At 72.6% G+C, this 56284-nt stretch carries 55 protein-coding genes (2 of these 55 only partly in view); 26 read left to right on the top strand and 29 right to left on the bottom strand.

The annotated features are described in order from the left end of the window. The 3 genes from K7C20_RS09075 to K7C20_RS09065 all read left to right on the top strand — a co-directional run. On the top strand, positions 1 to 567 hold the 3' portion of the coding sequence (locus tag K7C20_RS09075; protein ID WP_400847527.1) for a heme o synthase. Its footprint begins 417 nt before the window's first position; only the last 567 of its 984 coding nucleotides appear in the window; the start codon falls outside the window, past its left edge; its stop codon occupies positions 565 to 567. Between the two features lie 15 nt (positions 568 to 582). Continuing rightward, complete coding sequence (locus K7C20_RS09070; protein WP_030086284.1) at positions 583 to 963, top strand: hypothetical protein; 381 nt, start codon at positions 583 to 585, stop codon at positions 961 to 963. Positions 964 to 1099: 136 nt separating this feature from the next. Further along, positions 1100 to 2146: a hypothetical protein gene (locus K7C20_RS09065; RefSeq protein ID WP_053210602.1), complete on the top strand. Its 1047-nt coding sequence runs from the start codon at positions 1100 to 1102 to the stop codon at positions 2144 to 2146. Here K7C20_RS09065 and K7C20_RS09060 read toward each other — a convergent pair. The 3 genes from K7C20_RS09060 to K7C20_RS09050 form a co-directional block, all read right to left on the bottom strand. After that, a complete protein-coding gene (locus tag K7C20_RS09060; RefSeq protein WP_030086281.1) occupies positions 2119 to 3123 on the bottom strand; it encodes a COX15/CtaA family protein in 1005 nt (334 codons plus the stop codon). The genes K7C20_RS09065 and K7C20_RS09060 overlap by 28 nt on opposite strands. 99 nt (positions 3124 to 3222) lie before the next feature. Continuing rightward, positions 3223 to 4029, bottom strand: coding sequence for an ABC transporter permease (locus tag K7C20_RS09055; RefSeq protein WP_222892574.1), 807 nt, complete (start codon positions 4027 to 4029; stop codon positions 3223 to 3225). Positions 4030 to 4209: 180 nt separating this feature from the next. Then, on the bottom strand, positions 4210 to 5172 hold the full coding sequence (locus K7C20_RS09050) for an ABC transporter ATP-binding protein (RefSeq protein ID WP_030086277.1): 963 nt from the start codon (positions 5170 to 5172) through the stop codon (positions 4210 to 4212). A 280-nt stretch (positions 5173 to 5452) separates the two neighbouring features. Between K7C20_RS09050 and K7C20_RS09045 the strand changes: the two genes are divergently transcribed. The 12 genes from K7C20_RS09045 to K7C20_RS08990 all read left to right on the top strand — a co-directional run bounded on the left by K7C20_RS09045 (position 5453) and on the right by K7C20_RS08990 (position 15523). Further along, a complete protein-coding gene (locus K7C20_RS09045) occupies positions 5453 to 6313 on the top strand; it encodes a helix-turn-helix transcriptional regulator (RefSeq protein ID WP_030086276.1) in 861 nt (286 codons plus the stop codon). Next, the gene (sufB, locus tag K7C20_RS09040) at positions 6310 to 7731 is read left to right on the top strand and encodes a Fe-S cluster assembly protein SufB (protein ID WP_030086274.1); all 1422 of its coding nucleotides are present in this window, start codon (positions 6310 to 6312) and stop codon (positions 7729 to 7731) included. The genes K7C20_RS09045 and sufB overlap by 4 nt, the downstream gene beginning before the upstream one ends. Positions 7732 to 7790: 59 nt before the next feature. Further along, positions 7791 to 8975 (top strand): Fe-S cluster assembly protein SufD, encoded by a 1185-nt coding sequence (gene sufD, locus K7C20_RS09035; RefSeq protein ID WP_030086272.1) that lies wholly within the window; start codon positions 7791 to 7793, stop codon positions 8973 to 8975. After that, the gene (locus K7C20_RS09030) at positions 8972 to 9289 is read left to right on the top strand and encodes a non-heme iron oxygenase ferredoxin subunit (RefSeq protein WP_030086270.1); all 318 of its coding nucleotides are present in this window, start codon (positions 8972 to 8974) and stop codon (positions 9287 to 9289) included. Before sufD ends, K7C20_RS09030 begins: the two co-directional genes overlap by 4 nt. A gap of 7 nt (positions 9290 to 9296) precedes the next feature. Continuing rightward, positions 9297 to 10061 carry a Fe-S cluster assembly ATPase SufC gene (gene sufC, locus K7C20_RS09025; RefSeq protein ID WP_030086268.1) on the top strand — a complete coding sequence of 255 codons (765 nt, stop codon included), beginning with the start codon at positions 9297 to 9299 and terminating at the stop codon, positions 10059 to 10061. Positions 10062 to 10149: 88 nt separating this feature from the next. Next, entirely contained in the window at positions 10150 to 11406 is a 1257-nt protein-coding gene (locus K7C20_RS09020) for a cysteine desulfurase (protein ID WP_030086266.1), read from the top strand. A gap of 54 nt (positions 11407 to 11460) precedes the next feature. Further along, positions 11461 to 11919, top strand: a complete 459-nt coding sequence (gene sufU / locus K7C20_RS09015) for a Fe-S cluster assembly sulfur transfer protein SufU (RefSeq protein ID WP_030086263.1) — start codon at positions 11461 to 11463, stop codon at positions 11917 to 11919. After that, positions 11916 to 12251, top strand: coding sequence for a metal-sulfur cluster assembly factor (locus K7C20_RS09010; protein WP_030086261.1), 336 nt, complete (start codon positions 11916 to 11918; stop codon positions 12249 to 12251). Before sufU ends, K7C20_RS09010 begins: the two co-directional genes overlap by 4 nt. Positions 12252 to 12410: 159 nt before the next feature. Further along, the gene (locus tag K7C20_RS09005; protein WP_030086259.1) at positions 12411 to 12731 is read left to right on the top strand and encodes a DMT family transporter; all 321 of its coding nucleotides are present in this window, start codon (positions 12411 to 12413) and stop codon (positions 12729 to 12731) included. Next, complete coding sequence (locus tag K7C20_RS09000; protein WP_053210601.1) at positions 12731 to 13270, top strand: TetR/AcrR family transcriptional regulator; 540 nt, start codon at positions 12731 to 12733, stop codon at positions 13268 to 13270. Before K7C20_RS09005 ends, K7C20_RS09000 begins: the two co-directional genes overlap by 1 nt. A gap of 119 nt (positions 13271 to 13389) precedes the next feature. Continuing rightward, a complete protein-coding gene (dapD, locus tag K7C20_RS08995; RefSeq protein WP_053210600.1) occupies positions 13390 to 14397 on the top strand; it encodes a 2,3,4,5-tetrahydropyridine-2,6-dicarboxylate N-succinyltransferase in 1008 nt (335 codons plus the stop codon). Between the two features lie 193 nt (positions 14398 to 14590). Then, the gene (locus tag K7C20_RS08990; RefSeq protein ID WP_078953670.1) at positions 14591 to 15523 is read left to right on the top strand and encodes an EI24 domain-containing protein; all 933 of its coding nucleotides are present in this window, start codon (positions 14591 to 14593) and stop codon (positions 15521 to 15523) included. Here the strand turns inward: K7C20_RS08990 and dapA are convergent. The 3 genes from dapA to K7C20_RS08975 form a co-directional block, all read right to left on the bottom strand. Beyond that, positions 15435 to 16400, bottom strand: coding sequence for a 4-hydroxy-tetrahydrodipicolinate synthase (gene dapA / locus K7C20_RS08985; protein WP_053210599.1), 966 nt, complete (start codon positions 16398 to 16400; stop codon positions 15435 to 15437). The two genes, K7C20_RS08990 and dapA, sit on opposite strands and share 89 nt — an antisense overlap. Positions 16401 to 16547: 147 nt before the next feature. Next, positions 16548 to 16697, bottom strand: a complete 150-nt coding sequence (locus tag K7C20_RS08980; protein ID WP_018091848.1) for a hypothetical protein — start codon at positions 16695 to 16697, stop codon at positions 16548 to 16550. A gap of 126 nt (positions 16698 to 16823) precedes the next feature. Then, a complete protein-coding gene (locus K7C20_RS08975) occupies positions 16824 to 18662 on the bottom strand; it encodes an endonuclease/exonuclease/phosphatase family protein (protein WP_030086245.1) in 1839 nt (612 codons plus the stop codon). Between the two features lie 228 nt (positions 18663 to 18890). On the opposite strand from K7C20_RS08975, the gene K7C20_RS08970 reads away from it, so the two are divergent. Next, on the top strand, positions 18891 to 20405 hold the full coding sequence (locus tag K7C20_RS08970; RefSeq protein ID WP_053210598.1) for a hypothetical protein: 1515 nt from the start codon (positions 18891 to 18893) through the stop codon (positions 20403 to 20405). Between the two features lie 202 nt (positions 20406 to 20607). Then, entirely contained in the window at positions 20608 to 22059 is a 1452-nt protein-coding gene (locus tag K7C20_RS08965) for an alkaline phosphatase PhoX (protein ID WP_053210597.1), read from the top strand. A 66-nt stretch (positions 22060 to 22125) separates the two neighbouring features. On the opposite strand, the gene K7C20_RS08960 is transcribed toward K7C20_RS08965, so the two are convergent. From K7C20_RS08960 to K7C20_RS08945, 4 genes are all read right to left on the bottom strand, one after another. Further along, positions 22126 to 23001: a class I SAM-dependent methyltransferase gene (locus K7C20_RS08960; protein WP_053210596.1), complete on the bottom strand. Its 876-nt coding sequence runs from the start codon at positions 22999 to 23001 to the stop codon at positions 22126 to 22128. Positions 23002 to 23329: 328 nt separating this feature from the next. Continuing rightward, a complete protein-coding gene (locus K7C20_RS08955; protein WP_222892711.1) occupies positions 23330 to 24595 on the bottom strand; it encodes a TerD family protein in 1266 nt (421 codons plus the stop codon). 76 nt (positions 24596 to 24671) lie between these two features. Then, a complete protein-coding gene (locus K7C20_RS08950) occupies positions 24672 to 24944 on the bottom strand; it encodes a GlsB/YeaQ/YmgE family stress response membrane protein (RefSeq protein ID WP_030085079.1) in 273 nt (90 codons plus the stop codon). A 129-nt stretch (positions 24945 to 25073) separates the two neighbouring features. Then, positions 25074 to 25892 carry an NAD-dependent epimerase/dehydratase family protein gene (locus K7C20_RS08945; RefSeq protein ID WP_030085077.1) on the bottom strand — a complete coding sequence of 273 codons (819 nt, stop codon included), beginning with the start codon at positions 25890 to 25892 and terminating at the stop codon, positions 25074 to 25076. 288 nt (positions 25893 to 26180) lie between these two features. Between K7C20_RS08945 and K7C20_RS08940 the strand changes: the two genes are divergently transcribed. Both K7C20_RS08940 and K7C20_RS08935 read left to right on the top strand, forming a co-directional pair. After that, on the top strand, positions 26181 to 27077 hold the full coding sequence (locus K7C20_RS08940; RefSeq protein WP_245171597.1) for a 5-dehydro-4-deoxyglucarate dehydratase: 897 nt from the start codon (positions 26181 to 26183) through the stop codon (positions 27075 to 27077). Beyond that, entirely contained in the window at positions 27077 to 28552 is a 1476-nt protein-coding gene (locus K7C20_RS08935; RefSeq protein ID WP_053209905.1) for a hypothetical protein, read from the top strand. The genes K7C20_RS08940 and K7C20_RS08935 overlap by 1 nt, the downstream gene beginning before the upstream one ends. A 115-nt stretch (positions 28553 to 28667) precedes the next feature. Here K7C20_RS08935 and K7C20_RS08925 read toward each other — a convergent pair whose 3' ends face one another. The 4 genes from K7C20_RS08925 to K7C20_RS08910 all read right to left on the bottom strand — a co-directional run bounded on the left by K7C20_RS08925 (position 28668) and on the right by K7C20_RS08910 (position 31936). Further along, entirely contained in the window at positions 28668 to 29378 is a 711-nt protein-coding gene (locus tag K7C20_RS08925; RefSeq protein WP_053209904.1) for a response regulator transcription factor, read from the bottom strand. 214 nt (positions 29379 to 29592) lie between these two features. After that, positions 29593 to 30774, bottom strand: coding sequence for a sensor histidine kinase (locus tag K7C20_RS08920; RefSeq protein WP_053209910.1), 1182 nt, complete (start codon positions 30772 to 30774; stop codon positions 29593 to 29595). Positions 30775 to 30818: 44 nt separating this feature from the next. Beyond that, entirely contained in the window at positions 30819 to 31037 is a 219-nt protein-coding gene (locus K7C20_RS08915; RefSeq protein ID WP_030085065.1) for a hypothetical protein, read from the bottom strand. 128 nt (positions 31038 to 31165) lie between these two features. After that, a complete protein-coding gene (locus K7C20_RS08910; protein WP_030085063.1) occupies positions 31166 to 31936 on the bottom strand; it encodes an IclR family transcriptional regulator in 771 nt (256 codons plus the stop codon). 139 nt (positions 31937 to 32075) lie between these two features. On the opposite strand from K7C20_RS08910, the gene K7C20_RS08905 reads away from it, so the two are divergent. Both K7C20_RS08905 and K7C20_RS08900 read left to right on the top strand, forming a co-directional pair. Then, positions 32076 to 33617, top strand: a complete 1542-nt coding sequence (locus K7C20_RS08905; RefSeq protein WP_030085061.1) for an aldehyde dehydrogenase (NADP(+)) — start codon at positions 32076 to 32078, stop codon at positions 33615 to 33617. Between the two features lie 5 nt (positions 33618 to 33622). After that, complete coding sequence (locus tag K7C20_RS08900) at positions 33623 to 34174, top strand: GNAT family N-acetyltransferase (protein WP_030085059.1); 552 nt, start codon at positions 33623 to 33625, stop codon at positions 34172 to 34174. Here the strand turns inward: K7C20_RS08900 and K7C20_RS08895 are convergent. Further along, a complete protein-coding gene (locus tag K7C20_RS08895; RefSeq protein ID WP_030085057.1) occupies positions 34116 to 34805 on the bottom strand; it encodes a class I SAM-dependent methyltransferase in 690 nt (229 codons plus the stop codon). The two genes, K7C20_RS08900 and K7C20_RS08895, sit on opposite strands and share 59 nt — an antisense overlap. Before the next feature lie 322 nt (positions 34806 to 35127). Between K7C20_RS08895 and K7C20_RS08890 the strand changes: the two genes are divergently transcribed. From K7C20_RS08890 to K7C20_RS08880, 3 genes are all read left to right on the top strand, one after another. After that, positions 35128 to 35832, top strand: coding sequence for a DsbA family oxidoreductase (locus tag K7C20_RS08890; protein ID WP_030085055.1), 705 nt, complete (start codon positions 35128 to 35130; stop codon positions 35830 to 35832). Between the two features lie 114 nt (positions 35833 to 35946). Then, the gene (locus tag K7C20_RS08885; protein ID WP_048829879.1) at positions 35947 to 37008 is read left to right on the top strand and encodes an aminotransferase class V-fold PLP-dependent enzyme; all 1062 of its coding nucleotides are present in this window, start codon (positions 35947 to 35949) and stop codon (positions 37006 to 37008) included. 112 nt (positions 37009 to 37120) lie between these two features. Beyond that, positions 37121 to 38191: an alkene reductase gene (locus tag K7C20_RS08880; RefSeq protein WP_030085051.1), complete on the top strand. Its 1071-nt coding sequence runs from the start codon at positions 37121 to 37123 to the stop codon at positions 38189 to 38191. Positions 38192 to 38337: 146 nt separating this feature from the next. Here K7C20_RS08880 and thpD read toward each other — a convergent pair whose 3' ends face one another. From thpD to ectA, 4 genes are all read right to left on the bottom strand, one after another. Then, positions 38338 to 39237, bottom strand: coding sequence for an ectoine hydroxylase (gene thpD, locus K7C20_RS08875; RefSeq protein ID WP_030085049.1), 900 nt, complete (start codon positions 39235 to 39237; stop codon positions 38338 to 38340). A gap of 99 nt (positions 39238 to 39336) precedes the next feature. Further along, positions 39337 to 39753, bottom strand: coding sequence for an ectoine synthase (locus K7C20_RS08870; protein WP_030085047.1), 417 nt, complete (start codon positions 39751 to 39753; stop codon positions 39337 to 39339). Positions 39754 to 39799: 46 nt separating this feature from the next. Beyond that, complete coding sequence (ectB, locus tag K7C20_RS08865; RefSeq protein ID WP_030085045.1) at positions 39800 to 41068, bottom strand: diaminobutyrate--2-oxoglutarate transaminase; 1269 nt, start codon at positions 41066 to 41068, stop codon at positions 39800 to 39802. Positions 41069 to 41204: 136 nt separating this feature from the next. Continuing rightward, positions 41205 to 41771 (bottom strand): diaminobutyrate acetyltransferase, encoded by a 567-nt coding sequence (gene ectA / locus K7C20_RS08860; protein WP_030085042.1) that lies wholly within the window; start codon positions 41769 to 41771, stop codon positions 41205 to 41207. Positions 41772 to 42357: 586 nt separating this feature from the next. Between ectA and K7C20_RS08855 the strand changes: the two genes are divergently transcribed. Together K7C20_RS08855 and K7C20_RS08850 are read left to right on the top strand one after the other, a co-directional pair. After that, positions 42358 to 43449: an amidohydrolase family protein gene (locus K7C20_RS08855; protein WP_030085040.1), complete on the top strand. Its 1092-nt coding sequence runs from the start codon at positions 42358 to 42360 to the stop codon at positions 43447 to 43449. A gap of 313 nt (positions 43450 to 43762) precedes the next feature. Then, a complete protein-coding gene (locus K7C20_RS08850; protein ID WP_053209909.1) occupies positions 43763 to 44710 on the top strand; it encodes an SCO1860 family LAETG-anchored protein in 948 nt (315 codons plus the stop codon). A gap of 233 nt (positions 44711 to 44943) precedes the next feature. Here the strand turns inward: K7C20_RS08850 and K7C20_RS08845 are convergent, their stop codons facing one another. The 10 genes from K7C20_RS08845 to K7C20_RS08800 form a co-directional block, all read right to left on the bottom strand. After that, positions 44944 to 46305, bottom strand: coding sequence for a vanadium-dependent haloperoxidase (locus K7C20_RS08845; protein ID WP_053209903.1), 1362 nt, complete (start codon positions 46303 to 46305; stop codon positions 44944 to 44946). A 124-nt stretch (positions 46306 to 46429) separates the two neighbouring features. Then, on the bottom strand, positions 46430 to 47530 hold the full coding sequence (gene cobC / locus K7C20_RS08840) for an Rv2231c family pyridoxal phosphate-dependent protein CobC (RefSeq protein WP_053209902.1): 1101 nt from the start codon (positions 47528 to 47530) through the stop codon (positions 46430 to 46432). 2 nt (positions 47531 to 47532) lie between these two features. Further along, positions 47533 to 48435 carry a sirohydrochlorin chelatase gene (locus K7C20_RS08835; RefSeq protein ID WP_030085028.1) on the bottom strand — a complete coding sequence of 301 codons (903 nt, stop codon included), beginning with the start codon at positions 48433 to 48435 and terminating at the stop codon, positions 47533 to 47535. After that, positions 48432 to 49031 carry a cobalamin biosynthesis protein gene (locus K7C20_RS08830; protein ID WP_063781297.1) on the bottom strand — a complete coding sequence of 200 codons (600 nt, stop codon included), beginning with the start codon at positions 49029 to 49031 and terminating at the stop codon, positions 48432 to 48434. Before K7C20_RS08830 ends, K7C20_RS08835 begins: the two co-directional genes overlap by 4 nt. Further along, positions 49028 to 49735 carry a VOC family protein gene (locus tag K7C20_RS08825; RefSeq protein ID WP_107083476.1) on the bottom strand — a complete coding sequence of 236 codons (708 nt, stop codon included), beginning with the start codon at positions 49733 to 49735 and terminating at the stop codon, positions 49028 to 49030. The genes K7C20_RS08830 and K7C20_RS08825 overlap by 4 nt, the downstream gene beginning before the upstream one ends. Continuing rightward, positions 49732 to 51129: a cobyrinate a,c-diamide synthase gene (locus K7C20_RS08820; RefSeq protein WP_030085023.1), complete on the bottom strand. Its 1398-nt coding sequence runs from the start codon at positions 51127 to 51129 to the stop codon at positions 49732 to 49734. Before K7C20_RS08820 ends, K7C20_RS08825 begins: the two co-directional genes overlap by 4 nt. A gap of 16 nt (positions 51130 to 51145) precedes the next feature. Beyond that, complete coding sequence (gene cobO, locus K7C20_RS08815) at positions 51146 to 51742, bottom strand: cob(I)yrinic acid a,c-diamide adenosyltransferase (RefSeq protein WP_030085021.1); 597 nt, start codon at positions 51740 to 51742, stop codon at positions 51146 to 51148. Continuing rightward, complete coding sequence (locus tag K7C20_RS08810) at positions 51742 to 53877, bottom strand: putative cobaltochelatase (RefSeq protein WP_053209901.1); 2136 nt, start codon at positions 53875 to 53877, stop codon at positions 51742 to 51744. The genes cobO and K7C20_RS08810 overlap by 1 nt, the downstream gene beginning before the upstream one ends. Before the next feature lie 70 nt (positions 53878 to 53947). Continuing rightward, positions 53948 to 55567, bottom strand: a complete 1620-nt coding sequence (locus K7C20_RS08805; protein WP_030089069.1) for a cobyric acid synthase — start codon at positions 55565 to 55567, stop codon at positions 53948 to 53950. A gap of 10 nt (positions 55568 to 55577) precedes the next feature. Then, a protein-coding gene (locus tag K7C20_RS08800) for a cobalamin biosynthesis protein (protein WP_053209900.1) crosses the window boundary here: on the bottom strand, positions 55578 to 56284 show its 3' portion. It continues 361 nt past the right edge of the window; the window shows 707 of its 1068 coding nt (coding positions 362–1068); its start codon lies beyond the right edge, outside the window; the stop codon is at positions 55578 to 55580.

The raw sequence follows: 56284 nt of genomic DNA, 5'->3' as shown, positions 1-56284 counted from the left end.
CTCGTCAACCCGCTGTCGGCGATGCTGTCGCTCGGTGCGCTGCTTTTCTACGTCGTCGTTTACACGATGATCCTCAAGCGCCGCACCAGCCAGAACATCGTCTGGGGCGGGATCGCGGGCTGTATGCCGGTCTTCATCGGCTGGTCCGCGGTGACGAACTCGGTCTCCTGGGCCGCGCTGGTCCTCTTCCTCGTCATCTTCTTCTGGACGCCGCCGCACTACTGGCCGCTGTCGATGAAGGTCAAGGACGACTATGCGCGCGTCGGTGTGCCGATGCTGCCGGCGGTCGTGGGCAACAAGGTCGTCGCGCGGCAGATCGTCGCCTACAGCTGGGTGATGGTGGCCGTGTCGCTGCTGCTCCAGCCGCTGGGCTACACCGGCTGGTTCTACACCGTCGTCGCGGTCGCCTGCGGCGCCCTCTGGCTCAAGGAGGCGCACGGTCTGCAGGCCCGCGCCAAGGCCGGGATCACGGGCGCCAAGCTCAAGGAGATGCGGCTGTTCCACTGGTCCATCACCTATGTCTCGCTGCTGTTCGTCGCCGTCGCCGTGGATCCCTTCCTTCACTGATTACCGATGGGTAGCATGCTGTTCATGGCAGACACCCAGCAGGCAGACGAGCAGACGGAGACGGCGGCCGGGGCGCGCACCGACAAGCGGGCCGGCAAGCGCGCGGACAAGCTCGCCAAGCAGATCCGTGCCTTCGCCGCCACCCACGGCGGCAGCGCCGAAGGCCAGCTCGCACACATCGGCCGCGGCCGCACCCGGATCGCGCTCGTCGGGGCCGACGGCGAGTGGGGCAACCTCGTCGCGGACACCTTCGGCTCCGCCAAGGACGCCGCCGACAAGGCCGGCATCACGCTCCACGACGACTTCGACGGCGACCTCGCCGCCAAGGTCCGTACGGGCCGCTACGAGTGGTCCCGGATGGCAGGCATTCAGGTGGGCGGCCCGTCCAACAGCTGACGGTGCGGTGCCGGGCGCCGTGCGCCGGGGCGCACGCCGGAAGCGGAGCCCGATACCTCACCACCTCCTCGCCCGTTAAGCCCACCAGGCGCGGCGCTCCGGCCGCGCTCGGCGGGCTCTCGGCGAGGAGGGGCGGATGGACGGACTTCCACCGCTCATCGATCAGTACAGCCATGGTGCGGTGCACGGCGAGCTCGGCCTCGGCTCCTTCGAGACCCACCTCGCCGCCGCGGCCGGCGCACACGGCCCGGCCCCCGCCGGCACCAGCTACTTCGACAGCTTCACCGGCCTTGCGATACGCCGCTGGTGCCCCCCGCTGCTGGGCCTGGACCCGCACTGCCCGCCCGCCCGCTACCTGGCCCGCCGGCGCGAGGTCGGCGCCTACCGGGCCGGACGTCTGCTGCTGCGCGGCTCCGGCATCGGCACGTTCCTGCTGGAGGCCGGCACCCCCAGCGAGCTGACCTCGGCCACCGAACTCGCCGCCGCCGCCGAGGCCGGCGCCCACGAGGTCGTACGGCTCGAACCGCTCGCCGAGCAGGTCGCCGACACCTCCGGCAGCGTCGACTCCTTCCTCGGCTACACCGCCGAGGCCCTGTACGCCGCGGCCCAGCACGCCACCGCCTTCGCCTCCGGCGCCACCTACTGCGACGGGCACGCCCCCGAGGCCGGCGAGGTACGGCGCGCCGCGGACCGCTGGCTGCGCGGCCGCCGGCCCGGCGAGCGGCTGGGCGAGCCCGCGCTCGTACGGCATCTGCTGTGGAGTGCGGTGGCGACCGGTCTTCCGGTGCAGCTGCACTGCCCCGACCCGGGGCCGCTGGCGGGCTTTCTGCGTGCCACGACCGGTATCGGCTCGGATCTCGTCCTGCTGCCACGGGCGCCGCACCACCGGCGGGCGGCGCAGCTCGCCGCGGTGCACGCCCATGTGTACGCGGACGCCGGGCCCTGCCCCCAGGAGACGCTCGGTCAGGCGCCGTTCGGCAAGCTGCTGTTCTCCTCGGGCGCCCGCGGGCTGCCCGAGCTGTATGTGACCGGCGCCCGGTGCTTTCTGCGTGCCATGGGCCGCCTCGTACGGGAGTGGACCGACGAGGGGCTGTGCGGCACCGAGGACGGGCGGCGGATCACCGAGATGGTCGGGTCGGGGACCGCGCGCCGGGTCTACCGGCTGAGCGCGGAGGCCGGCTGAGGTTCGGCGGCCTCCTGCTCGCCGGAGAGGGCGGACCCGCTGGAGTCGTCCTCCTGGAGCGGACCGCGGTCGCGCAGCGACAGGCAGACCCGCAGCACGCAGATCCACACCAGGGCCGAACCCAGCATGTGGAGCCCGATGACGATCTCGGGCAGGCCCATGAAGTACTGGATGTAGCCGATGACGCCCTGGAGCGCGATACAGGCGAACAGCTCCAGGAGCATCCGGCGCGGGGCGGCCGGCGCCTTGACGGCGCGCAGCGTGAACCACAGGGCGACCGACAGGCCGACGACGATGTAGACGAAGTCGACGTGGAGCTGGGTGACCTCCTGCCAGTCCAGCGGGATGCGGTGGACCTTCTTGGCGTCGCCCGCGTGCGGGCCGGTGCCCGTGACGACCGTGCCGATGACGGTGAGCGAGCCGGTCGCGGCCACCAGCAGCCCGGCCAGCTGCCGCGCCGGACGGGGGACCAGGTCGCGCGGCTCCTCGTCGCCCTCGCTCGCCCGCTTCCAGCTCAGTACGGCGACCGTGAGCAGCGCCGTGGCCGCAAGGAAGTGCGAGCTGACGATGTACGGGTTCAGGCCGGTGAGGACTGTGATGCCGCCGATGACGGCGTTGCTCATGACCAGCCAGAACTGCGCCCAGCCGAGCCGGGTGAGCGAGCGGCGCCGGGGGTGACGGGCGCGGGCGGCGATGATGAACAGGCCGACCACCGCGCACAGCACATACGTCAGCATGCGGTTGCCGAACTCGATGAGCCCGTTGATGCCCATCGCGGCGGTCGGAGTCAGGCTGTCCGGCGTGCACTTGGGCCAGGTCGAGCAGCCCAGCCCGGACTGGCTGAGCCGGACCGCGCCACCCGTGACGACGATGATCACGGCCATGACGACGGTGGCCAGCGCGGCCCGGCGCACAAAGGCCGCGGACGGCTGCCAGCGGCGGGCGATCAGCTCAAGGGGATTCAGCGTGTTCGGCACGGGAGACATCGTAGGCCGCGCCTTGTGCAAACTTTCACGAGGGGTGCGCAACGCACCGGACCCGCCCGGAGCCACTCCGCACCACGGCCGTCCGGCGGCTCACTCCCAGCGGAAGAAGCGGGCCGCCGTGCCCAGACCCAGCACCGACCAGCCGGCCAGGATGCCCAGGTCCCGCCAGGGGACGCCGGCGCCGTGCTGGAGGACGTCGCGCAGCCCGTCGGACAGCGCCGCGATCGGCAGCAGCCCGAGGACGCTCTGGGCGGCCTCCGGGAACTTGTCCAGCGGGACGATCACGCCACCGCCGACCAGCAGCAGCAGGAACACCAGGTTGGCCGCCGCGAGGGTGGCCTCGGCCTTGAGCGTGCCGGCCATCAGCAGGCCCAGGCCCGAGAAGGCGGCGGTGCCCAGCAGGAGCAGCAGCACCACCGAGAGCGGGTTGCCGTGCGGGGACCAGCCCAGCGCCAGGGCCACGGCCGTCAGCAGCGCGATCTGGAGGACCTCGGTGACCAGCACCGCGCAGGTCTTGGCGGTCATCAGCCCCCAGCGCGGCAGCGGTGAGACGGCGAGCCGCTTCAGCACGCCGTAGCGCCGCTCGAAGCCGGTCGCGATGGCCTGGCCGGTGAAGGCGGTCGACATCACGGCGAGCGCCAGGATGCCGGGCGCCAGGAAGTCGACGGAGCTGCCCGCACCGCCGGCCGTAGCGGTGGGCACCGCGACGATGTCGACGGCGGAGAACAGCACCAGCAGCAGCGTCGGGATGATGACGGTGAGCAGCAGCTGCTCACCGTTGCGCAGCAGCATCCTGGTCTCCAGGGCCGCCTGCGCGCGGATCATCCGGGGCAGCGGGGCCGCGCCGGGCCGCGGGGTGAACGTGCCGGTGACGCCGCCGGCCTCGGTGGTGGTCATGCGCGCAGCTCCTTGCCGGTGAGCTCCAGGCTGTGCCTTCCCGGGGGGCGACCCCCGGACCCCCGGCCGACGGTGGCGTGGTCGTGGTTCATGCGCGCAGCTCCTTGCCGGTGAGCTCCAGGCTGTGCCTTCCCGGGGGGCGACCCCCGGACCCCCGGCCGACGGTGGCGTGGTCGTGGTTCATGCGCGCAGCTCCTTGCCGGTGAGCTCCAGGAAGACGTCCTCCAGGGTGTGGCGTTCGACGGCTATCGCGTCGGGCATCACGCCGTTCTGGGCGCACCAGGAGGCGACGGTGGCCAGCAGCTGCGGGTTGACCTTGCCGTGCACGCGGTAGACGCCGGCGGAAGGCTCCGTGGCGGCGCTGTCGGCGGGCAGCGCCTTGAGGAGCGAGGCGATGTCGAGGCCGGGACGGCCGGTGAAGCGCAGGCTGTTCTCCGCGCCGCCGCGGCACAGCTCGTCCGGGCTGCCCTGGGCGATCACCCGGCCGCCGTCGATGATCGCGACATGGTCGGCGAGCTGCTCGGCCTCGTCCATGAAGTGGGTGGTCAGTACGGTGCTGACGCCGTCGGCGCGCAGTTCCCGTACGAGGTCCCAGGTGGCGTGCCGGGCCTGCGGGTCGAGGCCGGCCGTCGGCTCGTCAAGGAAGACCAGTTCGGGGCGGCCGACCACGGCCATCGCCAGCGCGAGGCGCTGCTGCTGGCCGCCGGACAGCCGCCGGTAGGGCGTCCGGCCGCAGCTGCCCAGACCGAGCCGGTCGATGAGCAGGCCGACGTCGAGGGGGTGGGCGTGAAGGGTGGCGGTGTGCCGCAGCATCTCTTCCGCCTTGGCGCCCGGGTAGACGCCGCCGGACTGGAGCATCACGCCGATACGCGGCCGCAGCGCCGCGGCGTCGGCGACCGGGTCCAGGCCCAGGACGCGGATCCGGCCGGCGTCCGGGCGGCGGTAGCCCTCGCAGATCTCGACGGTGGTGGTCTTGCCGGCGCCGTTGGGGCCGAGCACGGCGGTCACCGCGCCGCGTGCGACGGTCAGGTCGAGGCCGTCCACGGCGGTCTTGGTCCCGTATCGCTTGACCAGGCCGTCGACCTCGACGGCAGGCTCTCGTCCGGGGGTCCGGGGGGCGCCCCCCGGGGAGGTGCTGCGCATGGCGGGCAGTCTACGGAGAGTGGCGGGGAGTCCTTCAACGGGGGCGTCGGTGCTTTTCCGCGCCCGGGTACGCAATCCGGCGGTGTGCGGCCCTACCAATTCCGCCGCTCCTCGCGCCCCGGTGCGCCCCCACCGGGCGGGGCCGTCCCGTCGCAGGTGGGCGGCGCTTCCAGGGGCTCGGAAGGTACTTGAAATTAGGGCAGCCTAAGTGATAGAGGCCACCCGTCCGTGATCCGGACGAGGCTTGTCTCGCTTTGACGAATTACGCAACAATGGCGTTGTGAAATACGCGAGCGAGGAACAGGAAGGGCCCGAGGTCGAGCAGACCGCCGGGCCGGCCGCCTCCGCGCCCGAGCAGACCGAGCGGCGCGGGACGGGCGTCGCGCCTGCCCCGGCGCCGCACGACGAACAGCAGGGCACCCGCAACAGGGTCGCCCGCTCCATTCTCGACCATGGTCCGTCCACCGCCGCCGAGCTGGCCCTGAGGCTGGAGCTGACCCAGGCGGCCGTCCGCCGGCATCTGGACGCGCTGGCCGCCGAGGGCGTCGTCGAGCCCCGCGAGAAGCGGGTCTACGGCGCGCGGGGCCGCGGCCGCCCGGCCAAGGCCTTCGCCCTCACCGACTGCGGGCGCGATGCCTTCGACCAGGCCTACGACCAGCTCGCCTCCGACGCGCTGCGCTGGATCGCGCAGAGCGCCGGCGGTGGGGAGAAGGGCGAGGCCGCCGTCGCCGCGTTCGCCCGCGCACGGCTCGCCGCCCAGGCCGAGGGCTACCGCAAGGCGGTCGAGTCCGCCGATCCGGAGGCCCGTACCGAGGCCCTGGCGAAGGCGTTGACCGCCGACGGGTACGCTGCTACGGCGCGCAGCGCCCCCAATCCCCAGCTCGGTGAACAGCTCTGCCAGCACCACTGCCCGGTTGCCCATGTCGCCGAGCAGTACCCGCAGCTGTGCGAGGCGGAGACCGAGGTCTTCTCCCGATTGCTCGGGACCCACGTACAGCGGCTTGCCACCATCGCCCACGGCGACGGGGTGTGCACGACCTTCATCCCGAAGGCCAGTGCCGGCAAGGCCGCTCACAGCACCGCACGCACCAGCAAGACCACCACAGCATCTGCAAGCACGGCCGGGAGGAACCCCGCATGACGCTCCCTACGGAGACTGCTCACCCTGAGCTCGAGGGCCTGGGCAAGTACGAATACGGCTGGGCCGACTCCGACGTGGCCGGCGCCTCCGCCAAGCGCGGTCTTTCCGAGGCCGTCGTCCGCGACATCTCGGCGAAGAAGAGCGAGCCGGAGTGGATGCTCAAGCTCCGCCTCAAGGGCCTGAAGCTGTTCGACAAGAAGCCCATGCCGAACTGGGGCTCGGACCTGTCGGGCATCGACTTCGACAACATCAAGTACTTCGTCCGCTCCACCGAGCAGCAGGCCGCCTCCTGGGAGGACCTGCCCGAGGACATCAAGAACACCTACGACAAGCTCGGCATCCCCGAGGCGGAGAAGCAGCGCCTGGTCGCCGGTGTCGCCGCGCAGTACGAGTCCGAGGTCGTCTACCACCAGATCCGTGAGGACCTGGAGGAGCAGGGCGTCCTGTTCCTGGACACCGACACCGCGCTCAAGGAGCACCCGGAGCTCTTCCAGGAGTACTTCGGCACGGTCATCCCGGTCGGCGACAACAAGTTCGCGTCGCTGAACACCGCGGTGTGGTCCGGCGGCTCGTTCATCTACGTCCCCAAGGGTGTCCACGTGGACATCCCGCTGCAGGCCTACTTCCGGATCAACACGGAGAACATGGGCCAGTTCGAGCGGACGCTGATCATCGTCGACGAGGACGCCTACGTCCACTACGTCGAGGGCTGCACGGCGCCGATCTACAAGTCGGACTCGCTGCACTCCGCGGTCGTCGAGATCATCGTGAAGAAGGGCGGCCGCTGCCGCTACACGACCATCCAGAACTGGTCGAACAACGTCTACAACCTGGTCACCAAGCGCGCCGTCGCCTACGAGGGCGCGACCATGGAGTGGGTCGACGGCAACCTCGGCTCCAAGGTGACCATGAAGTACCCGGCGGTCTACCTGATGGGCGAGCACGCCAAGGGCGAGACCCTGTCCATCGCCTTCGCGGGCGAGGGCCAGCACCAGGACGCCGGCTCCAAGATGGTCCACATGGCGCCGAACACCTCCTCCAACATCGTCTCCAAGTCGGTGGCACGAGGCGGCGGCCGCACCTCCTACCGAGGCCTGGTCGAGATCGGCGAGGGCGCCGCGGGCTCCAAGTCCAACGTGCTGTGTGACGCCCTGCTGGTGGACACCATCTCCCGCTCGGACACCTACCCCTACGTCGACGTCCGCGAGGACGACGTCTCCATGGGCCACGAGGCGACCGTCTCCAAGGTCAGCGAGGACCAGCTCTTCTACCTGATGGCACGCGGCCTGACGGAGTTCGAGGCCATGGCGATGATCGTGCGCGGCTTCGTCGAGCCGATCGCCCGTGAGCTGCCCATGGAGTACGCGCTGGAGCTGAACCGGCTGATCGAGCTGCAGATGGAAGGCTCGGTCGGCTGACCCCCGGCCCCACGCAGCGACCGACTCCCTGATTGCAGAAAGCGAGCACGACGACAGCCATGGCTGAGGCTCAGAACATCCCGGCGGGTTCCACGACCACCGGCTCCATCGCGGTGGCCGCGGAGTCCACCGTCGCCACCCGGATGAGCGCCCCGCCGTCCTATGACGTGGCGGACTTCCCGGTGCCGCACGGCCGCGAGGAGGAGTGGCGTTTCACCCCCCTCGCGCGTCTGAAGGGCCTGCACGACGGCAGCGCCGTGGCCGGCGGTCCCGACCTGAAGATCGACATCACCGCTCCCGAGGGTGTCACCCACGAGCTCGTCGACCGCACCGACCCGCGGGTCGGCAAGGCCGGCAAGCCCGTGGACCGGGTCGCCGCCCAGGCGTACAGCTCCTTCGAGAAGGCCTCGGTGGTCACGGTCCCCAAGGAGACCGTGCTCACCGAGCCCATCCGGATCGCCGTCCACGGTGACGGCGGCACGGCCTTCGGCCACCAGGTCATCGAGCTGGGCGCCTTCGCCGAGGCGGTCGTCGTCATCGACCACACCGGTGACGCGGTGCTCGCCGCCAACGTCGACTACCTCCTCGGTGACGGCGCCAAGCTGACCGTCGTCTCCGTCCAGGACTGGAATGACCAGGCCGTGCACGTCGGGCAGCACAACGCCCTCGTCGGCCGGGACGCGAGCTTCAAGTCCGTGGTCGTCACCTTCGGCGGCGACCTCGTCCGGCTGCACCCGCGCATCACGTACGCGGGACCCGGCGGCGAGGCCGAGCTCTACGGTCTGTACTTCACCGAAGAGGGCCAGCACCAGGAGCACCGCCTCATGGTCGACCACGAGGCGCCCAACTGCCGCTCCCACGTCACGTACAAGGGCGCGCTCCAGGGCCAGGACGCGCACGCGGTCTGGATCGGCGATGTCCTCATCCAGGCGTCCGCGACCGGCACGGACACCTACGAGCTCAACCGCAACCTCGTCCTCACCGACGGCGCGCGGGTGGACTCGGTGCCCAACCTCGAGATCGAGACCGGCGAGATCGTCGGCGCCGGCCACGCCTCGGCCACCGGCCGCTTCGACGACGAGCAGCTGTTCTACCTGATGGCCCGCGGCATCCCGGCCGACGAGGCCCGCCGACTGGTCGTCCGCGGCTTCTTCGCCGAGCTGGTCCAGCAGATCGGTCTCCCGGACGTCGAAGAGCGTCTGATGAGCAAGATCGAGGCCGAGCTGGAAGCGTCCGCGGCATGACGTACGTACGCGCAGCGGCGCTCAGCGAGCTGGAAGAGGACACCCCCAAGCGGGTGGAGCTCGACGGCACGCCCGTCTCGCTGGTCCGCACCGAGGGCGAGGTGTTCGCGATCAACGACATCTGCTCGCACGCGAACGTCTCCCTCTCGGAGGGCGAGGTCGAGGACTGCTCGATCGAGTGCTGGCTGCACGGTTCGAGCTTCGACCTGCGCACCGGCAAGCCGAGCGGCCTTCCCGCGACGCGCCCCGTCCCCGTATACCCCGTAAAGATCGAAGGGGACGACGTGCTCGTCTCCGTCACCCAGGAGTCCTGAGTTCCCCATGGCAACGCTTGAGATCCACGACCTGCACGTCTCCGTCGAGGCCGAGAACGGCCCGCGCGAGATCCTGAAGGGCGTCGACCTGACTGTGAAGCAGGGCGAGACGCACGCCATCATGGGCCCCAACGGCTCCGGCAAGTCGACCCTCGCCTACTCGCTCGCGGGTCACCCCAAGTACACGATCACCGGCGGCACCGTCACCCTCGACGGCGAGGACGTCCTGGAGATGTCCGTCGACGAGCGCGCCCGGGCCGGCGTCTTCCTCGCCATGCAGTACCCGGTCGAGGTGCCCGGCGTCTCGGTCTCCAACTTCCTGCGCACCTCCGCGACCGCGATCCGCGGCGAGGCCCCCAAGCTGCGGCTGTGGGTCAAGGAGGTCAAGGAGGCCATGGAGCGGCTGTCCATGGACCCCGCCTTCGCCGAGCGCAACGTCAACGAGGGCTTCTCCGGCGGTGAGAAGAAGCGCCACGAGATCCTCCAGCTGGAGCTGCTCAAGCCGGCCATCGCGATCCTCGACGAGACCGACTCCGGCCTGGACGTCGACGCGCTGCGCACCGTCTCCGAGGGCGTCAACCGCGTCCGCGAGACCGGCGAGGTCGGCACCCTGCTGATCACCCACTACACGCGGATCCTGCGCTACATCAAGCCCGACCGCGTGCATGTCTTCGCGAACGGCCGGATCGCCGAGTCCGGCGGCGCCGAGCTCGCCGACAAGCTCGAGGCCGAGGGCTACGAGGAGTACACGAAGGGTGGCGCAAGCCTGTGAGCGACGCACGCGAGGCCACCGGCCTGCGGACGACCTGCTCCCCGCAGGTGCGCCTCGTGGGCGGAGAAGCGAACGAAAGGGCACGAGCGTGACACAGATGCCGGGCCTCCTCGACACAGAGGCGATCCGTAAGGACTTCCCCCTCCTGGATCGCGTGGTCCACGACGGGAAGAAGATCGTTTACCTGGACAACGCGGCGACTTCGCAGAAGCCCCGCCAGGTGCTCGACGCGCTGAACGAGTACTACGAGCGGCACAACGCCAACGTTCACCGCGGCGTGCATGTGCTCGCCGAGGAGGCCACGGCGCTGTACGAAGGCGCCCGCGACAAGGTGGCCGCCTTCATCAACGCGCCGAGCCGCGACGAGGTGATCTTCACCAAGAACGCCTCGGAGTCGCTCAACCTCGTGGCCAACATGCTGGGCTGGGCCGATGAGCCCTACCGCGTGGACCGCGAGACCGAGATCGTCATCACGGAGATGGAGCACCACTCCAACATCGTCCCGTGGCAGCTGCTCTCGCAGCGCACCGGCGCGAAGCTGAAGTGGTTCGGCATCACCGACGACGGCCGGCTCGACCTGTCCAACATCGACGAGGTCATCACGGAGCAGACGAAGATCGTCTCCTTCACGCTGGTCTCCAACATCATGGGCACGATCAACCCGGTCGAGACGATCATCCGCCGCGCCCAGGAGGTCGGCGCACTGGTCTGCATCGACGCCTCGCAGGCCGCCCCGCACATGGTGCTGGACGTGCAGGCGCTCCAGGCCGACTTCGTGGCCTTCACCGGCCACAAGATGTGCGGCCCGACCGGCATCGGTGTGCTGTGGGGCCGCCAGGAGCTGCTGGAGGACCTCCCGCCGTTCCTCGGTGGCGGCGAGATGATCGAGACCGTCTCGATGCACTCCTCGACCTATGCGCCCGCGCCGCACAAGTTCGAGGCCGGTACGCCCCCGATCGCCCAGGCCGTCGGCCTCGGTGCGGCCGTGGACTACCTCGCCTCGATCGGCATGGACAACATCGCCGCGCATGAGCACGCGATCACCGAGTACGCCGTCAAGCGGCTGCTGGAGGTCCCCGACCTGCGCATCATCGGCCCGAGCACGGCCGAGGACCGCGGGGCGACGCTCTCCTTCACGCTCGGCGACATCCATCCGCACGACGTCGGTCAGGTGCTGGACGAGCAGGGCATCGCGGTCCGCGTGGGTCACCACTGCGCACGGCCGGTCTGCCTGCGCTACGGAATTCCTGCGACCACGCGAGCGTCGTTCTATCTGTACTCCACCCCCGCCGAGGTCGACACCTTGGTCGAGGGCCTGGAGCACGTCCGCAACTTCTTCGGTTAAACAGACACAGCCGGTTACCAAGCACAGCGGATGAGGACGAGGACTGACTGAGCCGTGAAGCTGGATTCCATGTACCAGGACGTCATCCTGGACCACTACAAGCACCCGCACGGGCGCGGTCTTCGGGACGGCGACGCCGAGGTGCACCATGTCAACCCCACGTGCGGTGACGAGATCACGCTGCGCGTGCGGCTCGACGGCGCGACGATTGAGGATGTGTCCTACGAGGGCCAGGGCTGCTCCATCAGCCAGGCCAGTGCGTCGGTGCTCAACGACCTCCTCGTCGGCAAGGAGCTCGGTGAGGCGCAGAAGATCCAGGAGACGTTCCTGGAGCTGATGCAGTCCAAGGGCCAGATCGAGCCGGATGACGCCATGGAGGAGGTGCTGGAGGACGCGGTGGCGTTCGCCGGTGTCTCGAAGTACCCCGCGCGAGTGAAGTGCGCGCTGCTCAGCTGGATGGCCTGGAAGGACGCCACGGCCAAGGCCCTCTCCGAGGAGGCGAAGACCGCATGACCGACACCCCGACCACCACCAAGCCGGCTTCCGAGGAGGAGGTCCGCGAGGCGCTCTACGACGTCGTCGACCCCGAGCTGGGCATCGATGTCGTCAACCTGGGGCTGATCTACGGCGTCCACGTCGATGACGCCAACATCGCCACCATCGACATGACGCTGACCTCCGCGGCCTGCCCGCTGACCGACGTCATCGAGGACCAGGCGAAGTCCGCCACGGACGGCATCGTCAACGAACTGAAGATCAACTGGGTCTGGATGCCCCCGTGGGGCCCGGACAAGATCACCGACGACGGCCGCGAGCAGCTGCGCGCGCTGGGCTTCAACGTCTGAGACGTCGCCGCCCGAAAGACCCGCCGATACGGCCGTGCCCACCGGACATCCCGGAGGGCACGGCCGTATCGCTGTGCCAGGGCCCGGTCGGGGCCCGCGGTGGCACGGACCGGGGAAAGTTATGTACGGCCGTACGCAACGTTGTGTACGCTCGTACACATGGCCTATGTGATGCTCGCCTTCGCGATCCTCTCCGAGATCCTCGCGACCACCGCGATGAAGTACAGCGACGGCTTCAGCAGGCTGTGGCCGTCCCTGGCCACCGCGCTGGGTTATCTGCTCGCCTTTGCCCTGCTCGCCCAGACACTCAAATCGATAAGCGTCGGCACCGCGTACGCCATCTGGTCCGGCGCAGGAACGGCGGTGATCGCCATGATCGGGATGGTCTTCCTGGGGGAGAGCGCCAGTGCGCTGAAGCTTCTCGGGGTGCTGCTGGTCATCGCCGGGGTCGTGGTGCTGAACCTGGACGGGGCGCACTGATGGCCCGGCGCTACGATCCGGACCGGCGGCAGCGGATCATCGATGCGGCGATCGCCGTGGTCGGTGAGCGCGGGATCGCCGGGCTCAGCCACCGCGCCGTGGCCGCCGCGGCGGATGTGCCGCTCGGCTCGACCACCTACCACTTCGCGACCCTGGACGAGCTGCTGGTCGCCGCGTTGCGGCAGTCCAACGTCGTGTGCCTGGACGACTTCGCACGCTGGGTCGACGGCATCGACTCGGCGGCACCGCTCGCCGAGGAGGTCGCGAGGCTGGTCGAGGACACGCTGACCGGTGACCGCAGGCGGATGGAGCTGGAGTACGAGCTGTATCTGGCGGCGCTGCGGCACGAGGCGGTCCGGCCGATCGCCGCCGAATGCCTGGACGAGATGGTGCGGCTGCTCGGACAGCGGATCGGCGATCTGCACACGGCGCGGACGGTGGTGGCCCTCACCGACGGGCTGGTGCTGCAACATCTGCTGACCGGGCAGCCCTTCGACCCCGAGGCGGTGCGGGCCGGGCTGGCCGGGGTGCTGGGCTGAGCCCCCCGGGCAGTGGGCCGCCTTCCAGGCCCGGCGGGCGGGGTGGAGCGACGGTGCGGACCGGCCCGCTCGTTGAGACCGGTTCGCCTCGGCGGGCGCCCTCCGGTTAGGTTTCGGACATGACCGATGCTGCTGTTTCCGCTTCCCGTACCACCGGCGCCGTCGCCGCCGGGCTTGCCACCGTCACCTCCGACGGCACCGTTCTCGACACCTGGTTCCCGGCGCCCGAGCTGGTCGCTGTGACTGCCGAGGGCCCCGGCCCGGCCGGCACCGAGCGCCTCGACGACGAGCGCGCCACCGAACTGCTGGGCGCCGCCGTGCTCAAGGCGATCGGTCCCGACCCGGTCCGTGATGTCGAGGTCGTCGCCGTGCGTACGGTCATCGCCTCCCTCGACGACAAGCCGCTGGACGCGCACGACGCCTACCTGCGTCTCCACCTGCTCAGCCACCGGCTGGTCAAGCCGCACGGGCAGAACCTGGAGGGCCTCTTCGGCCTGCTGGCCAACGTCGCCTGGACCTCGCTGGGCCCGGTGGCCGTCGACCAGGTGGAGACGGTGCGGCTGAACGCCCGCGCCGAGGGGCTGCACCTGATGGTCACCAGCATCGACAAGTTCCCGCGGATGACCGACTATGCCGCGCCCACCGGGGTGCGGATCGCGGACGCCGACCGGGTGCGCCTGGGCGCGCACCTCGCGGCCGGTACCACCGTCATGCACGAGGGCTTCGTCAACTTCAACGCCGGGACGCTGGGCACCTCCATGGTCGAGGGCCGGATCAGCGCGGGCGTGGTCATCGGCGACGGCTCCGACATCGGCGGCGGCGCCTCCACCATGGGCACCCTCTCCGGCGGCGGCAAGCAGATCATCTCGATCGGCGAGCGCTGCCTGCTGGGCGCCGAGTCGGGCATCGGGATCGCGCTCGGCGACGAATGTGTCGTCGAGGCGGGGCTGTACGTCACCGCCGGCACCCGCGTCACACTGCCCGACGGCCAGATCATCAAGGCCCTGGAGCTCTCCGGCGCGGACAACATCCTCTTCCGCCGCAACTCCACCACCGGCACCGTCGAGGCCCGTCCGAACAAGGCGACCTGGGGCGGCCTCAACGAGGTGCTGCACAGCCACAACTGAGCGCACAGCCGTCACCGGGCGCACAGCGGCAAGGGAGCGCACCGGCACGGCCGGCCGTGCACAACTGACCGTGCGCGGCTGAGTGTTCACGGCGGCGTCAGCGGCCCGGCGGGAGAACCGCCGGGCCGCTGCCTTTTCCGCTTCCGCGCAGCCCCTGTCCCCGGCCCTGCAGGACGCCGATAGGCTTTGCGCTATGCGTGATCTTGTAGCGGGGATGCGGTATCTGGGCAAGGGGCAGCGCTGGGTCGCCCAGCACGGCCGGTGGTGGGGATTCGGGCTGATTCCGGCGCTGATCGCGCTGGTGCTGTACGCCGGGGTGCTCACCGTGCTCGCCCTCTGGTCCGGCGATATCGCCGCCTGGGCGACGCCGTTCGCCGACGGCTGGGGCTCGCCGTGGCAGGGGCTGCTGCGCGGGGTGTTCGTGGGGCTGCTGTTCGCCGGCGGACTGATGCTGTCGGTGCTGACGTTCACCGCCGTCACCCTGCTGATCGGCGACCCCTTCTACGAGTCGCTGTCGGAGAAGGTCGAGGAGTCCGAGGGGTACTGCCCGCCGTCCCCGGACCGCCCGCTGTGGCAGGAGATCTGGATCGCCCTGCGGGACAGCTTCCATGTGCTGCTGCGGGCCGCCGGTTTCGGGATCCTGCTGTTCGTCCTCGGGTTCGTGCCGTTCCTCGGCCAGACCGTGATTCCCGCCCTCGGCTTCTGTGTCTCCGGCTTCTTCCTCACCGTCGAGCTGACCTCGGTGGCCATGCAGCGCCGGGACATTCCGGTGCGCGAGCGGCTGCGACTGCTGCGGGGCCGCAAGGCGCTCGCGATCGGCTTCGGCACCCCGGTCGTGCTGCTGTTCCTGATCCCGTTCGTCGCGGTGGCGCTGATGCCGGGCGCGGTGGCCGGCGCGACGCTGCTGGTACGGGACCTGGTGGACGAGGAGGAGCCGCCGGCGCCGGACCAGGGCGCGGGCCCGGCCGGGCAGGACCGGGCCGGGGCGCCGTACGGGCAGCCGGGCGGCCTCGGGCCGGCGCCCGGCCCGTTCCCCGCTAGCCAGGGACAGCCGCAGGCACCGCGGTACCCACATCCGCCGTCCGGTCCAGGGTCGCCCGCAGCGCGTCCGCCAGCCGGCTGGTGAGCTGGGCGTCCGCCGCCAGCAGCGGGCCGCGGACCGGTCCCGCGGGCAGGCCGAGGTGGTTCAGCAGCGCCTTCGCGGTGACCGTGCCGGGGTGCTCGCCGCCGGTCACCGCCTCGATGAGCGGGAGCAGCGCGAGCTGACGCCGGGCCGCCTCGGCCGTGTCGCCGGCGTCGAAGGCGTCCAGCACGGCACATACCGCCCGCGGCGCGGCATTGGCGGCGGTGCTGACACAGCCGCTGCCGCCGAGCGCGCGGAGCGGGAGGATCTGCTCGTCGCAGCCCGCGTAGTAGGCCAGGCCCGTCGATGCCAGGATCTTCGCCGACTTCAGCGGGTCGTAGGCGCAGTCCTTGACCCCCGCGATCCGTGGATGGGCGGCCAGTCGCAGCAGCGTCCCGGCGGTCAGTGCGGTGCCGGTGCGGCCCGGGATGTCGTAGAGCATCACCGGCAGTCCGGTGGCGTCCGCGACCGTCCGCAGATGGTGGGCGGCGGCCTCCTGGGTGGGCCGCGAATAGTAGGGCGTGACCACCAACAGGCCGTGGGCGCCCGCCCGTTCGGCGCTGCGGGCCAGCGCGACGGAGTGCCGGGTGTCGCTGGTACCGACCCCCGCGGTGATTCGTGCCCGGTCGCCGACGGCCTCGACCACGGCCCGCACCAGGGCTTCCTTCTCGGCGTCCGAGGTGGTCGGGGACTCCCCGGTGGTGCCGCTCAGCACCAGTGCGTCGCAGCCGCCGTCGTCGACGAGGTGGGTGGCGAGCCGCTGCGCGCCGTCGGTGTCGAGCTCTCCGTCGGCGGTGAACGGGGTGATCATGGCGGTTGCGGTACGGCCGAAGGGTGGTGCGGCCACCGGGGGTGCCAGGGGGGTGGTCATGGTCTCCATGCCAGGAGTCTGAGGGCGCCTCATATTTCACGTCCACTTAGTTGTGCTGGCTGATTTGTTAAGCAGCGCTACGTCCAGCGCGTGACCGGAACGTGAAGCGGCCGCCGCGCCTTCCGGTGCGACGGCCGCTCGGGCATCACAGGCCCATCACGCGCCAGTCAGGCCATTCCGCGAACGCTTCAGGTCCTGGGTCCGCTCGGCGGCGGACTCCTCCGACGACTTCGGCTTCCGCTGGTCGGTGCGCCGCTCGGCGGCACGGTCCTTGTTGCCCGACTTACGGTTCTGGGACTTCGGCATGATGACTCCCTATGTCTCGCCGAATGTTTCTTACCCTCCCAGTACCGCACCCCCTGCGGCAGTTGGCCCCCTGGCATGGGCCGGACGAGTGACGGGCGCGTCACACGCGGTGACGCGCCGCGGGGGCTACGGCTTGATGCGCAGCACCTGCGGATCGTGGTCGCTGGCCTGGTCCGCGTACTCGGCGTTGATGTGCACGATGTCGTAGTCGGCCCGGGTCAGCCGGCGGCTGGTGAGCATGTGGTCCAGCACCTGCGAGTTGCCGTTGTAGACATAGCCGTAGCGCTCCGCGGCGGGCAGCCGGCCGACCTGGTCGGTGAGCACACCCCCGGCGGTGAGGCTCTTCAACGCCGGTGAGAACTGGTAGTCGTTGAGGTCGCCGGCCACCACCACATCGGCCTTCGGGTCCTTCGCCAGCAGATCCTTGACGAAAGCGTTCACCAGCCGGGCCTGGGCGGTGCGCTGGGTCTCCGAGCTCCGGGCCGGTGGCTGGAAACGGCTGTCCAGGCCCTGGTCGCCGCCCTTGGAGTTGAAGTGGTTGGCGATCACGAACACCCGGCTGCCCGGACGGCTCTTGAGGGAGAACTGCCCGACGAGGGGCTTGCGGCTGGCCTTCCACGCCGGGTCGGCGGGCGCGATCCGGCCGGGGGACGCGGACAGGGTGGCCTTGCCGTGGTCGGCGACCACCTGCACCGGGGTGGTGGCGTCGCCGCCCTTGATGTCCGTGAACGACACCCGCTCGGGGTTGAACAGGAACGCCACGCGGATATTGCCGCCGGGCTGACCGCCGTCCTGGTCGTTGACCGGGTCGATCTGCCGCCACTCGTACGCCGGGCCGCCGGCCGCCTTGATGGCGTCGGTGAGCTTGGTGAGGGTGGCTCCGGCGGTGACCACGCCGTTGTCGGTGGCGCCGTTGTCGTCCTGGACCTCCTCCAGCGCGACGACGTCGGGGGAGGACAGGTTGTGCACCAGCGCCTTCGCCAGCCGGTCGAACTTGGCCTGCGGGGTGGTGGGGGCCAGGTTCTCGACGTTGTAGGTGGCCACGGCCAGCTCGTCGGACTTCTGCTTGCGGGTGGTCTCCGGCGCGGGGCCGTGGTCGGTGAGTGTGCCCAGCTCGGTGGCCTGGAGCGAGTAGCCGCCGAAGCTGTCGTAGTCCAGCGGGCCGGCGGTGGTGCCGGTCAGCTTGTCGCCGACGTCGGCCACCGGGAAGGGCCGCTCGGAGAAGGGGATCAGCGACGTCACCTTGACCCGGCCGCCGTTGGGGTCCGCGTACGAGCGGTAGAGCGTGCCGCCGCGGGCCGTGCGCTGGTGGCGGGGCTCGGCGGTCGCCCACAGCTCGTGGTGGGTGTTGGTCGCGCCGACGACCGGGGCGTCCGACACCGAGACGCGCATGCCCTCCAGCGACTCGTAGCGGTCCAGCGCGTACGAGCCGGGGCGCAGCTTGAGGGACTCGATGCTCTTGCCGCCCGCGGCGGGGGCGTACCGGTTCGGCACCGAGGACGGGGTGAGTTTGAAGGCGGCCGGCACCGGGGCGCCGGAGGAGTGCACCGTCCAGGTGGCGCCGGTGATCTCGGTGACGGACTGCAGACCGGCGTCCTTGCCGCCGGGGTAGTACTCGCTGATCGTGCCGGAGAAGGTGAGCGCATCGCCGACGGCGACCTTCGGCGTCTCCTTGCCGGTGAAGACGAAGACCGCCTCGCTGGTGGCCGGGTCGTCGTCCGGGCGCGGGTCCTGCACCCAGAAGCCGCGCGCCGAGCCGAACGACCGGACCGCGGTGACCGTGCCGGACACCTCGCCGACCTGCTGTCCGGCCAGCGGGGATATTCGGGTGCTGCCCTGGATGTCGTGGATCCGGGCGCCGGCCGCGGAGGCGGACTGGGTTGCGGTGAGCAGTCCGCCGGCCAGGGCGGCGCAGGCCACCGCGCTGACGGTGACCGGTCTGCGGAGCGAACGACGGGACGGCATGCATGCCTCCGAGGGTGATGGGGGGTGGCTGGAATGTGCGTGCGGGAGCCGGACCGGCGCGCTACGCGCGTCGATCTGCGTCAATCTCTTGTGCACGCACGGGAGTTGTCAAGCTTCTCCGGGCGACCGGGAGGGGGTGCGGGGGTGAAGCGTCCGGGTTACGGGGAATTCCGTCTACGCTTGGGCGGCGCAATGAGCCCGTAGTCCGTCCGAGGAGCTGAGCAGCCGATGTCCGCAGACCGCCCCACCCTGCCGCCGGTGCGGCTGCACTCCGAAGCGGAACTGGCCCGCGAGGCGCTGAGCGCCCCCCTGCTGGCACGGGCCGCGAAGCTCGCCCGCTGGGCCGAGCGGGGCGTTCCGGTCGGCGTCGGCGGCGAGATCCTCGAAGAGCCGCTGGCCGCCGCCACCGAGCACCTCGGCCTGGCCGGCGACGAGGACGGCCCCGCTTACACCGCCGAGGCCTGGCAGCTGGCGGTGGACACCGGACTCGTGGAGATCGAGGAGATCACCGACGGCGAGGACGGCGCCGACCTCCCCGACGACGCCGCGGCCGGCACCGCCACCCCCGGCGACGAGCTGGGCCTGCTCACCTCCGGCAGCCCGCAGGACATCCTCGACATCTGGCTCGGCGGCATGGAGACCGTGCTCGCCGACGCGGCCGCCCCCGATCTCGCCGACCTCGCCGACCAGCTCACCGAGGGCGGCGAACTGGACCTGGACGCGATCGACTGGAACCCGGAGGAGGAGGCCGAGCTGCTCGACGGCATCCTCGGCAACCTCTATCTGCTCACGGCCCTGAACGAAGGCCCCGACCAGCAGGTTCCGCTGCCCGCGCTGGCCGCCTCCATGATCGTCCCGGACGATATGGACGAGCCCACCGACGACATCCTCGAAGAGGTCTCCGAGGCGATGATGCGCCTGGACGACCAGTTCCGGGTGCTGGAGCCGATCGGTCTGGTCGCCTACCAGCCCGTCGACGAGGCGCTCATCGAGGAGCTGGACGAGGACGGCGAGACGGTCCTCTCCCCAGGTTCTTCCGGGGAGCCCACCACCGAGCCGCTCACCGACGAGGACGTCTCCCGCTACGGCCTGGTCCGCCTCACCCCGCTCGGCGTCTACGCCGTACGCGCCCGGATGCTGGACGCCGGGGTGCACGCCCCGGCGGTCGGCGACCTCACCGACAAGGACGCCGATGTCCTCCTGGACGCGCTGCCCGACTACCCCGAGGCGCTCGCCCAGGCCGAGTCCGAGCTGTGGCTCACCGCCCGTACGCCCCTGGACGCCGCCCGGGACCTGCTCACGGCCGCCCGCGGTGACGACGAGCGCGCCCCGCGGCGCCGGCTCGCCGCCCAGCAGACCCTCTCGCTGGTCTCGCCGGACGCCGAGGCCGCGCTGCGCGACGTGCTCGACGACCGGCAGCTCGGCGGCCTGGCCCGGGTCTGGCTCGCCGAGCGCGCGCTGCCCGGGATCCCCGAGCCGTCCCAGGAGATGATCTTCTGGCTGACGGTGGACACCATCGCGGCGCAGCTGGACAGCGCCGACGAGGACGCCGCGGGCGAGCTGCGCGACCTGGTGCAGGGCCTGACCGACCAGCACAGCGGCTTCTTCGACACGGCCTGGCGGGTGGACCACCCGGCCACCGCCGACGTCCTGGAGGCCATGGGCCGGCTGCACCCGGACAAGAAGGCCGCCAAGGAGGCCCGCAAGGCCGCGTTCAAGGCGCGCTCGCGGCAGTCCGGCTGACGGAACACCGGGCACGGCCGGGGCGGATCACCTACGCCCGGGGCCGGTCCGGCGGATCAGGACCCGACCCGGTCCCGGTCCGCCGGGCCGGCCCCAACTGCTTCCTGGATGTCGCGCCGCGTTCAACTGGAGTTCGACGACGCACGAGAGCGTGTGCGACGCAGGCACAGGGGAGAAGAAACCGGCCCTCCAGGAGATGACCATGCCGCTCACCCGCAGAGACTTCGCCAAGCGTTCCGCCCTCGCCGGCGCGGGCGTCACGCTGGCCGGCAGCGTCGGGGTGCTGGCCACCGCGCCCGGAGCCCTCGCCGAGGAGGCGCCGGACGCCGGCCGGGACGGTGCGGCGGACGGCCACGGCATCGGCTACGGCCCGCTGGTCCCGGACCCGGACGGCATCCTCGCGCTGCCCGCAGGGTTCTCGTACAAGATCATCACCCGGACCGGGGTCACCACGCTCGACAGCGGTGAGTCCACCCCCTCCAACCACGACGGCACCGGCACCTTCGAGGGCCACCGCGGCACCACCCTCCTCGTCAACAACCACGAGCTGAAGGGCCCGCGCGCCGACTGGCCGCACCCGGTGCCGCTGGCCGAGGGGCTCGTCTACGACCCGGCGGCGGCCGGCGGCTGCACCGTCGTCGAGGTCGCCAAGGACGGCACCCCGGTCGGTGAGCGGGTCGGTATCGCCGGTACGTCCACCAACTGCGCGGGCGGCACCACCCCGTGGGGCACCTGGCTCACCTGCGAGGAGAACGAGGACAAGGCCGGCCAGCACGGCATGACCAAGGACCACGGTTATGCCTTCGAGGTCGACCCGCACGACCTGCGGGCCGGCCGCGACCCCAAGCCCGTCAAGGCGCTGGGGCGCTACGCCCACGAGGCGGTGGTCGTCGACCCCAAGCGCGGCCACCTCTTCCTGACCGAGGACGCCGACACCCCCAACGGCCTGTTCTACCGCTGGACCCCGCCGCACGGATTCCGGCACGGCCGCGGGCAGCTGCGCACGCTGGCCGATGACGCGGGCGTGCTCGAGGCCTTCAAGTGCTTCGACTCCGGCGGCCGGTTCGTCGACGACCTCTCGCGCGCCACCAAGGCCGGCACCGTCTACGGCGTCGACTGGGTCGAGGTCCCCGACCGCGACGCCCGCAAGGTCTCGGTGCGCAAGCAGTTCAAGGACGGTCAAGTCACCCGCGCCCGCAAGCTGGAGGGCCTGTGGTGGGCGGACGGCGGCGCGTACGTCGTGTCCTCGTACGCCCGGGACGAGAGCCCGGTCCAGCACGACGGGCAGGTCTGGTTCTACGACCCGCGGCGGCGGACCCTGACCCTGAAGGTGCTGCTGGGCGTCAACCAGGACCCGTCGAAGGACGGTGCGCTGGACGGCCCCGACAACATCACCGTCTCGCCCTACGGCGGACTGATCATCGCCGAGGACGGCGAGGGCGTACAGCACCTCTTCGGGGCCACCGACGACGGACGGACCTACCCGGTCGCCCGCAACGAGCTCAACATCGGCACCGCGGACGAGCCGGAGTTCAGCGAGTTCACCGGGCCGGTGTTCTCCCCGGACGGGCGGACGCTGTTCGCCAACATCCAGGAGCCCGGCATCATGCTGGCCATCACCGGACCCTGGAAGCGGCAGCGCCGTCAGAAGTAGCCGCCAGATATAGCCGTCAGATGTAGACGTCGGAAGTAGCCGTACCCCGGCGGCGGGGCGGGTGCCTCAGCCCGCTCCTGCCGTCAGCAGGTAGTAGTCCAGCAGCCCGGTCTCATATGCCGTCAGATAGCGGCGCGGCCAGTCGTCGCGGAGGTCCGGCTGCTGGGCCATGTAGCGGTCGTAGTACTCCCAGACCCCGTCGCCGACCGACTGCACCCGGACCTCGCGCAGACCCGCCGCGGTCAGCGTCCCGGCGACCTCGTCCACCACATGCGGGACGTCCAGGCCGTCGGCGTACGGGGGCAGCAGCGCGGGCAGCTCCCGGGCGGCCGACCGCGTGCGGGCGAAGAAGGTCGTCAGCGCCAGCCGGCCGCCGGGGCGCAGCACCCGCGCCGCCTCCCGGGCGAAACCGGCCAGATCGCGGAAGTGCTGCGCCGCCTCGACGGAGAAGAGGCAGTCGACACCGCCGTCGGGGAGCGGGATGCGCTGGGCCGCGCCCTGGACGAACTCCAGCCGCCCGGAGCTCTTCTCCGATGCGGTGAGCAGCGCCGCGTTCGCCTCCCGGGCACGGGCGATCTGGTCGGGGTGCGCATCCAGCCCGATGACCGTCCCCAGGCCGAATTCCCGCAGCGCCAGCGCACAGCCCAGCCCGCGCCCGCAGCCGACGTCCAGGGCGGTGCGGCCCTGCGGCCGGTCGAAGGTGCCGAGCACCAGACGGTAGAGATCCTCTTCGCTGCGCACCCGGTCGGACTCGGTCAGCAGCCGGTCCGCGGGGCCGGGCAGGCCCGACCAGTAGCCGAAATTGATGAAGCCGCCGGCGAAGGCGGGGACGGTGCTGAGGTCGAGCTCGCCGTAGATCCTCACCACCCGGTCGGGGAGGTCCGGGGGCGCTGGGCCGTCCGGGGGGTCCGCGGGGCCGGCCGGCGGCGGCTGCTGCGTCATCGAACGCTCCTCGTGCGTGCCGTGGGGGATGCGCCGCGACGGGCTGGGCCGTGCCGGGGCGGGGCTGAAGGGCGTGGCGGAGAGGGGGAACGGCGGGGGCGGGCGGACGGGGGAGGAGAGGCAGTGGAGCTCGACGGATACGGACGACACAATTTTCGGTCCTGGACCGTTCCCGCACCAGGGCAGGCCGTCCGGCGGGGCGGCGCTGCGGGACACCGTGGACCTGAGGCGGCGGTGGGACGATCCGTGGGTGGGGGCCCGTCGCCGCGCGGCCACGGCCCGCCCCTGACGGGCCCGAGGGGCCGTCAGGGACGCGGGCGTCAGTGGCTCACAGGGCCTTTGCGGCCGGTTTGACCATGCCGCGTACCGTGCGGGAGTCGACGAACTCGCCGAGCGCGGTCATTTCCCACTCGCCGGAGAACTGGCGGATGAGCTTGGCCATCATCACGCCCGTGCGCGGCTCCGCGTGGGTGAGGTCGAAGCGGACCAGCTCCTCGCCGCTCTGGGCGTCCAGCAGGCGGCAGTACGCCTTGGCGACGTCGGAGAACTTCTGGCCGGTGAAGGAGTTCACGACGAAGACCAGGCCCGTCACCTCCGGGGGCAGCCCGCCGAGGTGGACGGTGATCGCCTCGTCGTCGCCGGCGCCCTCGCCGGTGAGGTTGTCGCCGGAGTGCTGGATCGCGCCGCCCAGGATCGTCAGCTTGCCGAAGAAGCAGTTGTCGACCTTCTTGCGGTCCGGGCCGTAGGCGATGACCGAGGCGTCCAGGTCGATGCTCTTGCCGCGGAAGGCGGGCTCCCAGCCGAGGCCCATCTTGACCGAGCTGAGCAGCGGAGCGCCGCCCTTGACCAGCGAGACGGTCTGGTTCTTCTGGAGGCTGACACGGCCCTTGTCGAGGTTGATCTTGCCGGAACCGGGGGCCGGGGCGGCGGCCGCGGCCGGTGCGGCCGGTGCTGGCGGCGCGGCGACCGGGGCCGGTGCGCCGGCGGGCGGTCCCCACTGGCCGGCGGGGGCCGGGGGAGCCTGCGGGGCCGGGGGAGCGGGGGGTGCCTGCGGGGCCGGGGGAGCGGGGGGTGCCTGCGGGGCGGCGGCGGGGGCGGCCGGCTCCTCCACGCTGACGCCGAAGTCGGTGGCGATCCCCGCCAGGCCGTTGGCGTAGCCCTGGCCGACCGCGCGGACCTTCCAGGCGCCGTTGCGGCGGTAGATCTCGACGACCACCAGCGCGGTCTCGGTGCCGAGCTGCGGCGGGGTGAAGGTGGCGATGACGCTGCCGTCGTCGGCGTTACGGACCGTGCCGGTCGGTTCCGTGCCGGCGAAGGTCGCGCCGGGGGCGTCCGGACTCGCGGTGACCACGATCTTCTCGATGCCGTCGGGGACCGCGGCGGTGTCCACCGTGATGGTGTCGCCACCTCCTCCGGCCGCCGCGGAGTGCGTCACGCCCGGTCCGCTGGGCTGGTTGTAGAACACGAAGTCGTCGTCGGAGCGCACTTTGCCGTTGGCGGCGAGCAGCAGGCCCGATACGTCCAGCCGCACGGGGGCGGTGACGTCCACCGCCACCCGCACGGCGCTGAGCGGGAGGTTCGAGCCAGGAGTCATAGCGGTCATGCCGGGCTCAACGATCGGCTCGCCTTTGCGGTTCCATTACCTGTGGCCTCTTGGCCGCCCGGCCCGGTCACCGGCGTTCGCGGGAGTTGCCGAAGAGCAGCCGGTAGGCGATCAGCAGGACCAGGGCGCCGGCGATGGAGGCGACCCACATGGAGGGTTCGCCGAAGTCCTTCGGGATCGGGCGGTGCAGGATTTTGGTGGAGAGCCAGCCGCCGATGAAGGACCCCACGATGCCGATCAGGGTCGTGCCGACGATGCCGCCCGGGTCCCGTCCCGGCAGCAGGACCTTCGCGATGATGCCCGCGATCAGCCCGAGTACGAGCCAGCTGACGATGCCCATGATGCGTTCCTCGTTCCTGCGCGGTAGGTGGGTACACAGAGCAGGACGCCGGCCGGGCGGCGGGGGTTCCGCGGCGTGGCGGGAGCCACGCCCCTTACGGCCGCGGGGGCAGCCACCAGGGCGGTCCCGTCAGTGCGGCCACCGGGGCGGGTCGGTGCAGAAGGCGCCGCCGAGATGCTCGTGTTCGGGGTTGCCGGGGTCCAGTGCGCCCTGCGCGGCGAGCAGCGCTGCCGCATACGGCTCGGAGTCGTCCTGAGGCTCGTACCCCAGGGCGCGGGCGGTCGACAGGTCCCACCACAGGCGGGTGTTGGCGGAGGAGCCGTAGACGACGGTGTGGCCTACGTCCGGCGCGGTGAGCGCGGCGTGCAGCAGCCGTGCGCAGTCGGCCGGGCTCAGCCAGATGGACAGCATCCGGACCGAGGCCGGCTCGGGGAAGCAGGAGCCGATGCGGACCGAGACGGTCTCGATGCCGTGCAGATCCCAGTACAGCGAGGCGAGATCCTCGCCGAACCCCTTGGACAGCCCGTAGTAGGTGTCGGGACGGCGGGGTGTGCCGACGGGGATGGCGCCGGAGCCGTCCGGGGGACGCGGGGTGAAGCCGACGGCGTGGTTGGAGGAGGCGAAGACGACCCGGCGGACGCCTGCCTCGCGCGCCGCCTCGTACAGGTGGTACGTGCCCTCGATGTTGGCGCGCAGGATCTGCGCGAAGTCGGCCTCCAGGGAGATACCGGCGAGATGGATGATCGCATCGACCCCGCGCACCGCCGCGCGCAGCGCCTCCGTGTCGGCCAGCTCGGCGGTGATCGCGTCCGGTTCGCCCGCCGTGGTGTCGACGGGTCGCTGGTCGAAGAGGCGCAGCCGGTACCCGTAGGGCGGCAGCAGTTCGCGCATCAGGGTGCCGAGTCCGCCGGCGGCGCCGGTGAGCAGGACGGTGCGGGGTGCGGTCATGGGCGGTTACTCCTCCGGCTGAACTCCAAGGCTGTATGCGCGGAGCATTCATATGTGTGGACACGCGAGAGAGACGGATCTTGGCCGGTCAAGGCGCTTGACGGGCCCGGTAAATCCGCTTGCGGCACGGCAGTTGTGGACCCTTGACCGGTCCAGGACGGCTACTCTAGCGTGGCCATGTTCAGAAACGTGGACGCTGATCAGAGACATGCACATGCATGCCAGGGAGAGCCCGTGACCCCAGAATCTCCGCTCGCCGACCGCCTCGATGGACTGCTGTTCTTCCCCGTGACTGCGTTCGCGCCGGACGGCACCCTGGACCTGGCGGCCTTCCGCGCCCATGTACGCGCCGGCATCGACGCGGGCGCGGCCGCCGTCTTCGCCTGCTGCGGCACCGGCGAATTCCATGCGCTCACCCCCGAGGAGTTCACCGACTGCGTCGCGGCCGCGGTCGAGGAGGCCGATGGCCGGGTGCCGGTCGTCGCCGGTGCGGGCTACGGCACCGCGCTCGCCGCCCGGTTCGCCCGTCTCGCCCACGACGCGGGCGCCGACGGCCTGCTCGCCCTGCCGCCCTACCTCGTCGTCGCCGACCAGCAGGGACTGCTGCGGCACTACACCGAACTCGCCGCCGCCTCCCCGCTCCCCGTCATCGTCTACCAGCGTGACAACGCCGTCTTCACACCGGCCACCGTCGCCGCCCTGGCCCGGACCGAGGGCATCATCGGCCTCAAGGACGGCGTGGGCGACCTGGATCTGCTCCAGCGCATCATCAGCACCGTCCGCACCGAGTCCCCCGACGAGGACTTCCTCTACTTCAACGGGCTGCCCACCGCCGAACTCACCGGCCCCGCCTACCTGGGCCTGGGCGTCCGCCTCTACTCCTCCGCCGTCTTCGCCTTCGCCCCCGAGATCGCCCTCGCCTTCCACCGGGCGCTGAGCCGCGGCGACGACCACACCGTCCAGCGGCTGACGGACGGCTTCTACCGGCCGCTGGTCGAACTGCGCAACCAGGGCCGCGGCTATGCCGTTTCGCTGGTCAAGGCGGGCGTACGGCTGCGCGGCCTGGAGGTCGGCGAGGTCCGGCCGCCGCTCAGTGAACCGGCCCCCGCGCACGTCGAGGAGCTGGCCGGGCTGATCGAACAGGGCCTGGCTCTGGTCGCGGACGGGCCGGGGACCGGCGTCTGATGCGCACCGCCGCGTTCCTCTACCCCTGGGACGTGGTCGGCGACCCGGCCGCCGCGGACCGCCTCGCCGGCCTCGGCATCCAGCAGGTCACCCTGGCCTCCGCCTATCACTCCACCCGCGCCCTCACCCCGCGCCACCCCCGCCACCGCATCGTCACCGCCCGGCACGCCGCCGTCCTGTATCCACCGGACCCCGCCCGCTGGGCCGGCCGGGCGCTGCGCCCCGCCACCCAGGACTGGACGGCCGGACCGGACCCGTTCGGCGCGGCCGCGCGGGCGCTGGCCGGCGCCGGTCTGGAGGTGCACACCTGGGTCGTCCTGGCGCACAACTCCCACCTGGGCGCGGAGCATCCGGACGCCGTCGTACACAACGCCTACGACGACCCGTACCCGTGGGCGCCGTGCATCGCCCGGCCCGAGGTGCGCGAGTACCTCGTCGACCTGGCGGCCGAGGCGGCCGTACGGCCCGGCGCTCTGGGCACCGAGCTGGAGTCCTGCGGCTGGTACGGACTGGCCCATCTGCACGCCCACGACAAGACCGGCGGAGTGCCGCTGACCGGCGCCGCGCAGTATCTGATGTCGGTGTGCTTCTGCACGGTGTGCGCCGCGGGGTACGCCCGACTGGGCATGCCCGCACAGGAGGTACGGGCCGCCGTGGTGCGGGCCCTGGAGCCGCAGTGGTCCGCCGGCCGGGCCGGAACGGGGGGCCGGGAGGGGCAGGGGGGCCGGGAGGGGGAGTGGGCCGCGGTCGAGGAGCTGCTCGGCGCGGAGCTCGCGGGGCTGCTGCGCAGCTGGCGGGACGGGGCCGCCCGAACGTTGCAGCGCGCGGCGGTCCGTGCGGTACGGGACGCCGCGGAGGGCAGGTTCCGGGTGCTGCTGCACGCCGACCCCGCCGCACACCGCTGTGGCGCCAACGTCGGTGTCGACCCGGCGGACGTACTGGCGCACGCCGACGGAGTGGTGCTGCCGTGCACCGGCGACGCCGCCGCCCGCGCGGACGTACTCGGCCCGTTCGCCGACCGCCGGGCTGGGGGTGCCGACCGCCGGGGCGGGGTTGCCGACCGCCGGGCGGGGGGCTCCGTGACGGCCGGGGGCGCGGGCGCGGTGACGGCCGGGGCCTCCGTGACGGCTGGGGGCGCCGCGACCGCTGGGGCCTCCACGACCGCCGGGGCCTCCGTGACGGCCGGGGGCTCCCCGACGGCCGGGGCCTCCGTGACGGCTGGGGGCGCCGCGACGGCCGAGGGCGCCGCGACCGCCGGGACCTCCGCCTCGACGATCGCTGCCAATTTCACCGTGGTGTCCGGCCTGGGCGGCAGCCCCGGCACCCTCGCCGCCGACGCCGCGCACGCCGCCGCGCTGGGCGCGACGGAACTGCGGCTCTACCACGCGGGCCTGGCGAGCGACCGCGATCTGGCGGCCGTAGGGGACGCGCTGCGCGAGATCGGGGACAACTCCGGGAAGCGGACCGCCTGCTGACCCGCCCCGACGGGCAGACCGGAACCCGGGGGCCCGGCGGCCCCGTACGGGTCACCCCGTACGGGACCGCCCCGTGTACGGAACCGCCCCGGCGCTCCCCGGCGCTCCCCGGCGCTCACCCCGGCCGGACGAACCCGCACTCGTACGCGGCGATCACCGCCTGGGTACGGTCCCGCACCCCGAGCTTGGCCAGCACCCCCGCCACATGCGTCTTGACCGTGGCCGGACCCACCCCCAGCCGCTCCGCGATCTCGGCGTTGGTCAGCCCGGCCGTCATCAGCCGCAGTACCGCACGCTCCCGTTCGGACAGCCGGGCCCGCAGGCTCCGGGCCGCGTCCGCCGCGGCCCGCTCCCCGGCGTGCCGGGCGGCCAGCCGGCGCACCGCCGCCGGGAACAGCAGCGAGTCGCTGCGCGCCACCAGTCGTACGGCCTGGATCAGGTCCTCCGCGCCGGACCGCTTGAGCAGGAACCCGCTGGCGCCGGCCCGCAGCGCGTCATAGACGTAGGCATCGTTCTCGAAGGTCGTCACCACGATGATGCGCGGCGGCTCGTCCATCCCGGCGAGCACCTGCTCGGTCGCGCGGATCCCGTCGATCTCCGGCATCCGGACGTCCATCAGCACGATGTCCGGGCGCAGTTCACGGATCAGCGGCACCGCCTCGGCCCCGGTCGACGCCTCGCCGACGACCTCCATGTCCGCCTCGGCGCCCAGGATCACGCGCAGCGCGGTGCGTACCATCCGTTCGTCGTCGGCGAGCACGATGCGCAGGGAGCGCGGGGCCTCCCCGTCGTGGGTCCGGTGCTCGTCGTCCTGCTTCGTGGTCATGCCCCCGCTCACCCGGTCTCCGCTCACCCGGTCTCCGCTCACCCTGTCCCCGCTCACCCTGCCCCCGTTCACCCGGTCTCGGGTCACCCTGTCACCTGTCACCCTGTCCCGGGTTTCCGTCCTGTGCCACCCGTCGCCGCGCTCATCGCCGCGCTCATCGCCGTGCTCATCGCCGCGCTCTCCGCCGCGCTCATCGCAGTGCTCGTCGCCCCCCTCATCGCGCCGTCGTTCCCCCGGGCGGCAACCGGACCGTCAGCCGCCACACGCCGTCATCGGCCGCGGCCGTCGCCTCGCCGCCCAGCAGCCGTGCCCGTTCGGCGATCCCCCGCAGCCCGCGGCCCCCGCCCGAACGGGCCGCCGCCGCGGGGGAGCCGCCCGCCGTACCGGTCACCGGATTCTCCAGCCGGATCGTCAACTCCCCTTCTTCCACCTGGAGATGGAGCCGGACCGGCACCGGCCCGGCATGCCGCAGGGCGTTGCTGAGGCCTTCCTGCACGATCCGGTAGGCCTCCCGCGAGACCACCGGCGCCAGCGTCGCGCACGGCCCCTCGACCGTCGCCTCCACCGCCACGCCCGCCGCCCGGGTCCGGCCGAGCAGGGCCTCCAGGCCGTCCAGGGTCGGTGCGGGCGCGGCCGGATCGGCGCCGTCCTCCTCGCGCAACAGGCCCAGTACGGTGTCCAGTTCGGCGACCGCCTCGCGGGTGGTCTCCTCGATGGCGGCGAGTGCCTGGCGGGCGAACTCCGGGTCCGCGTCCAGGACCCGGCGGGCCGCGCTCGCCTGGAGGGTGACCGCGCTCAGCGCATGTCCGACGGCATCGTGCAGTTCGCGGGCCAGGCGGTTGCGGGACGCCAGATCGGCCGCCCGGCGTTCGGCGGCGGCCAGCCGGTCGGCGGGTGTCGGCCCCAGCAGCACCGGGGCCCAGCGGCCCAGCAGGGCACCGGCCCCCCAGGCGGTGCCGGTCACCAGGGCCAGCAGCGCGAGCCCGGCGAGCGGCCCCAGTACGCCGTGGAAGGCGTTCGGCCACCCCGGCGCGGTGTGCCGCAACGAGTCGGAGAACGGCAGCAACAGCAGCAGGACCGCGGCCGGCGGCGCGGACAGCGTCATCCCGCTGACGATCCCCCCGGCCAGCAGGTGCGCCACGAACCACAGTGCCGTACGCCGCCGGGCCGCCCACGAGACGGCGGGTCCCTCGGCCAGCCGCTCCGCGGGCACTCCGCACAGCGACCGCACGGCGGCCACCTCCAGCGGCCGCAGCAGCGGGAAGAGCAGTGCGGCCAGGGCGGCCGGTGGCAGCGCACAGCCGAACGCGACGAACTGCCAGCCCACTTGGCGCAGCGGATCGGCACCGTCCGCGAAGAACGGGAGAGCCACCGATGCCAGCAGGAAGAACGGCATCAACAGCGCGCCGCCCAGCACCAGATGGACCCAGCGCCGGCCCGTCAGTCGCACCTGACGGCCTCGCGTTCGGCGAAGAATTCGGCGAAGAAATGCGCCCCGGCCCCGGCCCCGGTCCCGGCCGCGACCACCATCGTCCCGACGATCATCTGGGCAGCGTAAGTGAGGCTCATCAGCGGTGTGGGCAGCTTCGGGTCGGTTGCGGTTGCGGTTGCGGTTGCGGTGGCGGTCAGTGTGGCGGGAGGGCCGGTCTGCTGGCTCATGGCGGCCAGCCTTCCGGCGGCCGTCCCTGCGCGCCTCGGCCCCGGCGACGATCCCCCTCCGCCGTACGGGGGAGGGGACGCTCAGCCGGACCGACGGGGGGACACTCAGCCGGACCGGCGGAGGTGTCTCACAGTCGCCGGGTGGCCAGCGTCAGCCGGTCGCGGGCGTCGAAGAGGGTGTCCTTGATCATCTGCTCATGGGCCGGGGTCAGCCGGGCCACCGGCACCGAGCAGCTGATCGCGTCCCGTGCCGGGGTGCGATAAGGGATCGCGACGCCGAAGCAGCGCAGGCCCAGGGTGTTCTCCTCGCGGTCGACCGCATAACCCTGCTCGCGCACCGCATGCAGCTCCTCGATGAGCTGCTCGCGGTCGGTGAGGGTGTGCTCGGTCAGCTGCGTGAGGGTCGGCGGCAGCATCGCCCGCACCTGGTCGTCGGTGTACGTGGCGAGCAGCGCCTTGCCCAGCGAGGTGGAGTGCGCGGGCAGCCGCCGGCCGACGCGGGTGAAGGGCCGCAGATAGTGCTGCGACTGGCGGGTGGCGAGGTAGACGACGTTGGTGCCGTCCAGACGGGCGAGGTGGATGGTCTCGGTGGTGTCGTCGGAGAGCCGGTCCAGCGTCGGCCGGGCCGCGGCCACCACCTCGTCGCCGTCGATGTAGGACGTGCCGACCAGGAGCGCGCGGACGCCGATACCGTAGCGGGTGCCCGTGGCGTCGGTCTCGACCCAGCCCAGGTCGACCAGGGTGCGCAGCAGCATGTAGAGGCTGGATTTCGGGTAGCCGACCGCTTCCTGGACGGAGGCCAGACTGTGCATACCGGGACGGCCCGCGAAGTACTCGAGCAATTCCACCGTCCGCACCGCGGACTTGACCTGAGATCCACCGGTCTCGGCAGCTGACATCGCCCTTGACCCCTCTGTTCGGACAGCCATAGAGTCCCAGTTGTTCACTATCTGGGACAACGTTCAGCATATCGAACGCGCTCCGAGGTGCGGCAGGACTCGGAACGACCCGGCAGGCATCGCCCGGAAGGAATGCACGGTGGCAGCAGCACCAGTCTGGAGTGTCGACCCCCGAACCGGGAAGCAGCGGGAACAGGTTGCGGTGGAGGCCACAGCCGACGAGGTGGACACCGTGGTCCGCGCGGCACACGCCGCCCGCGGCACGCTCGCCGACCGTGCCGTACGCACCGCCCTGTTGCGCCGCGCCGCCGATCTGCTCGACGAGGCGGGCGAGGCGGTCATCGAGGCCGCCGACGCCGAGACCGCGCTCGGTCCCGGCCGGCTCACCGGCGAACTCGGCCGCACCACCTACCAGTTGCGGGCCTTCGCCGACCTCGTGCAGGAGGGCGCGTTCCTCGACGTGCGGATCGACCACGCCGACCCCGGCCTCGCTCCGCCCCGCCCCGACCTGCGCCGTTACAAGATCCCGCTGGGCCCCGTCGCGGTCTACTCCGCCAGCAACTTCCCGCTCGCCTTCTCGGTGCCGGGCGGCGACACCGCCAGCGCCCTCGCGGCCGGCTGCCCCGTCGTGGTCAAGGCACACCCGGACCACCCGGCCACCTCCGAGCTGTGCGCCGCACTGCTGCGTCGTGCCGCCGCCGAGGTCGGCCTGCCGGAGGGCGTGCTGAGCCTGGTCCACGGCTTCCAGGCCGGTATCGACCTGGTGCGCCACCCACTGATCACCGCGGCCGGGTTCACCGGCTCGGTGCGCGGCGGCCGCGCCCTGTACGACGCGGCCGCGGCCCGCCCGCACCCCATCCCCTTCCACGGCGAGCTGGGCAGCCTCAACCCCGTCGTGGTCACCGAGGCCGCGGCCGGGGAGCGCGCCGAGCAGATCGGCGCCGGACTGGGCGGTGCGATGACGCTCGGCGTCGGCCAGTTCTGCGTCAAGCCGGGCCTGGTCCTGGCGCCCGCGGGCGCCGGCGGCGACCGGCTGCTGAAGTCGCTGACCGACGCGGTCAGCGACACCGAGGCCGGGGTGCTGCTCGACCACCGGATGCGGGAGGCGTTCCTCGACGGGGTCCGTACCCGCGCCGCCCTCCCCGACGTCGAGGCGCCGGTGACGCCGGGCGCGGGCAGCGAGCACACCGTCAGCGCCGGCTTCCTCGCCGTCCCCGCCGCCCGCCTCGCCGCCGAAGGGCCGCACGACCTCCTGCTGGAGGAGTGCTTCGGCCCGGTCACCGTCGTCGCCCGCTACACCGACGAGGCCGAGATCGGCGCCGTCCTCGCCCGGCTGCCCGGCAACCTCTCCGCGACCCTGCACCTCGGTGCCGCGGAGGGCGCCGGTACCGACGAGGACGGCCGAGGCGCCCGGCTGCTGGCCGAGGTCACCCCGCTCGCCGGACGGGTGGTCGTCAACGGCTGGCCGACCGGTGTCGCGGTCGCCCCCGCCCAGCACCACGGCGGCCCCTACCCGGCCACGACGTCCACCTCCACCTCCGTCGGCGGCACCGCCGTCGAACGCTGGCTGCGCCCGGTCGCCTACCAGGACACCCCGCCCGCGCTGCTGCCGCCCGAGCTGCGCGAGGACAACCCGCTCGGCCTGCCACGCCGGGTCGACGGCCGGCCCGAGGGCGCCTAGCACCTGTGCACCCCACCACCCACGACGCCGCCGTCCAGGTCCGTGCGGCAACCCGCGCGGACCTGGCGGCGATCGCCGCCCTGCACACCGGCGCCCGTGCCGCCTCGCACCGTGCGCGGTTCCCGGACACGCCCTTCGACGTCCCGGCCGAGCACGCCCGCGAGCACGAGGCCTGGTCGCGCGTCCTGGAGCGGGACGACACCCCCGCGCTCTGCGCCGCACGGCACGGCACGGTCGTCGGCGCGGCCTCGTACCGGAGCCGTGCCGGGCACCGCCGGCCGGCCGTCACGCTCCACCAGCTCCATGTCGACCCCCACCACTGGGGCACCGGCATCGGCAGCGCCCTGCACACCGCCTGTCTGCGGGCCTGGCGCACGGCCGGTTTCTCCCGGGCGGTCCTCGACGTCCGCTGGCACAACCACCGCGCCCGTGCCTTCTACGACGCCCTGGGCTGGCGCCCCGACCCGGAACGCCGTCCCGCCCCCGACGCCACCCACCTCACCCTGACGCTGGACCTGGCGGCGGCTGAGGCGCCGCCGGCTCCCTGCGGGCGATGAGCTGAAGCCGCTCCGCGGTCCGCCCGTCCAGCGTGCCCACCACACCGACCCGTTCCTTTTGCACCGAGAAGCCCGCCTCCCGCAGCAGCCCCCGCAGCCGCTCCGGCGGATGGTGCCGGAACACCCCGCCATCGGGCGTCTCGAACACCCCGTACGTCCCGTAGCGCTCCGCGAACCGCGCATACCGCTCGCGGTTGAGCGCATCGTTCTGCAACGGCACATCGCTCAGATACAGCACCCCGCCGGGCCGCACCAGCCGGCCCAGCTCCCCGACGATCGCCGTCTGGTCCGCGTCCCCGGGAACGCAGGTGAGCACCGCGAACAACAGCGCCGCGTCGAAGGCGCCGTCCTCGAACGGCAGCGGCAACCCGGGGCACCGCATCAGCTCCAGCCCCGGATGCTCCCGCCGCCCCCGCGCGATCAGCGCCGCCGAGACATCCACCCCGCGCACCGCGCCGTACCCGAGCCCGGCCAGCTCGGCGGTCAGCCGCCCGTAGCCGCAGCCGTAGTCCAGAACCCGCGCGCCCCGCGGTACGTAGGCATCCAGCAGCGCCGGATCGAGTGGATGGGTGAAGGTCTTGGCGGACCCGGTCGTCTCCCAGAAGCCGAGAAATCCCTGTGACGAGGTCATGCCCGGACCGTACCCACCGGACAGCCCGCCATCCTGAGTTGCCGGGTCACTCGGGCGGGGTGCTGTACTGGGCCAGGGCGGGGCCAGGGAGAGGCGGAGCACATGGCCGGACGCAATGCGGGGGCACCCGGGGGCGCGGCCGGCGCAGCGGTCTCCCTTTCGCTGCCAGAGCTGCAACCCACCCCGGTGGCCGCGGTGCTCCCGGCCCCGGCTGAGGGGAAGCGGCGCATCGGCACGCTCCTCGTCCGTGGCGTTCGAGGGGAATAGCCCGCCGTCACCCGAGGTTGCACCGGGACACCTTCACGACGAGGAAAGTCAGCTCATGCGCGTCGAAATCTGGTCCGACATCGCCTGCCCCTGGTGCTACATCGGCAAGGCCCGCTTCGAGGCCGGGCTCGCCGCCTTCGCGCACCGCGACGGTGTCGAGGTGGTGCACCGCTCCTTCGAGCTGGACCCGAAGGCGCCGGCCGCCACCGACATCCCGGTGCTCGACATGCTCGCCACGAAGTACGGGGTGAGCCGCGAGCAGGCCGAGGCGATGGAGGCCAGGGTGGCCGATGCGGCGGCGGGGGAGGGGCTGGACTACCGCTCCGACCGGATCCACGGCAACACCTTCGACCTGCACCGGCTGCTGCACGCCGCGCGGGCGCACGGCGTCCAGGACGCCCTGCTCGACGCCTTCTACCGTGCCAACTTCGCCGAGGCCAGGACGCTCGGCGACCCCGCCGTGCTCCGCGGGACCGCCGTCGGCGCGGGGCTGCCCGCCGAGGAGGCCGACCGGGTGCTCGCCGACCCTGAGGCGTACGCACAGGAGGTGCGCGCCGACGAGCGCGAGGCCGCGGAGCTGGGCGCCACCGGTGTGCCGTTCTTCGTCATCGACCGCCGCTACGGCATCTCCGGCGGCCAGCCCGCCGAGGTCTTCCGGCAGGCCCTGGAGCGCGCGCACGCCGACGGTGTGGTGCCGATCCCGGCGGCCGGCGAGGCCGCGGTGTGCGGGGACGACGGCTGCGCCGTGCCCGGGAAGTGAGCCCGGGCCGGCCCTGCCGGCACCCCACGTGACCTGCGCCGATAAGGAACGATTGCGGCCCGGCCCAGCAGATTCGCCATGGACGCGGGGCCGGTCGCCGAGCACAGTGGGGGCATGTATCGACGTGAGCCACTCGGCGGGGCCGAATTCGCGCCCGAGACGACCTATCTGAACTCCGCCTCCAGCGGACTCCTTCCACGGCGCAGCGCCGACGCCCTGCGCGCGGCCATCGAGGAGTCCGCCTCCCACGGCACGATGGGCCGCGACTACCTCGCTGCCGCCACGGCCTCCCGTGCCGCCTTCGCCCGGCTGCTGGACGTCCCCGCCGAACGGGTCGCCGTCGGCAGCTCGGTCGCGGTGCAGTCCGCTTTCGTCGCCGCCTCGCTCCCGGCGGGCGCCGAAGTGCTCGCTCCTGAGGGCGACTTCAGCTCCCTGGTCAATCCGCTCGCCGCCCACCCGGGGATCAAGCTGCGCACCGTGCCGCTGGAGGCGCTCGCCGATGCGGTGCGCCCCGGCACCGCGCTGGTCGCCTTCAGCGCCGTGCAGTCACTGGACGGCCGGATCGCCGATATGGCGGCGGTCCGCGAGGCCGCGGCGGCCCACGGGGCGCGCACCTACCTCGACATCACCCAGGCCGCCGGCTGGCTGCCGCTGCGCGCCGCCGACTTCGACTTCGTCGTCGCCGGGGCCTTCAAGTGGCTGCTGTGCCCGCGCGGGACGACCTTCATGGCCTTCGGCGGGGAGTACGGGCGGGGCGAGGAGTGGCCGGCCGCACTCCATGCGGGCTGGGTCGCCGGGGAGGACATCGGCGAGTCCAACTACGGGCTGATCCAGCCGGCGGCCACCGCCCGCCGCTTCGACGAACCACACGCCCACTACTCCTACGTGGGCGCCGAGCAGTCCCTCGGCCTCCTCGGGGAGCTGGGCGTGGAGACCGTCCACGCCCACAACACCGCGCTCGCCGACCACTATCGCGCGGGGCTGGCCGAGCGCGGTCTGACACCCCGCCCCGCGCCCGGCTCGGCGATCGTCTCCACCCCCGGGGTCGCGGACGCGGAGCACCGGCTGACCGAGGCGGGCGTGCGGATCTCGGTGCGCGGCGGGCTGCTCCGCGCGGCCTTCCACCTCTACAACTCGACGGACGACGTGGACCGGCTGCTGGACCTGCTGGGCTAGGGCCTGTCGAATACCGGGCGGAGGCGGGGAATGCGGGGCGGGGCGCGGGGCGTCGAGGCAACTGATGTAATGGGCAACGACCATTTCCCGAGATGTAGTTGAGAGGCCCTCAGTGACCACCGCGTTCGACCCCGTAGACCTCGCCGGTACCCCGCTCGCCAACCGCATCGTCATGGCCCCCATGACGCGCAACCGGGCAACCGAGGGCGGCGGGGTGCCGACCGACTCGATGGTCACGTACTACACCCAGCGCGCCTCGGCCGGGCTGATCATCACCGAGGCCAGCCAGACCTGCGTGGTGGGCCAGGGCTACCCCTTCACCCCCGGCCTGCACACGTCCGAGCAGATCGCGGGCTGGCGCCGGGTGACCGACGCGGTGCACGCCGCCGGTGGCCGGATCTTCGCGCAGCTGTGGCACGGCGGCCGGATCGGCCACCCGGTGCTGCTGCCGGACGGGCTGATACCGGTCGGCCCGTCCCCGGTGGCCGCGGCCTGCCAGGTCTTCACCGAGGACGGCATGGCGGACTGCGTCACCCCGCACGAGCTCACCGACGCCGAAATCCGCACGACCGTGGCGGAGTTCGCGGCCGCCGCCCGCAACGCCGTCGAGGCGGGCTTCGACGGGGTGGAGATCCACGGCGCCAACGGCTACCTCGTCCACCAGTTCCTGGCCCCCAACAGCAATCTGCGCACCGACGACTGGGGCGGCTCGACCGAGGGCCGGATCCGGTTCGCGGTCGAGGTCACCCGGGCGGTGGCCGACGCGGTCGGCGCGCACCGCACCGGCCTGCGGCTCTCCCCGGGCAACCCCTTCAACGGCATCGAGGAGCCCGCCCCCGAGCCGCTCTACACCGCGCTGCTCCAGGCCGTCGAACCCATCGGGCTTGCCTACCTGCACTTGTGCGACGTCCCCGACCACGAGCTGATCGCCCGGCTGCGGGGGCACTTCACCGGCACCTTCCTGCTCAATCCGGCCGACGGCGGGCGCCCCGCCGGCCTTGAGGACCTGCCGCTGATCGAGGACGGTACGGCCGATCTGCTGGCCTTCGGCCGGCAGTTCCTCGCCAACCCCGACCTGCCCCGGCGGCTCGCGCGCGGCGGCCCCTTCAACACCCCGGACCGGGCGGGCTTCTACGGCGGCGACGACACCGGCTACCTCGACTACCCGGCGCTGGACGCCTGAGGAACCACCGGCCGGAGGGGCGGGGCGGCCCGTACGAGCGACCCGCCCGTCCAGCCGCCCGCCCGTCCGGCCGCCGGTCACACCACAGCGCGGCCGCCGCACAGACCCTGCTGTGCGGCAGCCGCGCCACCCGTGCTTCGCCGTGACTACTTCACCGGCGTGAAGTCCCGGGCTCCGATGTACTCCGGGCGCCGGACCGGCGCCGCGAACGGCTCCACCGCTTCGTTGTCCACGCTGTTGAAGACGATGAAGACATTGCTGCGCGGGTACGGCGTGATGTTGTCACCCGAACCGTGCATCGCATTGCAGTCGAACCAGGTCGCCGAGCCGGCCTGGCCGGTGAAGAGCCGGATGCTGTGCTTGTCCGCCATCTTCGTCAGCACCTCGTCCGACGGGATGCCCGCGTCCTGCATCTGGAGCGACCGCTTGTAGTTGTCCTTCGGCGTCGCGCCCTCACAGCCCACGAAGTGCTGGTGCGAGCCGGGCATGATCATCAAGCCGCCGTTGGTGTCGTAGTTCTGCGTCAGCGCGATCGAGACCGACACGGTGCGCATGTTCGGCAGACCGTCCTCGGCGTGCCAGGTCTCGAAGTCCGAGTGCCAGTAGAAGCCAGAGGCACCGAACCCGGGCTTCACATTGATCCGCGACTGGTGGACATAGACGTCCGAGCCGAGGATCTGCCGGGCACGCCCGACCACACGCGGGTCGGCGACCAGCTTGGCGAACACCTCGCTGATCTTGTGCACCTCGAACACCGTCCGTACGTCCTGCGACTTCGGCTCGACGATGGAGCGCGGGTCGGCGCGCATCGTCGGGTCGAGGACGAGACGGTCCAGTTCGGCGCGGTACACCGCGACTTCTTCCGCCGTGAGCAGTTCCCCGATGGCGAAAAAGCCGTCGCGTTCGAAGTCGCTCAGCTCGGACGGCGCGAACGGGCCGGCCGTTCCGGGCTGCGACCACACCACCGGGTCCTTCCGCGGGGTGATGACCTCAGCGGTCCCACGGGTCGGGTACAGGTCGGCGGTGCGCTCGGGTGCGGTGGTCATGGTGTTGCCTTCCTCTCCTCTCGTACGGGCTCTTACTTTCGTGCGTGTGGGCGTGCCTTCCTCAGCTGCCGGACGGGGGAGGCGGGCGATGCCGACGCCTCAGACCGTCTCGGGCTCCGACTCGGGCTCGGTGAGCAGCGGGTAGACCCCGTTCTCGTCGTGGTCCTCGCGGCCGGTGACCGGCGGGTTGAAGACGCAGACGCAGCGGAAGTCCTTCTTGATCCGCATGGTGTGCTTCTCGTGCCCGTCGAGGAGGTACATCGTGCCCGGCGTGATGAGGTGCTTCTCGCCGTTCTCGTCGTTCGTGAGCTCGGCCTCGCCCTCTACGCAGAGTACGGCTTCGATGTGGTTCGCGTACCACATCGACGTCTCCGTACCGGCGTACAGGGTGGTCTCGTGCAGCGAGAAGCCGACGCGCTCCTTGGCGAGCACGATGCGCTTGCTCTCCCAGGTGCCGGACTTGGCCTTGACGTGGCGGTCGGTGCCTTCGATGTCCTTGAAGGATCGGACGATCACGGTGACTCGGTGCCTTTCTGTGGAACGGTAAGGAGCTCTGGAGTGGTCAGGCGCAGTCGCGGACCGCGCGGGCGAGGACGCGCAGGCCCTCGTCCAGCTCCTCGGGTGTGGTCGTCAGTGCGGGCAGCAGCTTGACGACCTCGCTTTCCGGGCCGGAGGTCTCGATCAGCAGACCCAGCTCGTAGGCGCGCTTGGCGATCTTGTTGGCCAGCGGCTTGTCGATGCACTCCAGGCCCCACACCAGACCGCGGCCGCGGTACTCGGCGATGGCCTGCGGGTGCTCCTCGACGATGGCCTTCAGGTGTGCTTCGACGATCTCACCGCGGGCGAGAGTCTGCTTCTCCATCTGGCCGTCGGCCCAGTAGGTGTCCAGCGCGGCGGCGGCGGTGACGAACGCCGGGTTGTTGCCGCGGAAGGTGCCGTTGTGCTCGCCCGGCTCCCAGATGTCCAGCTCAGGCTTGAACAGGGTGAGCGCGAGCGGCAGGCCGTAGCCGCTGATGGACTTCGAGACGGTGACGATGTCCGGCACGATGCCCGCCTCCTCGAAGGAGAAGAAGGCACCCGTACGGCCGCAACCCATCTGGATGTCGTCGACGATGAGCAGCATGTCCCAGCGCTCGCACAGGTCGGCGAGCGCGCGCAGCCACTCGGGACGGGCGACGTTGATGCCGCCCTCGCCCTGGACCGTTTCGACGATCACGGCGGCGGGGGTGTTGAGGCCGGAGCCCTGGTCCTCCAGCAGCCGCTCGAACCACAGGAAGTCCGGGTAGGTGCCCTCGAGGTAGTTGTCGAACGGCATCGGGGTGCCGTGCACCAGCGGGATACCGGCACCGGCCCGCTTCATGGAGTTACCGGTGACGGCGAGCGCGCCCAGCGACATGCCGTGGAAGGCGTTGGTGAAGGACACGATCGACTCGCGGCCCTTGACCTTACGGGCCAGCTTGAGCGCGGCCTCGACCGAGTTGGCGCCCGTCGGGCCCGGGAACATGACCTTGTAGGGCAGGTCACGCGGCCGCAGGATGATGTTCTGGAACGACTCCAGGAACGCCCGCTTGGCCGTGGTGGACATGTCCAGGCCGTGGGTGACGCCGTCCCGCTCGATGTAGTCGATCAGGGCGCGTTTGAGCGTCGGGTTGTTGTGGCCGTAGTTGAGCGACCCGGCCCCGGCGAAGAAGTCGAGGTAGGTGTGGCCGTCCTCGTCGGTCATGCGGCTGCCCTGCGCGCGGTCGAAGACCGTGGGCCAGCTGCGGCAGTAGCTGCGGACCTCGGACTCCACGGTCTCGAAGACGCTCAGATCGGGCTGGGTGATGGTCACAGCATGCTCCTGGGAGATGAGTGGCGAAAAGGATCAGGAAGTCTTTGGGGGCTGGGCGGTTGCCGGCGGTGTCACGGGTGTGGTGCCGGGTCCCGCATGGCCGCTGCGGCGCGGTGGCCGTGCGGCCCTGGGAGCGTCAGTGCTCCGGGCGGGCTGGTGGCTCGAACGGGCCGATGAGGTGCAGCACCTCCGGCTCGTGGCCCTGCTCCGGGAACAGCCCTGCGTCGAAGAGCACCTCGCGCTTGAGGGGCACTGAGTGCCGCTCGGCGAAGGACGCGAACAACCGGTTGGATGCGGCGTTGTCCGGGGTGATGGTGGTCTCGACGAAACGCGCGCCCAGCTCGTCCACGGCACGGGCGGTGAGCCCGTCCAGGAGTGCGGCCGCCAGCCCCTGGCCACGGTGCGCGTCGTCGACGGCAACCTGCCAGACGACGAGCGTGTCCGGGCACTCGGGGCGGATGTATCCGGTGACGAAGGCGGCCGGCTCGCCCTCCGTGTCGCGGGCGACTACGGAGGTGGCGGCGAAGTCGCGACACCACAGGAGGTAGCTGTAGGAGGAGTTGAGGTCCAGTGCCTTCGAGTCGCGGGCGATACGCCAGATCGCGGCTCCGTCCTCCACGCGTGGGGTGTCGAGCTTGAAGCCCTCCGGAAATTCTCTGATATCGCTTCGGGCACCTGCATGGTCTGCTTGTGCGGCGGTCATAGAAATTAAATTTACCCAGGGAAAAGCGAAATTGCATCGCGGGCAGGGGTTACGTAAGCGGCGAAGATGTGTTATCGCGCGGGGGCGCCCGGACGCGCGATGCCACCGCGGGATGCCCTGATTTGACCTGGATGTTCGGGGCGAAACGGACACGTTGTGTAGTCGGTCACAGCTCCGTAACGCCTACGAGATCCGTCCGAATTACGGAACTTGCCACTAGCAAAATCTTGGCGTTTGAGGTGCGGAAAAGCGGGCAGAAGAATACGGGAAGCTGTACGCGCAAGGAATTGGGAATTCGCCCCCGGAAGGCTTGGCGTAAGGCCCATCGAAACCTGCGCGGCAAGCCCATGGCAAGGCCCGCAAGAACATGAGCGAGGCAATGTCCCGAAGTCTGCGGAGAACGTACGCAGAGCCGTACGCAGAGCCGTACGCAGAACTACGGAAGCGATACGGAGAGCGACCGGGGTGAATAGCGCGGGCAGCGCGCGGGTTTCCGGGAAACGGCGGGGTGTTGTGGTCGCGCAGGGTGTGCGACCGCCGCGTCCGCACGCTGGGTGACGCCGCTTACAGTGCCTGTATGACGTCCATGAGTGAAGGTGCGGTGCTGCACCTCAAGGGGAGGGTCCTCGTCGGGCCGGACGACGTGCGCGACGAGCTGTGGGTCGTCGGCGGCCGGGTCACCTTCGACCGGCCGGCCATGGCACGGGATGCCATGACAGTGACGGGCTGGGCGCTGCCGGGCCTGGTCGACGCCCACTGCCACGTGGGCCTGGACGCACACGGCCCGGTGGACGCCCCCACCAGCGAGAAACAGGCGCTCACCGACCGTGACGCCGGTACGCTGCTGATCCGCGACGCGGGCTCACCCTCCGACACCCGCTGGATCGACGACCGGGAGGATCTGCCGCGGATCATCCGCGCCGGCCGTCACATCGCCCGTACGAAACGCTACATCCGCAACTACGCGCACGAGATCGAGCCCGAGGACCTGGTCGCCTATGTCGCCCAGGAGGCCCGCCGCGGTGACGGCTGGGTCAAGCTCGTCGGCGACTGGATCGACCGCTCCACGGGCGATCTGGAGGCCTGCTGGCCCCGGGGTGCGGTCGAGGCGGCCATCGCCGAGGCCCACCGGCTGGGAGCGCGGGTGACCGCCCACTGCTTCGCGGAGGACTCCCTCGCCCCGCTCGTCGAGGCCGGGATCGACTGCATCGAGCACGCCACCGGGCTCACCGAGGAGACCATCCCGCTGTTCGCGGAGCGTGGCGTCGCCATCGTCCCCACGCTCGTCAACATCGCCACGTTCCCGCGGCTCGCGGACGCCGGTGCGGGGAAGTTCCCGCGCTGGGCGGACCACATGAAACGCCTCCATGCGCGCCGCTACGACACCGTGCGGGCCGCCTATGACGCGGGTGTGCCCGTCTTCGCCGGTACGGACGCCGGCGGCTCGCTCGCCCACGGTCTGGTCGCCGAGGAGGTCGCCGAGCTGACCAAGGCCGGCCTGTCCGCCGTGGCGGCGCTCTCCGCCACCACCTGGGGTGCCAGGGACTGGCTCGGCCGCCCCGGCCTCACCGAGGGCGCCCCGGCGGACCTGGTGGTCTACGAGAGTGATCCGCGCGTGGACGTGCGGGTGCTGGCCGCGCCGCGGCGGGTGGTGCTGCGCGGGCAGGTCGTGGGGTAGCCGGCAGCCGGTTTCCCGGGCCGCCCCGATGGGGGGACCCGGGGAATCCCGCCCGGTCAACCGGGGTCACCCGAGCGGTGGGGCCGCTGTGGCGTGGGTGGTGCCCCGTGCCACAGGAATCGAATAAATACCCGGAAACCACCCATTGGGGTGAACTGACGTCACGTGGCTGCCCGTTCACCCTCTGTGCGGACACGATGTGCGGGTCGAGGTCGTCGGCCCGCGTGATGTCCCCCATTGGCGCGGCCGGCGGCTCCATTTCTCCTGTGAGGGTTCCACACTCGTGTCCACCAGTCCCACCTGCTCCTTCGGCATGCCCCGGCGCCTCGCCGCGACCTTCGTCGCCACCGCACTGACGGCCGGCTCCGCCCTCCTGCTCGGCGCCGTTCCCGCGCATGCCACCGGAGACCACGGCCCGGCCCGCGGCACCGCCGACGCGGTCGTGCTGCGCACCGGCCTGAACGTCGGGCTGCTCAACAAGACGCTCGACGTCCCGCTGAACGCCGTCCTGAACGAGGTGCACGCCCCGGCCTCGGCGGACAAGACCGCGCTCACCGTCAGCCTCGACGGCATCAACCACGGCAAGCCCTTCAGCGTGCTGCGCGCCGACGCCGCCACCGCACGGGCCACCACCGACCGCCACGGCACCGAGGGCTACGCGAACCTCGTGAAGGCGAAGGTGCATCTGCCCGGTCTGCCGCTGCTGTCCCTGATCGAGGTCCGGCAGGTGACCGCCAAGGCGGTGTGCGAGGCGGGCAAGCGGCCCCGGGCCGAGTCGAATGTGCTGGGCAGCGTCCTCGTCCTGGGCAAGCGGGTCACGCTCACGGCGGGCGGTACGACGGACGTCAAGGTGCCGGGCGTGGGCGAGGTGCGGCTCGACCTGTCCAAGAAGAACGTCCTGTCCAAGAGCGCCGCGGCCACCGCGCTCGACCTGAAGGTCTCCCTCAACCCGCTGAAGCTGAACGTCGCCGACGTGCAGGGCCGGGTCACGCTGGCCCGTGCCGCCTGCACCGCGCCGGGTGTCAAGGCGCCCGAGCAGCACGACGGCGGCCAGAGCGGCGGCACCAAGCCGGCCGGCGGCAAGGGCACCGAGGTGACGCAGACGGGCTCGCGGCCCAGCACCCAGAACCTCGCGGAGACCGGCGGCAGTTCGGCCACCCCGTATCTCGCCGGGGGCGCGGCCCTGCTCGTCGCCGTGGGCGCCGGAGCGGTCGGCTTCGCCCGCCGGCGCCGTGGCGCCGCGCAGGGCGGCAACGGCTGACGGACCCCGTACACCGCGCCGGTGCTGTGGGGGCGTCGCGCGCGGTGTACGGCCCGAGGTGCGCCGTACGGCCCGAGCGGCCCGTACGGCGCACCTCACCCTCGCCGGGGCCCCATGCGTGGTGTGTCAGGGCCCCGGCGAGGTCTGCCCGTAAGGGGCCTTTGCCGCCGGGCACGTCCGGCTCCTCCCGTCCGGGGTCTTTGAGGCAACGGCGGCGGGCGGTACGGGCCAGGTCAGCCCGCGCTGCCGCGCGGGCACGTCGGCGGGGCCGGTGGTGTGGAGTGCGGGCGTGCCGGGCGCAGCGGCCGGAAGTAGTGGGCCAGGGTCCAGCCGCCGATGCGGCTGCCGGCCTCGCACCCGTCGGTGTCGGCGGTGCGGAAGTGGATCCCGCCCCAGACGCGGGCGTCGATCATGTCCCCGTTGAGCCGGCCGGCCCGGTCGTAGTGCCGTGTGGTGCCGGTGGCCTCGGAGGAAAAGGTGAGGTCGAGGTGCGGGGTGCCGAGGATCCCGGTCAGGGTCCGGACGACGGCGCCGGTGACGGTGGTGTGGCCGCTGAGGTAGTCGGGGTGCGGCGGGGTGACGAGCAGCGGCTGCCACAGCGGGTCGGCCTCGGTCGCGGGGTTGCCGTCGGTGCCGGCCAGCTGGACTGCGGTGATCGGCCGCCAGAAGCCGTAGTGGAGTTTGGCGTCCCATGCCGTGACCACGGCGTCGGTTGCCGACGCGTTCGCCGCGGCGAACATCCGGGCTGTCTCGGCGATGTCCAGGTGGTGCCGCGCGGAGTGGTCCCGGAACGCCGCCTGGAGCTGCACCGTCAGGTTGCCCCCGAAGAACAGCGCGGTCTCGGTCTGCCGTGCGGTGCGGGGCGATCCGGTCCTCGCGCCCATGGTCTTCACCTCGTTGACGTCCCGGGCGTAGCGGGCCGAGGGCAGGGCGGGCGGTCCGCCGGGACGGAACTGGGACGGGGAGGCCAGCAGCATGGGGCGCAGTCTGCCGAGCCAGGGGTCGGTGAAGGGCTGATGGGCGGGCGGGGTGGGCCGCCAGACGCCGGGCGCGGGGGCGGCGGTGAACTCCACCGGGGCGAACCGGCCGTCTCCTTCGCGCAGTGCGACGAGGTGGCCCGCGGCGCGTTCCCCGAAGGCCACGCCCTGCCGCTTCGCGGTGTCGTCGGGGATCTTGGCGAGCGAGGCGGCGTACGCGGTATCGAGCGGGGCCTGCGAGGCGGGGAAGTACGTCAGCAGTACGCGGTGGGCGGCGGTCACGGCCGCCGCCTCGGGCGAGGCGGTGGAGGGCCCGCGCGCCCGCCATTTGTACGGGGCGTAGCGGCCCTGGATGCCGACCACGGCGTTGTAGACGGCGGCCGAGACGAACCCGTGCCAGATGACCGCCTGCCCGGAGGGGCGGGTGGCGCCGACGTGGGCGCTGATGGTGTCGGTGGCGAGGGCGTTCCAGTCGCGCACCGCCTGGGGGTCCGCCGCCGGCGGCGCGTGGCTGATGGCGGTGGCGGCGGCGGGGCCGGCCACGGCCGTGAGGGCGAGGAGCAGGAGGGAGGCGAGGGCACCGAGGGTGGTCCGTCCACCCGAACGAGGAGTATCCATAACTGACTTAACAGCCAAAAGGGTGAACGGTCACACCGGTGCGCTGACGGGAAGGGGTGCGCCGGCGCACCCGTTCGCCGGGCCCCGCCCCGCTCTTCGCCCCGCGCGGATCCGCTCGGCGCCCCTACACGAGTACCTCGCCCAGCGCCGCCACGAACCGGTCGGTCGTGGCCCGGTCCCGCACCGCGAGGCGCAGCCAGCCGGGGCCCAGGCCGGGGAAGGTGTCACCCCGGCGTACCGCGAAGCCGCGGGCCCGCAGCGCCGCCCGTACCCCGTCCGCGTCCGGCAGCCGGATCAGCACGAACGGGCCGGCTGCCGGGCCGGCCGCCCTGATCTGCGGGAACTCGCCCAGCCGGGCCAGCAGATGAGCCCGGTCCACGGCGATCTCCGCGGCCGCCGCGGCCGCCTCCGCCAGCGCCTCCGGCGCACAGCACGCCTCGGCGGCGGCCAGCGCGGGGGTGGAGACCGGCCACAGCGGCTGCGCCCGCTCCAGGGCGGCGACGGTGTCCGCGGCGGCCAGCACATAGCCGATCCGCAGCCCGGCCAGCCCCCAGGTCTTGGTGAGGCTGCGCAGCACGACCAGGCCCGGCAGGTCCGTGCGCCCGGCCAGCGCCTCCCGCTCACCGGGCACCGCGTCCATGAAGGCCTCGTCCACCACCAGCGTCCGGCCGGGCCGCGCCAAGCCGGCCAGCACGCCCGCGGGGTGGAGGACGGAGGTGGGGTTGGTGGGGTTGCCGACGACGACCAGATCGGCGTCCTCGGGCACCGCGGCCGGATCCAGCCGGAAGCCGTCCCGCGCGTCGAGCAGCACCCGTGTGACGTCGTGCCCGGCGTCCCGCAGCGCCGCCTCGGGCTCGGTGAACTGCGGATGCACCACGACCGGCCGGCGGGCCCGTACGGCGCGCGCGATCAGCACGAACGCCTCCGCGGCCCCCGAGGTCAGCAACACCCGCTCCACGGGCAGACCGTGCCGTGCGGCCACCGCCCGGCGCGCCGCGCGGCCGTCCGGATACGCGGCGAGACCGTCCAGCGACGCGGCGATCCGTGCCTTGAGCCAGGCCGGGGGAGTGCCGCTGCGGACATTCACCGCAAGATCGGTCAGATCCGTCAATGCGCCTTCCGCGCCCCGTACTTCGGCATCGCCGTGGTGCCGCAGGTCGGGCTCGTGCGGCGGGGCGTCCTCGGCGGCGTCCCGCGGCGGTGCGGACCCGGTGTGCGCCGGCATGCTCACCGCTCCCCGCTGTCCGTGGACAGGGGAGCGCTCCGCCGCGGTGCGCCGGCCGTCTCCCGGGCGTCCTCCGCCGCCGCCCGGTCACCGCACGGCGCACCGCTCAGCAGCGGATCGCCCGCCACCGTCGCGCGGTAACGCTCCATGACCACCGCGGCCACCTCGGCCGCGGGGCCGATCGCCTCCGCGCCGAACACCTCCGCGCCGGGGTGCGCCGCGGCCCAGCCCTCGGCCTGCATGTGCAGCCGCTCCAGCAGGTCGCCGGGGAAGAGGAAGTAGGGCAGGACCACGATCCGGGCCGGCCCGCGGGCCCCCGCCGCCAGTGCCAGGCACCGGTCCAGGCCGGTCGGCACATCGGGCGCCGCCTGCGAGACGAACGCGGTCTCCACGCCCGCGAAGCCGCGCCCCTCCCACAGCAGCCGCGCGGCACGCGCCACCTCGGCGTTGGCGTACGGATCGGCTGCGCCGCGCCCCACCAGCAGCACGGTGGTGCGGGCCCGGTCCTCGGGCCGACGGGCGCCGCCGCCCATCGCCTCGTCCAGCCGCCGCTCCAGCACATCGAGCACCTTGGGGTGCGGCCCCAGCTCGGCGCCGCAGGCGTAGCCGAGCCCGGGGTGGCGCTCCGCCGCCCGCTCCAGGGCCACGGGCAGGGCTTCCGGTACCGGCCCGGTCGGGGCCAGCAGCAGCGGTATGACGGCGAGCCGCGTGGCGCCCCGCTCGACGAGCCCGTCGACGGCGTCGTCCAGCGGCAGCGGAGAGGCCGGAACACCGAAGAAGCCGCCGGCGACGGGCACGTCGGGGTGGCGTTCGCCGAGCACACGCACCAGCGCGCGCAGAGCCTCGGCCCCGCCTTCGTCACGGGTGCCGTGACCGGCGATGAGCAATGCGGGAGAGGTGGTCACTGGGTCTCCTTGGTACCGGTGGTTGCGCTCTCGGGCGCCGGGTCGCCGACGACCCCCGTCCGCCGATCCGGGCCACGGCGGGGCGGGTTGGGGGAGGTCATGACGATAACCGCCCCTGTGCAGGGCACGGCGGTCGCTCCCTCCCTACCAGCGGTAAGGGCACCGGAGTCTGTTACTGCCGGCCGGGCGAGCGCACAGGTCGCCCGGGCCGGCGGAGCCGACTTCCGCTTGCCGGCGACCAGTGCGGCACCCGGCCCCGCGGCCAGCAGGGCGGCCGCCTCGGCCACGCTCGGCGTCCCGACGGCGGCCGCCGCGGCCGCGGACGGATCCGGTACCCGTACGGCCGCCAGCGCCTCCGCCGGGTACGACAGCAACGGCACCCCCAGCGCCCGCGCCGCCCCGGCCGGCCCCGGCTCCGCCGCCTTCGCCGCCACCGTCGCCAGCGCGACGACCTGCGAGGCCGCATAGCCCGCCGCCGCGCAGGCGGCCGTGATCAGCTCCAGCACCTCGGACACCGGAACGCCACGGCGCGCCCCCACGCCGGCGACCAGCGGCGCGGACGGGCCGCCGGCCTCGTCGGCCGCCCGGCGTCTCATACCGCGACAGCTCCCCGGCCGAAGGCGACCCGGCCGTGCCGGCCCGCCAGGACGGCGGTGAGCCCGGTGGGCCCGGCCGTGACCGGCTCACCCGGCCACCGGACGCCGAGCGCCGCCAGCTCGGCGCGGGCCGCCCCGGGGTCGGGGTGCGAAGCGGTGAGCGAGACCAGCGGCAGCACAGGGAGGGCGCCGCCGGACGGGTGCGGGGTATCGCCCCAGTCGAGCAGGAACGGGGCCAGGCCCGCGCCCGCCCCCGGCGGGGTCAGCTGCCAGGCGAGACGGCCGCCGTCGGGGGTGCGCCGGGACATGGCGACGGGGGTGCCGGGGTCGTGGCCGCGCGCTCGCGCCGCGGCCACCCGGGCCGCGATGCCGGTGACCCGGACCGCCCAGGTGACCAGCCGCGGCCCGGTCAGCGCATCGATGCCGAACCACCGCGGCCCGTCCGGGGCGGGCTGCTCCGGATCGGGCCCGATGATCTCGAAGTAGGCCCCGCCGCCCAGCCCCAGCAGATGGTTGCAGGTGCCCCGGCCCGGGTGGCTGCCGCCGGGCACCGGCCGTACACCGGTCAGCTCGGCGATCTCGGCGAGGGTGCGGTCCAGGTCGGGTGTGGCGTAGACGAGATGGTCGAGCACGGCCGGGGACCCGGCCTCCGGGGGCTCGGCCTCCGGGGACCCGGTCTCCTCGCTGCCGCTCCCGCGCGTCACCGGACGGCGCTCCCGGCCAGTGCGGCCTGCGCCGCGCTCGCCACCAGACGTCCGGCCAGCGACGGTTCGGCGGCCCAGTGCACATGCAGATACGAGGCATGCACCCCGCCGCTGACAAAGCCCTCCAGCCGCCGCTCCGGGTGTGTCAGGCCCCACGCCGGGTCCGCGCCCGCGCCCGGCTCCAGCACCGTGCGGTGGAACTCATGGCCCCGCACCCGGGTCCCGGCCGCCGCCAGCGCGTTGTCCCGCAGGGCCACCGCCTCGCGGTAGCCGAGGGTGAGCCGTTCGGTCATCCGGGACTCGGCGGGCAGCACCCCGCACATCGGCTTCCCGTCGAGCGACCGGGACAGGTAGAGCAGCCCGGCACATTCGGCGGAGACCGGCGCCCCGGAGGCGGCCAGTGCGGCCACCTCCGCGCGCAGCGGTGCGTTCGCCGACAGGTCCGGTGCGTACATCTCCGGGAAGCCGCCGCCGATCACCAGCCCCTGGGTGCCTGGCGGCAGTTGTTCGTCGCGCAGCGGGTCGAAGGGGGCCACCTCGGCGCCCGCCGCGGCCAGCAGCTCGGCGTGCTCGGCGTACGAGAAGGTGAACGCGGCGCCCCCCGCGACGGCGATCAGCGGCTTCTCCGCGGAGGCCACCCCGTCGGCCGGGGCCAGCTCCGCCGCCGGGTCCCAGGCCGCGTCCGGCAGCTCCGGCACCGTATGCGCCAGCGCCAGCAGGGCCTGGAGATCGCAGCCCGCGCGGACCCGCGCGGCGAGTTCGCCCACCGACTCCACGGCCTCGGCCCGCCGCTCGGCGACCGGCACCAGGCCCAGGTGACGGGAGGGCGTACCGGCCCGCCCGTCCCGGCGCAGCGCGCCCAGCACCGGCACACCGGAAGAGTCCATCGCCTCCCGCAGCAGCTCCTCGTGACGGTCCGAACCGACCTTGTTGAGGATCACGCCGGCCAGCCGTACCTCCGGATCCCAGGAGGCGAAACCGTGCACCAGCGCGGCCACCGACCGGGACTGCGAGGACGCGTCCACCACCAGCACCACCGGTGCCCGCAGCAGCTTGGCCACCTGCGCCGTCGAGGACAGCTCACCCATCCCGGACGCCCCGTCGAACAGCCCCATCACGCCCTCGACGAGCGCGAGGTCGGCGCCCGCCGCACCGTGCAGGAACAACGGCGCGATCCGGTCGGGCCCGCACAGATAGGCGTCCAGATTGCGGCCGGGACGGCCGGTGGCCAGGGAGTGATACCCCGGATCGATGTAATCGGGGCCCACCTTGTGCGGCGACACCACGAGCCCGGCCTCGGCGAACGCCGCCATCAGGCCGGTGGCCACCGTCGTCTTCCCCGCCCCCGACGACGGGGCGGCGATCACCAGCCGGGGGATCGAACCACCGCTCATGCCGCGCACCCTCTCGTCACCATTCGATGCCCCGCTGGCCCTTCTGGCCCTCGTCCATCGGGTGCTTGACCTTGGTCATGTCCGTCACCAGATCGGCGAACTCCAGCAGCGGTTCGGGAGCGCCCCGGCCGGTGATGACGACATGCTGCGTACCGGGACGGTCGCGCAGCGCCGCCACCACCTCCTCGGTGTCGATCCAGCCCCACTTCAGCGGATAGGCGAACTCGTCCAGCACCAGCAGCTTGTACGTCTCCGCCGCCAGGTCCCGCTTGACCTGCTCCCAGCCCTCGCGCGCCGCCTCCTCGCTGGAGGAGATGTCGCGCTGCACCCAGGACCAGCCCTCGCCCATCTTGTGCCAGGCGACCGTGCCGCCCTCGCCGGAGTCACCGAGCACCTTCAGCGCCCGCTCCTCGCCGACCTTCCACTTCGCCGACTTCACGAACTGGAACACCCCGACCGGCCAGCCCTGGTTCCAGGCGCGCAGCGCCAGCCCGAAGGCGGCGGTGGACTTGCCCTTGCCCTGGCCGGTGTGGACGAACACCAGCGGGCGGTTGCGGCGCTGGCGGGTGGTGAGCCCGTCGTTCGGTACGACGGACGGCTGTCCCTGCGGCATTACGCGGCCTTCCTGTTGCCTTGCACGGTCCGTACGAGCGCGGAGACGCTGTCCGCGCGCAGTTCGTCGAGGGTGATCGCGGTGCCCTGGAGCTCACGGGCCAGCTCGCCCGCGAGGCCCAGCCGCACCGGACCGGCCTCACAGTCCACGACCACCGAAGCGGTGCCCTCGCCGGCCAGCAGCCGGGCCGCGCGGGCGGCCCGTCCGACGGGCTCCGGGCCGCCGGTGGCCCGTCCGTCGGTGACGACCACGAGCAGCGGCCGCCGCGAGGCATCCCGCATCCGCTCGACCCGCAGCACCTCATGGGCCCGCAGCAGCCCCTCCGACAGCGGCGTACGGCCGCCCGTCGGCAGCTGCTCCAGCCGCGCCGCACCCGCCTCGACCGAGGAGGTCGGGGGCAGCGCCAGTTCGGCGCCGGTGCCACGGAAGGTGATCATGCCGATCTTGTCGCGCCGCTGGTAGGCGTCCAGCAGCAGCGAGAGCACCGCGCCCTTGACCGCGCTCATCCGCTTGCGCGCCGCCATCGAACCGGACGCGTCCACGACGAACAGGACCAGATTGCCCTCCCGCCCCTCGCGTACCGCCTCGCGCAGATCGTCCCGGCGCACCACCAGCCCCCGGCCGCTGCGGCCGCGGGCCCGCTGGTGCGGCGCCGCGGCCTGCACGGTCGCCGCCAGGTGCAGCTTGCCCAGGGCGCCGTGCGGACGCCGGGCACCGGTCGTCCGGCCGTGCGCGGTCCGCGCCCGCGACCGGCGGCCGTCCGCGCCCTCGCCCAGGCCCGGCACATCCAGCCGCCGGGTACGGAACGGCTCGGTGGCGCCGACCGCCGCCTTCTGGCCGCCCGCGCCCGGGGCGCCCTCCTGGGACTGCTCGGGAGCGGCGGGCTGCTCCTGCCGTTCGGGGGCCTCCGGGGCCTCGGGGCCCTCGGGGGACTGGGGAGCCTCCCGCTCCTGCTGGTGCGGGAGTTCGGGGCTCTGCGTCTGGGAAGACTCCTCCGGCCCGCCGTCCTGCGGCGGCTGTCCGCCGCCGTCCGGACCGCCCCCGTCGGGGCCGCCGTCCGGCCCGTCCGGGTCCGGGTCGTCCGCGCCGTCCGTGCCCTCGTCCGCCCCGCCGAACTCCTCCAGCGTGCGGTCGAGCTTGTCCTCGTCCAGGCCGGGCGCGTCGAAGGGGTTACGGCGCCGGCGGTGCGGCAGCGCCAGCAGCGCCGCCTGCCGCACGTCCTCCTCCAGGACGTCCGTCCGCCCGGCCCATGCGGCCAGTGCCGTGGCGGTACGCGCCATCACGATGTCCGCGCGCATCCCGTCCACCTCGAACGCCGCGCAGGTCGCCGCGATCTGCCGCAGCGCCGCGTCCCCCAGCGTCACGCCCGGCAGCAACTCCCGTGCCGCGGCGATGCGGTGGCGCAGCTCGTCCTCCTCGGCCGCCCAGCGTGCCGCGAAGCCCGCCGGATCGGCGTCGTACGCCAGCCGGCGCCGGACCACCGACACCCGCTGGTCGGGCTCGCGCGAGGCGGAGACCTCGACGGTGAGCCCGAACCGGTCCAGCAACTGCGGCCGCAGCTCGCCCTCTTCGGGGTTCATGGTGCCGACGAGCAGGAACCGGGCCGCATGCCGTACGGACACGCCCTCGCGCTCCACATACGAGGCGCCCATGGCGGCCGCGTCCAGCAGCAGGTCCACCAGGTGGTCGTGGAGGAGGTTGACCTCGTCGACGTACAGGATGCCGCGGTGCGCATCCGCCAGCAGGCCCGGCTCGAAGGCCTTCACGCCCTCCGACAGCGCCCGCTCGATGTCCAGCGCACCGACCAGCCGGTCCTCGGAGGCGCCGACGGGCAGTTCGACCATCCGCGTCGGGCGGTCCTCGACGGCACCCGTCTCGTGCGGCCCGTCGGGGCAGCCGGGGTCGGGCGCGTCGGGGGCACAGGCGAAGCGGCAGCCGCCGACCACGTCCACATGGGGCATCAGTGCCGACAGTGCCCGCACGGCGGTGCTCTTGGCGGTGCCCTTCTCCCCGCGGACCAGCACACCGCCCACCGCGGGGCTGACCGCGTTCAGCAGCAGCGCCAGCCGCAGATCGTCCATCCCGACCACCGCGGTGAAGGGGTACTGCGGGGTGGTGTTGTGAGCGGTTGTCATGCGGTGTCGTCCTCCAGGTCGTCGGCCGGCTGCTCTGCTGCGTCTGTCGCGGTCCTCCAGTGCGTACCCGTCATGGCGCTCCCGGAGGCACGAACGGCAGCCCCTCCGGCACCCCCTCCTCGATCAGCCGGAGCAGCGCGGCGGTGTCCGCGTGCTCCTCGATCAGATCGCCCAGCCGGTCCAGCTGCTCCTCGCGCAGGGTGGCGAAGCTGGTGTCGGGGGCGGGGACGAACGCCCGGCCCGCGTCCGCCGCGACCCGCCGCAGGAAGGCCCGCCGGAAGCCGTCGCTCTCCAGCGAGCCGTGCCAGTGCGTGCCCCATACGGAGCCGGCCCGGCAGCCGTCCAAGAACTCCTCGTCCCCGCCGGTCACTTCGGCGACCCCGTGGTGGATCTCGTAACCCGCCACCGGCTCGCCCAGCGCCTCGCCGACCGGCCGCGCCAGGGTCTTCTCCGCCGCGAACCGCACCCGTACGGGCAGCAGTCCCAGCCCGTCGACCGTGCCCGCCTTCGACTCGATGTCGTCCTCGATGCGCTCGCCCAGCATCTGGTACCCGCCGCAGATGCCCAGCACCGGGCGGCCCTCGGCGGCCCGCCGGGCGACCGCGTCCGCCAGCCCGCGCTCGCGCAGCCACTCCAGCGCCCGGACCGTGCCCCGGGTCCCCGGCAGCACCACCAGGTCCGCGTCGGCCAGCTCCTCGGCCCGGTCCACGAACCGCACCACCACGCCCGGTTCCGCGGCCAGCGCGTCCACGTCCGTGAAGTTCGACATCAGCGGTACGGCGGCGACCGCCACCCGGAGCACCTGGGCGCCGTGCGGCGGCGCCACCACGCTCTCGCGCACCGCGCCGCGCAGCGACACCCTCCCCCAAGCTCTCGACTTCGTTCGAGCAGGGGGGACCCCCATCCCGTCCTCCTCGTCGATGCCGAGGCCGTGGGAGAAGGGCAGCACCCCCAGCGTCTGCCGTCCGGTGAGGCCGCGCAGCATCGCAAGCCCCGGCTCCAGCAGCGTCACATCGCCCCGGAACTTGTTGACCAGATACCCGGCGACCAGCGCCTGGTCCTCCTTGGACAGCAGCGCGGTGGTGCCGAAGAAGGAGGCGAACACCCCGCCACGGTCGATGTCGCCGACCACCATCACCGGAATACGGGCGGCCCGTGCCAGGCCCATGTTCACGATGTCGGTACGCCGCAGATTGATCTCGGCGGGGCTGCCGGCGCCCTCGCAGATCACCGCGTCGTACGTCCGCCGCAGCTCCTGGAGGCAGTCGGTGACCGTGCCGAGCAACTCCTCCCGGCGCCCGGCATACAGCGTCTTCCCGGAGGACGGCCCCCCGGCGTCCCCGAAGTACCCCCGCGCGCTGAGCTCCCCCACCGGCTTCCCCAGCAGCACCACCTGGCTGCTGCGGTCGCTGCCGGGCTTGAGCAGCACGGGATTCATCAGCGCGGTCGGCTCCACCCGCGCCGCGGCGGCCTGCATCGCCTGGGCCCGTCCGATCTCCGCGCCCTCGCGCGTGACGAACGAGTTCAGCGACATGTTCTGCGCCTTGAACGGCGCCACCCGGACGCCCTGCCGGGCCAGCCAGCGGCAGATGCCCGCCGTCACCACGCTCTTGCCGGCGTCGGACGTCGTACCGGCCACCAACAGGCCACCGCCGACGGCCCCTCCGGATGCCTTGAACCGCCCGTTCACCGGGTCCTCCTCATGCGCCGGGACCCCGGCTGTCGTGAACCGTACGCGCGACCGCCCGCGCGGCCTTGCGCGTCACTGCACCTGCGGACGGGCGGCCGGTACGCAGCGGGGCCCGCCGCGCGGCGCCGAACGCCAGCCGCGCGGCCACCGTCGTCACCAACGCCAGCGCGCTCACCCGGCGCGAGAGCCGCACCGCCCGTTCGATGTCGGCCACCGCGACCGGCGGCGCCCCCTCGTTGAGCACCGGACGGTGCTCCACCCGCCCGCCGTACGCCAGCGTGCCGCCCAGCCGTACGCCCAGCGCGCCCGCGAACGACGCCTCCACCGGGCCCGCGTTGGGGCTCGGGTGCGCGCCGCCGTCCGCCCGCCAGGCCCGCAGCGCACCGCGCCGGTCGGGGCCCGCGAGCACGGTCAGTGCGGCGGTCAGCCGGGAGCCGGGCCAGCCGGCGAGATCGTCGAGCCGGGCCGAGGCCCAGCCGAAGCGGAGGTGGCGCGGCGACCTGTGCCCCACCATCGCATCCAGGGTGTTCACCGCCCGGAACGCCACCAGGCCGGGCACCCCGCCCAGTGCGCCCCAGACGAGGGCGCCCACCACCGCGTCGGAGGTGTTCTCGGCGACCGACTCCACCACCGCGCGGGCCATCTGCGGCCCGTCCAGCGCCTGCGGATCGCGCCCGCACAGATGCGGCAGCCGCTCCCGCGCCACGTCCAGATCAC

Source organism: Streptomyces decoyicus, from assembly GCF_019880305.1.
Lineage (GTDB): Bacteria > Actinomycetota > Actinomycetes > Streptomycetales > Streptomycetaceae > Streptomyces > Streptomyces decoyicus.
This window is presented reverse-complemented; position numbering and strand designations above follow the sequence as displayed.

Coding starts and splice junctions, on each gene's coding strand:
- K7C20_RS09070 (WP_030086284.1), top strand. CDS start 583: ATGCTGTTCATGGCAGACACCCAGCAGGCAGACGAGCAGACGGAGACG.
- K7C20_RS09065 (WP_053210602.1), top strand. CDS start 1,100: ATGGACGGACTTCCACCGCTCATCGATCAGTACAGCCATGGTGCGGTG.
- K7C20_RS09055 (WP_222892574.1), bottom strand. CDS start 4,029: ATGACCACCACCGAGGCCGGCGGCGTCACCGGCACGTTCACCCCGCGG.
- K7C20_RS09050 (WP_030086277.1), bottom strand. CDS start 5,172: ATGCGCAGCACCTCCCCGGGGGGCGCCCCCCGGACCCCCGGACGAGAG.
- sufB (WP_030086274.1), top strand. CDS start 6,310: ATGACGCTCCCTACGGAGACTGCTCACCCTGAGCTCGAGGGCCTGGGC.
- sufD (WP_030086272.1), top strand. CDS start 7,791: ATGGCTGAGGCTCAGAACATCCCGGCGGGTTCCACGACCACCGGCTCC.
- K7C20_RS09030 (WP_030086270.1), top strand. CDS start 8,972: ATGACGTACGTACGCGCAGCGGCGCTCAGCGAGCTGGAAGAGGACACC.
- sufC (WP_030086268.1), top strand. CDS start 9,297: ATGGCAACGCTTGAGATCCACGACCTGCACGTCTCCGTCGAGGCCGAG.
- K7C20_RS09010 (WP_030086261.1), top strand. CDS start 11,916: ATGACCGACACCCCGACCACCACCAAGCCGGCTTCCGAGGAGGAGGTC.
- K7C20_RS09005 (WP_030086259.1), top strand. CDS start 12,411: ATGGCCTATGTGATGCTCGCCTTCGCGATCCTCTCCGAGATCCTCGCG.
- K7C20_RS09000 (WP_053210601.1), top strand. CDS start 12,731: ATGGCCCGGCGCTACGATCCGGACCGGCGGCAGCGGATCATCGATGCG.
- dapD (WP_053210600.1), top strand. CDS start 13,390: ATGACCGATGCTGCTGTTTCCGCTTCCCGTACCACCGGCGCCGTCGCC.
- K7C20_RS08990 (WP_078953670.1), top strand. CDS start 14,591: ATGCGTGATCTTGTAGCGGGGATGCGGTATCTGGGCAAGGGGCAGCGC.
- dapA (WP_053210599.1), bottom strand. CDS start 16,400: ATGGAGACCATGACCACCCCCCTGGCACCCCCGGTGGCCGCACCACCC.
- K7C20_RS08980 (WP_018091848.1), bottom strand. CDS start 16,697: ATGCCGAAGTCCCAGAACCGTAAGTCGGGCAACAAGGACCGTGCCGCC.
- K7C20_RS08975 (WP_030086245.1), bottom strand. CDS start 18,662: ATGCCGTCCCGTCGTTCGCTCCGCAGACCGGTCACCGTCAGCGCGGTG.
- K7C20_RS08970 (WP_053210598.1), top strand. CDS start 18,891: ATGTCCGCAGACCGCCCCACCCTGCCGCCGGTGCGGCTGCACTCCGAA.
- K7C20_RS08965 (WP_053210597.1), top strand. CDS start 20,608: ATGCCGCTCACCCGCAGAGACTTCGCCAAGCGTTCCGCCCTCGCCGGC.
- K7C20_RS08960 (WP_053210596.1), bottom strand. CDS start 23,001: ATGACGCAGCAGCCGCCGCCGGCCGGCCCCGCGGACCCCCCGGACGGC.
- K7C20_RS08955 (WP_222892711.1), bottom strand. CDS start 24,595: ATGACTCCTGGCTCGAACCTCCCGCTCAGCGCCGTGCGGGTGGCGGTG.
- K7C20_RS08950 (WP_030085079.1), bottom strand. CDS start 24,944: ATGGGCATCGTCAGCTGGCTCGTACTCGGGCTGATCGCGGGCATCATC.
- K7C20_RS08945 (WP_030085077.1), bottom strand. CDS start 25,892: ATGACCGCACCCCGCACCGTCCTGCTCACCGGCGCCGCCGGCGGACTC.
- K7C20_RS08935 (WP_053209905.1), top strand. CDS start 27,077: ATGCGCACCGCCGCGTTCCTCTACCCCTGGGACGTGGTCGGCGACCCG.
- K7C20_RS08925 (WP_053209904.1), bottom strand. CDS start 29,378: ATGACCACGAAGCAGGACGACGAGCACCGGACCCACGACGGGGAGGCC.
- K7C20_RS08920 (WP_053209910.1), bottom strand. CDS start 30,774: ATGCCGTTCTTCCTGCTGGCATCGGTGGCTCTCCCGTTCTTCGCGGAC.
- K7C20_RS08915 (WP_030085065.1), bottom strand. CDS start 31,037: ATGAGCCAGCAGACCGGCCCTCCCGCCACACTGACCGCCACCGCAACC.
- K7C20_RS08910 (WP_030085063.1), bottom strand. CDS start 31,936: ATGTCAGCTGCCGAGACCGGTGGATCTCAGGTCAAGTCCGCGGTGCGG.
- K7C20_RS08895 (WP_030085057.1), bottom strand. CDS start 34,805: ATGACCTCGTCACAGGGATTTCTCGGCTTCTGGGAGACGACCGGGTCC.
- K7C20_RS08890 (WP_030085055.1), top strand. CDS start 35,128: ATGCGCGTCGAAATCTGGTCCGACATCGCCTGCCCCTGGTGCTACATC.
- K7C20_RS08885 (WP_048829879.1), top strand. CDS start 35,947: ATGTATCGACGTGAGCCACTCGGCGGGGCCGAATTCGCGCCCGAGACG.
- thpD (WP_030085049.1), bottom strand. CDS start 39,237: ATGACCACCGCACCCGAGCGCACCGCCGACCTGTACCCGACCCGTGGG.
- ectA (WP_030085042.1), bottom strand. CDS start 41,771: ATGACCGCCGCACAAGCAGACCATGCAGGTGCCCGAAGCGATATCAGA.
- K7C20_RS08855 (WP_030085040.1), top strand. CDS start 42,358: ATGAGTGAAGGTGCGGTGCTGCACCTCAAGGGGAGGGTCCTCGTCGGG.
- K7C20_RS08850 (WP_053209909.1), top strand. CDS start 43,763: ATGCCCCGGCGCCTCGCCGCGACCTTCGTCGCCACCGCACTGACGGCC.
- K7C20_RS08845 (WP_053209903.1), bottom strand. CDS start 46,305: ATGGATACTCCTCGTTCGGGTGGACGGACCACCCTCGGTGCCCTCGCC.
- cobC (WP_053209902.1), bottom strand. CDS start 47,530: ATGCCGGCGCACACCGGGTCCGCACCGCCGCGGGACGCCGCCGAGGAC.
- K7C20_RS08830 (WP_063781297.1), bottom strand. CDS start 49,031: ATGAGACGCCGGGCGGCCGACGAGGCCGGCGGCCCGTCCGCGCCGCTG.
- K7C20_RS08820 (WP_030085023.1), bottom strand. CDS start 51,129: ATGAGCGGTGGTTCGATCCCCCGGCTGGTGATCGCCGCCCCGTCGTCG.
- cobO (WP_030085021.1), bottom strand. CDS start 51,742: ATGCCGCAGGGACAGCCGTCCGTCGTACCGAACGACGGGCTCACCACC.
- K7C20_RS08810 (WP_053209901.1), bottom strand. CDS start 53,877: ATGACAACCGCTCACAACACCACCCCGCAGTACCCCTTCACCGCGGTG.